Genomic DNA, 47352 nt, shown 5'->3' with positions numbered 1-47352 from the left:
AGGCCGCGACCAACCCGTAGGACAAGGCCAGGTTCCCCGAGATGTTCCGGTACCGGCCCGCCGGCAACGCCGCCGGCGCGATCTCGTACGACACCGCGAAGTCCTCGGTGGTCTCACCGAAGTTCACCCCCGCGCGGAACGCCGCCAGGTTCGCCTCGGCGATGGTGGGCTTCTTGGCGAACTTCCGCCGCANGAACGCCTCGGTACCCGCGGTCGGCCGATGGTACATCCACGACAACAAACCCAAAGCGAACATGTTCTTCGCCCGCTCCGCGTCCTTACGCGGCAGACCGAACGACTCCAACGCCGCCAACGTCAAACTCGTCAACGGCACCCGATGCACCCGCCACGCCGACAACACCGGCGAACCCTCATCCAACGGGTTACTCGACCAGCCCACCTTCGCCAACGCCCGCTTGGAGAACTCGTCCGTGTTCACGATGATCTCCGCCCCCGCGGGCAGGTCCGGCAGGTTCGCCTTCAACGCCGCCGGGTTCATCGCCACCAACACATCCGGAGCATCACCAGGAGTGAGGATGTCATGATCCGCGAAATGCAACTGGAACGACGACACACCCGGCAACGTCCCAGCCGGCGCACGGATCTCCGCAGGAAAGTTCGGCAACGTCGACAAGTCGTTACCGAACACCGCAGTCTCCGAGGTGAAACGGTCACCAGTGAGCTGCATCCCATCACCGGAATCGCCCGCAAACCGAATAACCACCCGATCCAGGCGCCTTACCGGCTTCTCCCGTATGACTGAGCTGGTCACTGCCCGCCCCTTCGTAGCCCATGTGCTGTGGTTGCTCTGAGGCATCGGGCAGGTTGGCGGCGGTGCTTCGCCAGTCGCCCCCGTGCCACTTCGGCCGTTGGTGTCGATAGCTCCGCACGCCGACGGTTGGCGTGCGGATGACCGAGCCGTCGGCAGCTTCGACACGGGCGCTAGAGAGGCGGTCAAGAAGTGATGCAGGGGGATGTGGGGAGGATCGGGGGGCGAGGGCTCGAGTGATCCCCGAGTAAGTGGCTTTTAGCTTGAATGCGCCACCTGCACCACACTTCCCCGGTTCGGGCGATGCCCGTTCTCTCTCAGCGAGGTCCTGATTCGTCATGCCACGAGTAAGCGAGGAGCACCGCGTTGCTCGTCGTCAGCAGATCATTGACGCCGCGCACCGGTGCATTGTGGAGAACGGCTTCCACCAGACGTCCATGCAGGACGTGATCAACGAATCCGGGTTGTCGGCTGGCGCGGTGTACCGCTACTTCACCGGCAAGGAGGAGTTGATCCGGGCCGTCGCGGAGAAGGCCAGCGTGCATTTCGCCGAGGCGATGGCGAAGGTGGTCAGTGAGCACCCGTCGCTCTCCTGGGACCAGGCCCTGGCCCGTCTGCTCTCCGGACTCATGTCCGACCTGGACGAGAGCCGGGCGGGCACCGCGCGCCTGGCCGTGCAGATATGGGGGGAGGCGCAGCGCGACCCGGTGGTGGCCGAGGCCGCCCTGGGGGCGCTGGTCGCGGCGCAGCGGCGGATGCACTCCCTGGTGGTACAGCTCCAGGACACCGGACGGATACCGAAGTCGGGCGACGCCGGGCAGATCAGTCAGGCGTTGCTGTCCTTCCTGCTCGGCTGCATCGTGCAGTCCATGTTGATGGAGGACGTTGACCTCGAGGGCCTCGCCCACGGCCTCGCCGCCCTGCCGAGCCCGGTGGAGCTGGAACGCGCCGGGGGCTGAGGGTTTCGTCCAGCCGTGTGGGGAAACCCGTCGGCCCGCAGATCGTCACCGACAAACGATCGCCCGGCGCGACGCGGTGCCGCGTCCCGGACGTGCGCCCCGGTCGGCCGTGCGGCGCGCTCCGGGTGGGTCCCCATCCCGGCTCCGTCCGCGTGCCCGGGCGCGGAGAGGGGATGCCGTGGGCGCGAACGGCGAGTACGAGGTCGTGGTCGTGGGTGCCGGCCCCACCGGGCTGCACCTGGCGGGTGAGTTGGCACTCGCAGGCGTCCGGTGCAAGATCGTCGAGAGGCGTTCCGAGCGGAGCAAGGAGTCCAGGGCGCTGGTGCTCCAGGCCCGCACCATGGAGGAACTCGACATGCGGGGCATGGCGACGGCCGTGCTCGACCGCGGCCACCCGGTGCGGCAACTGGAGGTCAGCCCAGGGGGCCACCTGATCGACCTGACGGTGCCCGACTCCGCGTACCCGGGGGTGCGGGCGCTGCCGCAGTGGGAGACCGAGGAGATCCTCGAGGAGCGGGCCGACGAGCTCGGGGTGCGCGTCGAGCGGGGCGTGGAGCTGACCGACTGCCGGCAGGACGGCGACCGGGTGGTGTTGTCCCTGCGGTCGGGGGACCGGGAGTGGCGTGAGCGTGCCGCGTGGCTGGTCGGGTGCGACGGGGCGCGCAGCACGGTGCGGCACGCCATCGGTGACCGGTTCGAGGGGGACGTGCTGCCCCACGGCATCCTCATCGCCGACGTCCGCCTGGACAGCCCCCCAGCGTCCCCGCGCTGGTCCGGATGGTCCCGGGGGCGCTCGCTGTCGTCATCGGCTTCGGCGGGGGACGCCACCGGATCGCCGTCATCGACCGCGACCGGCCGCACAGCGACGGCCCCGTCCCGGTGGAGGAGGTGGACGAGGCGCTGCGCACCGTCTTCGGTCTCGACCTGGGGCCGTACGACGCGACGTGGACCTCGCACTTCCGGATCAACGAGCGGCGGGCGCGGACCAACCGCAGCGGACGCGTCCTGCTGGCCGGGGACGCCGCCCACGTGCACTCCCCGGTCGGCGCCCAGGGGCTCAACCTGGGGGTGCAGGACGCCACCAACCTGGGCTGGAAGCTCGCCGCGGTGGTGGCCGGGCGCGCCGGCGAGGAACTGCTGGACACCTACGCCGAGGAACGGCGGCGGGTCTGCCTCGAGGTGATCGTGGCCACCGCCCTGGCGACCAGGGTCGCCACCGCCCGCCGCCTGCCCGTGCGGGCGGCGCGGCAACTCGGCCTGCGGGGCGTGGCCCGGTTCCCGGGAATCCGCCGCCGGGCCCTGGCCCGCGTCAACGGCACCTCCCACCGGTACCGGTCCACCGCGGGCCGGCGTCGCCGCGGCCCCGCCGGTGCCATGGTCGGCCGGAGGGTGCCGGACCTGGGGCTGTCGGACGGGCGGCGGCTGTACGAGGTGCTGCGCTCGGGCGGTTTCGTCCTGGTTGACCAGGGCGCGGGGAGCCGCCCGCCGGTGCCCGACGCCTGGGACGACCTGGTCACCCACCTCCCGGGGCGGGTGCGCGGGCCCCGCGGGCCGTGGCTGGGCACCGAGCTGTTCCTGGTGCGGCCCGACGGTTACTGCGCCTGGGCCGGGCCACGGTCCCGCGCGGCCGGCGACCTCGCGGTGGTGCTGCCGTGCTGGGCGGGTCGGCGGAACGTTCCGCGGGAACGGGCGGGCGCGTGGCCGGCGGGGTGAACCACCCGCCCCCGGTCCCGGCGCCGCGCGGCGGGCGCGGCGCCGGGTTCAGTTCCGCGACCCGGACGGTTCCAGGACGACCCGCTCCGCACCCGCGTAGACGTTCATGGACCGTCCCCGCAGGAAACCCACGAGGGTGAGGCCGGTCTCCGCGGCCAGCTCGACCGCCAGCGAGGAGGGCGCGGAGACGGCGGCCAACGCGGGGATGCCGGCCATCACCGCCTTCTGGACGAGTTCGAACGACGCCCTGCCGGAGACGAGCAGCACCGTGTCCCGCAGGGGCAGCGCACCCTGCTGGTACGCCCGGCCGACCAGCTTGTCCACGGCGTTGTGCCGACCCACGTCCTCGCGGACGTCGAGCACGTCGCCGTCCGGGGTGAACAGCCCGGCGGCGTGCAGCCCCCCGGTCTGGTGGAAAACCCCCTGGGCCGCGCGCAACGCGTCCGGCAGCGCGGACAGGACGTCGGGCCGCAGCCGTGGCCCGGGACCGGCCACCGGCCACCGGGCGGTGGTCCGCACCGCGTCCAGGCTGGCCTTGCCGCACAGGCCGCAGGAGGAGGTGGTGTAGACGTTGCGTTCCAGGGTGATGTCCGGCACCGGCACACCGGGGGCGAGGCGAACGTCCACCACGTTGTAGGTGTTGCTGCCGTCCGCCGTGGCGCCCGCGCAGTACGCGATGCGGGAGACGTCCGAGGCGTCGGCCACGACACCTTCGCTGACCAGGAACCCGACGGCGAGTGCGAAGTCGTCGCCGGGGGTGCGCATGGTGATGGCCAGCGGCTTCCCGTTCAGCCGGATCTCCAGCGGCTCCTCGGCGACGAGGGTGTCCACCCGTCGGCTGACCTCGCCGTCGCGCACCCGCACCACCGGGCGGCGGGCGGTGACCCGTCCCATGGCATCGCTCCTTTCCCGGCCCCCCTCCGCCAGTACCCGGGTGGCGGACGGGAGACACGACCCGGGGAACACGCGTGCGCCGCCGGGGACGATCACCGCCCCCGGCGGCGCACGGATGCGGGCCTGGTGAGGGTGACCCCGCGACGCTAACCGGCCCGGCCGAGCTTCGCCAACACCTGGTGGGCGGCGTTCCGCATGCCGTTGATGTTGGGGTGTCCCGGATCGGCCCCCTCCACCTGCACCAGGCCCTCGACCCAGCGGGTTCCCGGCGCCTGGCAGATGTCGTGACCGGCGCTTGATGGGTGCAGGTCCACGAACTCGGCGCCGTGCCGGGTGACCTCGGCGGCCATCATGGTGTTCAGCTTGCGCTCGACGCCGTACAGGTAGGGGAAGTCACCGGCGGCCACCGGCTGCTCGATGGCGCACGAGTCCTTGGACTCCGGGATGAGGTGCGGGTACCCGACGACCAGCACCCGCGCCCTGGGCGCCCGTTCCCTGACTCCCTCGACCACGTCACCGATCCTGGGCACGGTGCGCTCCACCCGTTCGGCGATCTCGTCCCCGCCGGACGTCGCGTAGTGGTCCCTGCACGGGGCGCCCTGGGGGTCAACCTGGCTGAGCCCGGCGCAGACGCCCATGACCTCGACGAACCCGGCGTCGTTGCCCCCGATGGTGAGGGTGACCACCCGGGTGTTCCGGCCGAGCGCGTCGAACTGCGGGGCGATCACCCCGAACTGGCGTGAGGTCATGTCCGCGGTGACCGCCCAGGTGCAGGTCACGTCGGTGTACGGGGCGGGCGGTAGGCCCTCGGCCACCATCGCGGGGTAGTTGTGGTCCGAGCGGGCGCACGGCCCCCCGGACCGGGGTATGCCCGGTCCCGCGGCGTAGGAGTCACCCAGCGCCACGTACGGTGCCCCGCCCCTGCCTGGGTCTCCTGCGGCGGCCGACCCGGCCGTGCCGCCCAGAGCCGTGGCGCCCAGAGCCGCGGCCAGGCCGGCCCAGGCGAACACTCTGCGTCTGCTCGGGCTCGCCGCCGTGGCGCGCGGACTTAAGAACGATCGCATGGGCCCGATTCCTCCCTGAGACGGAAATGATCGAACGAATGATCGTTACCTCGAAAATTGATCCGTCTCAAGGTCGGGTCGGGGAACCCGGCAGGGACCGCACAGGAACTTGCGACGCCCCTGTCAGCACCGTGCCAGCCCGTGCCAACGGCGGTCGGCGCACCGGTTGGTGCCCCTCACCGACCCCAGGGAGCAGAGCACCTGCCCAGTGGCGACGACCGCTCCACCGCCGCGGCCCCGGCCTGCCCCCTGGCCTGCTCGTCGCACTGGCCCGTGATCCCGGCGAGCCGGGCCGCCGCGGCGTGCGGGGCCACGGCTGCCGCGGGGCGGCCAGCGGCGCGCAACGCGTCACCGAGACCGTTCAGCGCCACCACCTCGCCGTGCCGGTCGCCGGCCTCCCGGAAGAGACCGAGCGCCTGCCGCTGCAGCCGGGCGGCGCACCCGTACCGACCCAGCCGCAGGTACAGGTCGCCCAGCTCGGACAGGACACGCGCCTGGCCCCACGGGTTACCGGCCTGGCGGTACCTGGCCAGGGCCAGCTCCAGGTGATCGACGGCCGACTCCCAGGCGCCGAACCGCCCGCGCACCACCCCCATGCGGGCCAGCGCACGGGCCTGTCCGGCACGGTCGCCGAGCCGCTCGGCGGCTCGCAGGGCATGGGCGTGGAAGGCCAACGCCTCGGCGGGGCGGTGCCCGTCGAGGTGCGGGGACAGGACATCGGCGAGGCGCACCGCGCCCACCGGGTGGTCCCGGTCGGCCGCGTACGCGCAGACCGCGGACAGGGTGGCGCGCTCGGCGTCCAGCCAGGTCAGGGCCGCGGCACGATCGGCGGGGCCGCCGTCGTCGGCCGGCGCGGGTTCCGGCGGCTCCGGTCGGCCGACGCGGGGCACCGGGTGCAGCGCCTCCACGGCCGCCCGCGCGGTGGCCAGGTAGTGGTCGAACAGCCGGTCAAGCGCCACGTGCCGCTCGTCCGCCACCGCGTGCGCCCGTGCGAGCCGGTCGGCGTAGGCGCGCAGCAGGTCGTGCATTCCGTACCGCCCGGGCCCGGTCCGCTCGAGCAGGTGCGCCCGGGCCAGCAGCTCGAGCAGCCGCGCGCTGCGCAGCGGGGAGTTCTGGGTCAGCGCCGCGGTGGCGTCGGCATCGACGTCCGGCCCCGGATGCAGCCCCAACAGCCGGAACGTGCGGGCGGCTGCCGGCGGGAGCCGGTGGTAGGAACAGGAGAACACCGCCCGCACCGCCGCCCGCACGTCACAGGAGCCCGGGCGGTCCAGCCGTTGCTCCCACGACGTCCTGTGGTTCACCTCCCGGGCGAACTCGGCGAGCGGCCTGGCCGGATGGGCGGCGGCCAACTCGGCGGCGAGCCGCAGCGCCAGCGGCAGTCCCGCGCACCGCGCGGCGAGGTCGGCCACCGCCTCCGGCTCCTGCGCTGCCCGACCCCCGAGCCGCGAACGGAGCAGCGCCGTGGCGTCAGGCAACGGGAGCAGCCCCAGGTCCAGTCGCCGCGAGCCGGGCTCCGCGACGAGCTCGTTCAGACCGTTCCTGCTGGTCACCACGGTCACACAGGACGGCGAGCGGGGGAGCAGGGGACGCACCTGCTGCACCGACCTGGCGTTGTCCAACACCACCAGCATCCGCCGGCCGGACATCTCGGTGCGGTACCGCTGGGCCCTGGCGTCGAGGTCCAGGGGGATCGGCCCGGCACACCCCAGGGCGTCGAGGAACCACACCAGGGCGTCGCCGGCAGCCAGCGACCGGCCGGGGCCGCCGCCCCGCAGGTTGACGTAGAGCTGCCCGCCGGGGAACCGGTGCCCGGTCCGGTGCGCCCAGTGGACCGCCAGGGCGGACTTGCCCACACCGGCCGGCCCGGACACCACCGAGACCAACGGGTGCCGCCCCCCGCCCGCGGACCGTTGGGCCAGCCAGCCGTCCAGCGCCGCGAGCTCCCCGACCCGCCCGTGCAGGACCGGCGTGTCGGCGGGAAGCTGTCGGGGGACGCCGCACGAACTGGCCCCGTGCTGCTCGGCGATCCGGCGCCGGTTGGCCCGGTGACCGGTGCGCGCCTGGTCCCCACGGACCACCGGCTTGCAGGCGCGCAACGACCGCGCGGGGGCACCCTGGTCCTGCGGGCGCACACCCGCCGCCCCCCGAGGGGCCCGCGGGACCTCGGTTGCCGTGCCCACGGCGAGCAACGCCTCGCTGTACCGCTCCACCGCCGCCCGCCGCTCGTCGGCCAGGGACACCACCCACCGGTGGTCGCGCAGCGTCGGCAGGTCGGCGAGCGGCGGCTGCCGCCACAGGTGGACCGCCTCCGCCAGCAGCGACACCGCCCTGAGCTGGTCGCCCCGGTGCCGTGCCGCCCCCGCGGCGGCCACCAACCTCCGGAAGCGCAGCAGGTCCACCCGGTCAGGAGGCAGCCGCAGCACGTACCCGTCGCCGACCTCGGACAGCACCACTCCCGGGCCGGCCGCCGGCCGCCGCGGCTCCAACGCCTCGCGCAACAGGCCCACCTGTTCCCGAAGCACCACCCGCGCGTCCTCAGGGGGCCGACTTCCCCACAGCGCGGAGACCAGTTCTCCTCCCGGCACCGGCCGCCCACACGCCAGGGCGAGCAGCCCCAGCACCGCCCGCCGCTCCGGGGGACCCAGGTCCACCCTGATCCCGCCCCGCCAGACACGCACCTGCCCCAGCACCTGTAACCGCATCGCACTCCCCGGCCACGGACCACGCTGACGCCAACCTTTCTCCCCTGATCAGCCGGTGGTCAGTCGATTTCCGGCCGGCCTGCGGGAGCGGGTGTCCACCGGTCCCGCGGCGACGACGGGCACCACCCCGCGAAGGACGGCCCGACGGCCACGGTGGCCGGGCGGGGGTGTGGGCCGGGCAGGGGCACAGGGCCGGTCAACAGACCTCCCCGAGCAGGGCGAACAGCCCGCCCAACCCCAGGGAAAAAGTGCCCAGGCGCAGCCACCGGTACTTCCTGGCCAGTATCGCGCCCATGGCACAGACCTGGGCGAGGGTCCACTGGACGACGTCCTGCCGGGAGTCGGCGAGCCGGACCAGCAACTCGTCGGGTGAGGCGCCGTGGGACACGTCGCGCAGGAAGGTGCTGTCGGCCGCGACCCAGGTGCGGGGGAAGAGAACGGCGGCGAGCATCACCACCCCGCTCGCCCACAACACGCCGCCGAGGGTGAGCCACACGGCACCGGGACCCGTGGCCGAACCGAACCGGGAGAGCAGGGCGTCGCGGTCCCCGGAGACCAGCACCGCCGCGAACGCCATGGCCCCCGACAGCAGGATCGCCGCCTTGGCGTCCGCCCTGCCGAGGTCCTCCCGCACCGAGGTCAGCACGCGGTCCGCGATGAAGCGCAGGTCGGGGTCGGCTGGTCCCGGGCCGGTCCCCGCGGTCACGGGCCGTCCCCGCGGTCGGCCCCGGCGTCGTCCCCCGTGGCCCGGGACGCCCTGTGGCCCTGTTCGGCTGAGGACTCCACCACGCTGGGCTCGTGGGTGGGCGGCGCGTCCCGGACCGGCTCCCCGCCCTGGCCGGCGATGGGGTCGGCGGGGTCGGTGGCCGCTCCGGCGCCGCCCCGGTCGCTCCGCGCAGCGCGGGCCCCGGCCCCGTCCTCCCAGAACGGCCAGCGGCGCGTCGGCGCCGGCTCCCCCTGACCCAGCTCGGGACGGACCGGCGTCGTCCGGTCGAACAGCGCCTCCGCGGACGCCCCCGCGACCCCCGCCGACGCGTCCCGCAGGTGCTTGAGGACCTCGTACATGTGGGTGCCGATGTCGTGCCGCTCGAGCTGGCCGCCCTCGATGAGCTTGGTGATCAGGTGGAGCCAGTCCCCGCGCTGCTCCTGCCGCTGCTGGTAGAAGAGCTGCTGGATCTCCAGTGCCTTCTCCGGGTTGCGCGCCATGAAGGCCGCGATCGCACTGATGTCCCCGCGCCGCAGGACCTCCTCGAACTCCTGCGCCCGGCGCCTGACGAGCTGGGTCTCCTGGTCCTCCTCGCGCTGCCGCAGGGAGTGCTCCTTCTCGGCGAGCCGCCGCCGCAGATCCAGTTCGGTGCCCAGACGGACCTGTTCCCTGACCCGTTCACTGAGGTCGATGTGGACGTGGACCCTGGTGCGCAGGCCCAGGTCCCGACCGAGCGGCCACTGCTGGACGTTGAGCGCGTTCCGCACCGCCTCGTCGGCCTGTTGGGACGCCGTCAACGGGAACCGTCGGGACACCCCGCGCAGCTCGTCGTGGAGTTCGTCGCGCAACAGATCCGCGGCGTCCCACACCTGGTTGCGGACGACGGCGTACGGGTCCTCGACCTCCCAGTGCACGCGCACCGTGGCGTTGAAGAACTCGGTGTCGCCACGTGCCGGCAGCACCATCTCGAACGTGGTCACCCGACGGCCCGTCAGCACCTCGAAGACCGTGTAGGCCTGGCGGTACCTGGCGTACGTCCGGCTGGGCAGGGAAGCGCCGTGGTGCTCCGTGCCGTGCGGCCACAGCAGGCTGTAACCGCCGTTGGTGTACACCCGCACCGCGACCACCTGCCCGCTGACCCTGCGGTACCGCGGGCGGACCTCGCGCACGAGTGGGCCGCGCACCGATGGGTCCGCCGGCCGGCGCACGCCCGGCCCCGGGTCGGGCGGGTTCGTGGCGCGCCCCGCTTCCGGTGGTGTGTCCGGGCGCGGCGGTACGAGCTGGGGCGACCGGGGCCGCGGAGACCGGGGCCGCGGAGACCTGCCCCGCAACCGCTCCGGGCCGCCCCGCTGCGGTTGCCGTGGCACCCGGCGTAACTCCTCGGGCGCGAGCGGGGCGCCACCCGACGGCGTTTCGTGCTCGATCAACGGTTCCTACCTCTCTCCACCGCGTCCCACATCCGGCGGGCCGCGCCTTGGTCAAGCGGTCTGTCGGGGTCACGCACCAGGCGGGTCAGCAGGTGCCCGAGCCGGTCGCGGTCCCGGTCGTCCACGATCACCAGCGGCAGCAGCCGGCAGGCCGCCGCCAACTGCGCCTCGTCCTCGGCCGCGGACCGCGTCCAGGCGGCCAGTGCGTCCAGGGCGTCCTCCCCTGAGCGCGCCGTGACCAGCGCGTGCCGCACCAGGTCGGCGAGGCGCTGGGCCTGCTCGGGCCGACTCGTGGCCAGCGCGGTGAGCAGCGACCAGGTGGCGTGGGGCGCCAGGTGGGGGACGTCACCGAGCCCCCACAGATAAGTGACCTTCAGCCGCAGCATGCGCAGGGCGGTCACCAGCACCAGGTCGGAGTGCGTGCGCCGGCCGTCCCGCAGCCAGGCGCCGAGGCGGTCCACGACGGTCTCCGGCTCCGGCCCTGCCAGCAGACGCGTGACGCTGTACGACGTCAGGTCCAGCAACTCCCCGTCCTCGTCCGCGCGGGCAACCTCCCCGATCTCGGTGAGTGACGCACTGACCGAGCCCGCCGCCAACCCGTAGCCATGGGTGAGGGCCGCGGTGGCGCGCAGCGCCCCAGCGTCCTCGTCCGAGTTCACCCACTCCCGCAGCACCGCCTGCACCGCCGGTCGTACCGACGCCTCACGGGAGGCCTCGGCGAGAGCGGTGGCGGCGGACAGCCGCAGCACCGGGGAGTCCAGGCGGGCCATCGGCAGGATGATCTCGGAGTATCCGTAGAGCCAGTCCCAGGAACACAGCACGCCGGCCGCGATCGACGCCCAGACCCACGCGTACGAGGTCGAGTCGTCACACAGCGACCGCAGCCAGCGGGAGATCGGTCCGCGGGTGTTGTGGTACCCGTGCCACACCTCGTGCAGCACCGCCGTGGCCAGTCCGTCCCCCTGGAAACGGATCAGACGCGCCGGCACCAGGCTCTCCCCGAGGTCCAGCTCTCCGTCGAGCAGCACCGAGCGGGCCAGTGCAGGACGCAGATCGGCCCGGGTGCCGAACAGGCGGCGCCCCGGGGCCTGCTCCGGATCGAGGGTCAGCGCCATCTCCCAGGTCAACCGCTCGCCGGCCTCGGTGACGACGCCGTAGGCGGCACCGTTGAACACCGCGGTCGCGATCCGGAACGCCGCCGTGCGCAGTGCTGGCAGGGCCGCGGGGAGCGTGCCGGGGCGGTCGGCCCCGGCGAACCACTCCCGGACCTGCGCCGGCACGAACGCCGCACAGGCATCGAGGAACTCCTCGTCGGACAGTGCCCCGCGCTGCCGGTCCGCGAGGTGACCGGCGAACAGGGCGGCCTCACCGGGGCGAAGCTCGTCCAGGCCCAGCGCCTCCCTGACCTCGGGGCGCGCGGCGTGCGCCCGGGCTTCCTCCTGGGCGGTTACCGGCAGGTCCCGGAGCCGAAGGCGCAGGTGCCGGCCGAGCACCTCCTCGGCGCGGGGTGGTACGTGCCGCATGCCGTAACGCCCGAGCAGAACCTGGTCGGCGAGGTCCCCGCTGTCGATGACGAGCACCCCGTAGGCACCGATCCGGGCCAGCAGCGCACGGAACCGGTCGAGGTGCAGCTCGGTGGGCCGCTCCACAAGACCCGGCTGCGACCGGCTGGTACCGCCCTCCCGCTCCGGTTCCGGCCGGCCATGCCCCCACACGTCCTCCGACGGCAGTTCCAGCACGTAGCCGTGGTTCGCCCTGAGCTGCTCCTCCGAAACATGACGCAGGTCCGTGTCGTTGTCGAGCCGCACCACCCGCCGGTCGGTCAGCTCGGACAACAGCGCCAGGGCGGTGGCGGTGCGACCGGTACCGGGCTCACCGCACAGGGCGAGCAGGTGACGCTCCCGCAGCACCGTCTTCATCCTCTGGTAGCCGGGGGTTTCGAGGTAGACGTCGTCCAGGCGACGCAGTTCCTCCGTCGGCACCGGGCCGTCCACGACGGCGAGGGAGCCAGTCCCGACGAACTGGCTGACGAACAGGTTCCCCTCGTAGTACTGGTTGTCCCCGTGGACGCGTAGGGAGCGGGTCGTCGCGTGCGCGAGGTTCTCCCGCGCCAGGTGGGCGGTGGCGGAACCGCCGGCGCCGCCCGCACTGCCCAGCGGGCTACGCCCCGCCTCGCCGAACGGCTTGTGCTCCGGCCTGGTGGCGTCGGTCGCCTGCTGGTCGTCGCCCTTGGCCGGCGGGGTCGGGTTCGGTTGTTGCGGGCCCGGTGCCGCGTCGCCGTGCTCAGCCACGTCGCCCCCGCGCCCCGTCGTCGGGACCACCCTTGCGGATTCCGACGAACCCGCCGTGGATCACGTTGTGCTGGAAGGTCTGGTTGTCGCCCTGCACGTGGATCTCGGTCCGTCCGAACGTCTGCTGGGCGGCCGGCGGAGCGGACGGGTCGGGTTGGCTCCGAGGTGGCGGGAGGCTCCCCCCAGGCTGCCCGCCACCCGGAGGTGACCCCGCCCCGGGGACCTGGTTGCCCGCCGAGCCGGTCCGGGGCGGGGTCGGCACTGGTGGTTCTGGCAGTCGCGGAACGTGGAACCAGGCCAGTTCGTCCGTTTCCTTGTGGGTGATCCTGGCCGGCCGGTAGTGCTCCGGCTCGATGTACCGCCCGCCCTCGGCCACCACGTTGGTGTAGATCCAGTCCGAGGCGACGAAGAGCAGGTCCGAGCCCTCGGCCGCGGCCATCACCTGCTTCGCCGTCGGGCTGTCACAGAGCCGGCAGGTCAGATCCACGGCCCGGCCGACGAGTCCCCTCCCGTCCCAGGCGACCGGACCCGCGTGCAGGGCGACACGCAGCCGGGTCCGCACCGCACTGCCGCGGTTGTGCGCCCTGAGGCTCTCGTAGACGGCGTCCACCCACCGCCCCACCATCGGCGCCGGCGGCACGCTCGGATCGAGCGCGACCAGGATGCCGTCGCCGCGGTCCTCCTGGTGGATCTCGCCTGACGCCACCCCGGCCGCGTCGAAACCGTCCGCGAACGCGCCGTACATGGCGCGCCGCAGCAGCTTCTTGTCCTCCAGGCCCAGCCGACCCGAGCCACACGCGTCCCCGAAGAGCACCAGCCGGCTCACCGCTTCCGTGCCGTTCACTCACACCCCCTGGTCGCTGCCGTCACCGGACCAGCGTCGCCGTCCCGCCGGTCCGCCGCTGTAGCCGTTTACACACCGGGCGAGGGATTCCTGACGGTCGTGGTCCCCGCGGCGGACTGCCCCCCGCCCGAGGCCAGGAGGCGCAGCAGGTGGACGTCGGTGACCACCAGCCGTCGGGTCCCCGTCCGGACCACGCCCTCCTGGCGCAGCAGCCGCAGGGCCTTGGCGACCGCCTCCCGGGTGGCACCGACCGCGGCGGCCAGCTCGTGCTGCGGCAGCGGCAGGCTCAGCTCGATGCCCTCCGGCACCCGGTGTCCAGTCCGTGCCACAAGGTCGAGCAGGCTCAGGGACAGGCGCTGGAGCACGGTGCGGGACGCCAGGGAGCGGCGCTCGTGATCGGCGTCGCGCAGTCGAGAACTGAGCTGACGCATGATCAGCGAAGTCGCGTGCGGCCGGGAGGCCAGGAAGGTGCGGAAGCGCTGCCCGGGCACCACCACGGCCTCCATCGGCTCCAGGGCCGTCACCGTGGCGCTCCGCGGACGCTGGTCGACTGCGGCGAGGTCCCCGACCAGCTCTCCGGCACCGCGCAGCGCCAGAATGAGAGGGGTGCCGCGGTCGGTCTCGACCATCACCACCGACCAGCCCGAGAGGATGACCAGGACGAAGGTGCTGGTGTCGTTCTCCCGCAACAACACCTCGCCGGGCGCGTACTGGCGACGTTGGCCAAGACTGAGGAATGTCTTTCGGTCATACGGCGGGAGTGCGTCGAGGAACGAACGATGCTGCCTGAACAAGCTCATCCGCGACCCCTGTTACCTGCCGAAACGCCTGTGGGTAAGGCGATCAGTGATAATGCGCGCCACGCCGACAATCCGGCCCCCCGGCGTGAGGAGACAGCACGGTAGGGCTCGCCCGCATATCTGCGCAAGGCCTCACCCAGGGTGCTGAGAATTCTCGCCATTCCGCATTGATCCCTGTTCCGCCGCTATCGGGTTCGGAGTGAGCCGCGGGTGACGTGGGAAGCGCGGGATCGGATATTCGCATACGGGTGGCGGGGCCCGTACGGCCAGGCGTTCGGTCCCGGCACCGGTACGGTGCCCGTCCACCGACGCCGTTCGAGCGCGGGTCGCCCACCGTGAGTGGCGCGGCCCGCGGTCAACAATCAGGTGACGGGGAACCAGCGCCCGTGGGAGGGCGGGCGGCACCCGTCGGTGGCCGGACCGCCCGGGGTGACCGCACCGGGCCGGTCTCAGCCGTGCAGGGTGGTGGTGCTCACCGGGGAGGACGCGTCCAGGGCACCGCGCGCCGGGGGCTCGGTGACCGGTGCCAGCAGCGCTATGCCCAGGGCCGCGAGCGGCAACACGGCCAGTGCCACGGTCAGCCCGAACACCGTGGCCAGCCCACCGACCAACGGTGAGACGGCCATCCAGCCCAGCCGGCCGGCGAACGTGACCTGGCCGATGGCCGCCCCCGGGGACACTCCCGGCAGGGCACCGGCACCGGAGAAGGCGCCGGGGAAGGTGACGCTGACGCCCAGCCCGGTGAGGGCCAGCGCCGCCAGGAGCAGCGGGGCCTGTCCCGTGGGCAGGGTCACGGCCACCGCGACCGCGGTCACCACCGCGCCCGTCCTGATCAGTCGGGCCCACCCGTAGCGGGCCACCGCGCGGTCCCCGCACATCCGGCCGAGCACCTCCCCGGCCGAGAACACCGCGTAGGAGGCGGCGGCCACACCCCCGGAGGCACCGAGTTCCCTGAGCTGCACCCCGCCCCACGAGGCGGGGATGTCCGAGACCAGCGCGGCCAGGAACGCCAGCAGGGCCAGGGGCCCGACGGCCCGCCAACGAGCCGCAACGCCGCGGTCCCGCGGGCGTGACCCGGTCGGTCCCCGGCGCCCCGTCCCGCGGGGACCGGCGCCGTGGTCGTGGTGCGCGGGGAGCAGCAGGCCCCCCGCGGCCAGGCACACCCCGGCGAGCAGGAGCGCGACGACCGCGAAGTGCTGCCGGACCGGTACGCCCTGGGCGATCACCAGGGACCCGCTCAGGGCCCCGACGATGGCGCCCAGACTCCTGGTGGCGTGCATCCCGTTGAGAATGGGCCGGGGGCAGGCCCGTTGCAGAACCACCGACTGGGAGTTCATCCCGACGTCGGTCGCCGCGTCCGCGGCGCCGAGGACCAGCAGGCAGACCAGGAGGGTGCCGGCGGAGGAGGCGAACGGGACGAGCAGCAGGCTGGCACACAGGACCACGGCCGCGACCGTGCTCACCCCACGGCTGCCGTACCGGGCCACCAGCCAGCCGCCGAGCTGACTGCCCAGCAGCGCACCCATGCCCGGTCCCGCCAGTGCGAGACCGAGCTCGCCCGCCTCGAGACCCAGCCGTTCCTGCACCCGCGGGATCTCCGCCGCCCAGGTGGCGACCGACGCGCCGTGCACGAAGAACACGGCGCTCACCGCGTACCTGGCCCTCAGGTGCCGTGCCCCGACCGGGTCGGTGTCCCGCCGCACGCGGGTCGGCCCGGCGTCGTCGGGGAGCGTCCCGCCCTTCACGGCCCTGGACTCGCGGCCGGACCAGCTCCGGTGAGCTCGGTGTACAGCCGGGCGTAGTCACGCAGTTCGCGGTCGACCAGGAACCGTTCCCGACAGTGCTGCCGGGCCGCACCCGTGAGCTGGTCGCGCAGCGCCCGGTGGTTGAGGAGCGAGGTCACCGCGGAACCGAACGCGGCCAGGTCCGAGGGCTCCTCCAGGAGCAACCCGTGCACCCCGGGCACCACCTGCTCCCGGATGCCACCGACCGCGCTGGCGACCACCGGCCGCTCCTTCCACATCGCCTCGGTCACGGCGAGCCCGAACCCTTCCTGCAGGCTCTTCTGACAGACGACCGTAGCCCGCCGCTGGAGGGCGTTGACGACCAGGGCGTTGGCCTCCATCTCCGTGTCGTCGTCGGCGAGCCCGAGCACCACCAGGTGCACCCGCCGGCGCAACGCGGTGGGCAGTCGGCGGTGTTCGGCGCGTACTGCGTCGAACACGGTCCGGTTCTCCGGGTCGTCCGGGATGTCGTCCGGATCGGGACCCGCCAGCACCAGGTGGGCGTCCGGCGAGGCGTCGGCGATGTGCTCGACGAAGCCGGTGAGCACCCCCGACATGTCCTTCAGCGGGTCCCACCGGGAGATCTGCAGCACGGTCGGCGCGTCGGGCGGCAGCGGGGTGTCCTGGAACACCCGCACCCGGTCCGCGGCGTAGCTGGCGGCGGTCCCGGGCAGGGCCGCCCCCGACCCCGTGGTCAGGCCGATGGCGGAGGTGAACGCCTCGATCTCCGTCCCGGTCAGCGGGCGGCACTTGGCCGAACCGGGGTCGATGGTGGGGTGGATCACCCGGGTGAGTGACCGGTCCACGGCGGGCGGTACGTAGTCCGCGCTGGAGAACGCGTAGCGGTGGGGCGCCGGCAGGTACCGGGCCAGGAACCCCCACGCCTCGGCCACCGGGTCCGACCACGCGGCGGTGCCGATGTGGCTGCGCCAGGCCACCCGCAGCCCGGCGTCCACGAGCAGCGGGGCCATGCCGAGGACCTGGGGGTCGTGGAGGACCACCACGTCGCCGGCGGACATGTGGGTGAGCGCGGAGCGGGCGGCCTCGGTGGTCACCCGGGCGTACACCTCGGCGTCGGCCCCGGTGAGCGGGGCCCCGGTGCCGGGACTGCCGTGGAACAGGTGGTGAAGTTGCTTGGTGACGGTGAAGAAGTCGGTGTCGCCGGAGGTGACCAGCCAGCGGGTGCGCAGCCCCACCCGGTTGTGCCAGGGAACGGCCGAGCGCAGCAGTTCGGCGATGCCCCCGCCGACCGCGGTGGTGTTGACGTGCCACACGGTGTGACCGTCCAGCGCGGTGCGGGCAGCGTTGACCAGGGGGTCGTGCCGCAGCGCCTCGGCGGTCTGGGTGGACCACGCCGTGGCGACCCCGGGCGGCGTCGGGTTGACCGGTGTCACCCCGCTCATCCGACGCTCACGTCCCACGCGCCGAAGTCCAGGTCCACGGTGACCTCACCACGCCGGTACCTCCAGTGGTCGGGTGGGGCGGGTAGGGCCTCGTAGGGCCCGGCCAGGGTCTTCTTCAGGGCGATCAGGCGCCGGGTCAGGTGCAGCACCGAGTCCGGGTCGGCCCGTTGGTCGGCCACGTTGCGGGTGGTGTCGCCCAGCGGCAGCCAGGGTTCCCCCGTGGTGAAGCCCCCCTTGGGGCCGCTGGTCCACGGCACCGGGGTGCGGCTGGCGTCCCGGGGGATGGGCGCGGCGTCCCTGGTGAGCTCCGGCGGGACGACGGTGTCCTCCATCCCGAACTCGTCGCCCTGGAACAGCACGCAGGCGCCCGGGAGGGTCAGCAGCATGGTCAGCGCCATGCGCGTCTTGCGCTCGTCGCCGTCGCACCAACGGGTGGGGAACCGGGACAGGTCGTGGTTGGACGCCAACCACACCGGGTCGTGGTCCGGTGCCACGGTGTCCAGCCAGGCCTCCACCACGGGACGCAGCTCCTGTGCGCGGAACCGGCTGAACAGCAGTTGCGGGTACTGGGGGAGCTGGAGTTCGTCGCCGTCGCCGTAGTAGCGGCGCAGCTCCTCCAGTTCGGGGACCCAGGTGGCGCCCATCAACAGCCGCGGCGGGTCGTACTCGTCACCGATCCTCCGCCAGCGCCGCAGTACCTCGTGCACCTCCGGTTGGTGGGCGCTGTGCACCGGACGTTGCCCGCGGTTCCGGTCCCACATGTGGTCGTCCCGCCCTGCCGGCGGGTTGTCCCGCAACAGGCGGTCCTTGACGATGACGTAGCAGGCGTCGATCCGGAAGCCGGCCACCCCGCGGTCGAACCAGAACCGGAGGATGTCGTCGAACTCGGCGCGCACGTCCTCGTTCCACCAGTCCAGGTCGGGCTGGTCGGGCAGGTAGCTGTGCAGGTAGTAGCGGCCCATCTCGGGATCGAAGGTCCAGGCGGGGACGTGCAGCGAACTCATCCAGTTGTTCGGCTGGTCGGCCCAGACGTAGTACTCGCGTTTCGTGCGTTCGTCGCGGAACCACGGGTGTTGACGGCTGGTGTGGTTCGGGACGAGGTCAAGCACCACCCTGATTCCGCGCCGTTCCGCCTCGGCGACCAGCCGGTCGAAATCCTCCAGGGTGCCGAAGGCCGGGTCGATGGCGGTGTAGTCCGCCACGTCGTACCCGTAGTCCCGGTTCGGGGAGACGGTGAGCGGGGTGCACCACACCGCGTCAACGCCCAACCACTCCAGGTAGTCCAGTCTTGAGATGATGCCCGCTATGTCACCTATTCCGTCGCCGTTGGAATCGGTGAACGAACGGGGATAGATCTGGTAGATGACCGCGTTGCGCCACCAGTCGCCCAAGGCCGCTTTCCTCTCCCTGTACCGCGTCGGCTCCCGGGTTAGGGAAGCGACGCCAAGGGAAAGCTACTTATCGGTGCGCGGTGATGATCAGTGGGTTCTCGGCCATCCTCGGAAATGCGCGCACCGTGGTGCGTGCGGCCTTCTTCGGTATTTGTCCCGTGCTCTTGAGGGAAATTCCGCCAAAAGCCCACGCGTTCTCGAGCGATGCGTGACCCAGACTTTCTGAAATCTCTTCCGGGAGCCCGGCGGGCTGCGGTGACGCCTTTTGTGCCTGCCGTCGGGGGAGCCTGGGCGGCGGGACATCCGAAAAAGATCGGTCAATCGCGGGGGCGCAGGACGAGGCGGCGCGCGCCGCCCGGCAGCGGTGCCCCGGGGGACACCTGGTAACCGTGCCCCCTGGCGAAGTGCTGCACCACGGCGCACCCGTAGGCCCGGGTGACCCGCGCCAGCCACCTCCGGTCGAACCGGCTCCGGTCCCGGCCGCTGACCACCAGCGCGTGGGTGCTGTCGGGCCGCCGCAGGAACCCCAGGTCATCGCGGCCCGCCCCGGCGTGCCGCCCTCGGACGATCACCTCGGCCCGGGCCGCGCCGGTGAGCTGGCCGTACAGCGGCTGTGGTCGGGCATGGGTCTCCACCGCCGCGTACCCCAGGTCGGTCAGTGCCGCGGCCAGCAACTCCGGGTCGCGCAGGGCGATCGGCACCCGGACCGAGTACCGGCGGCCCGGGCCGCCGGGCGTCCCGGCGCGACCGCGAGCTGTGCCGCGCGCCGCCGTCGAGCACTCGGGCCAGGGCGTCCACCCCGGGCGCCCCGGCCGGACCGTCGGCCCACACCCCCGCGGTGCCGTCCGGCGACATGACGACCTCTATGCGCTCCGCGTCCCTCATCACGACTCCCTCGCTGGACCACCGACCACGGCCCAGCATCGCCCGGGTCGCCCGGGAGCGGTCCCCGCCCTGGGGCGCGGCCCTGCCGGGACCCGGGGGGCCCGGCAGGCGGCGGCCAGGCGGGACCGGCGGGGCCGTGGGGGTCACCCGTCGGCGGCCTCGTCCAGGGCCCGGATGTCGATCTTCGACATGGTGAGCATGGCCTGGGTGGCCCGGGCGACCCTGCCCGGATCGGGGTCGCTCATCAGCTCCCCCAGGCGCCGCGGGACGATCTGCCAGGACAGGCCGTACCTGTCCTTGAGCCAGCCGCACGGCCCCGGCTCGCCGCCGTCGGTCAGCCTCTCCCAGTAGGTGTCCACCTCCTGCTGGTCGGCACAGTCCACGGCGAGGGAGACGGCCTCGTTGAAGGTGAACTGCGGACCGCCGTTGAGCGCCTGGAACCGCTGCCCGGCGAGCTCGAAGACGACGAGCATCACCGTCCCCGGCTCGCCCGGCCCGGCCTCCCCGTAGCGGTGCACCTCCAGCACGCGGGAATCGGGGAAGACGGAGACGTAGTGGCCCACGGCCTCCTCGGCCTGGGTGTCGAACCACAGGCACGGCGTGATCTTCTGCATGGCCCTTGCTCCTCGCTGACCGGTGGGACAGGTGTTGCGAGGGTTGACCGTTCGGGCCGCCAGAACTCATCGGTCCCGGCGGTGTTTCCGCTCGATCGGGTGAGCCGGGTCCCGCCCGGGCCGGGGGAGCGGACCGCGCGTCGTCCGTGCCCCTGCCCCCGGGCGCGTGGACGGGGCCGCGACGGGCCGGACCCGGCGTTCCTCAGCCGTGACTGGCGTCGATGACGCAGAAACGGTTGCCTTCGGGATCGGCGAGCACGACGAAGTCGGGGTCGTCCGGGTACCACTGCCAGTCCACGCGTTCGGCGCCCAGGGCGACCAGGCGTGCCACCTCGGCCCGCTGCTCGGCGGCGTCCTCGACGTAGAGGTCGAGGTGGACCCGGGGGCGTTCCTGCACGGGCGACGTACTGCGGCCGAGCGCGAGTCCGGGTCCTGTGCCCTCGGCCGGCACCAGCACGGTCCAGTCGTCGGCGACCTCACCGTCACGCGGCACGTAGCCCAGGGCCCGGCTCCAGAACTCCGCCGCCCGCCGCACGTCCGCGGCCCCCATCACGACCGTCCCGATGCTCAGCACCTGGCGCGGCCCTGTCCCGCGGACACCGGCAGTCCCTCGACCCGGACGACTCCCGCCACCGCGGGCCGCACGCCACTTCCCGCCGACCTACCGCTCACGGGAGGACCGCAGACCGTCCAGGACGATGTTGATGTAGCGCCGCCAGTCGCCGCTGCGCCGGTGGACGATCGAGTTGAGGCCACAGGTCAGGGAGAGGATGTCCGCGCCGGTGATGTCCTGCCTGATCACCCCGGCGGCCTGGCCCTTGTCCACCAGGCTCACCAGCTCCGCCTCGAGGTCGGCCCGAAGGGGGCTCCGCGGTCCCTCGGAACCCAGGGTGCCCTCGACCACCACACTGGCGAATCCCCGGTCCCTCGCCTCAACCTCGGCGATCCGGGTGAGCAACAGCTTGAGCGCCTCGAGGGGTTCGGTCGAGTCGCGGCAGATGGTCCGGTAGTAGGTCAGGATCTCGCCGAAACGCTGCTGCGAGGCGGCCTCGACCATGGCTTCCTTGGTGGGGAAGTGACGGTAGAGGGTGCCGACGCCGACCTCGGCGCGACGGGCCACCTCGTCCATGGACACGTGCGCCCCACGCTCGGCGAAGAGTTCACGGGCAGCGTTCAGCACCCGGGCGCGGTTGCGCTCGGCATCGGCGCGCCGCCGCCGGGGGCTGGTGGTGTGCGCGGACGTGGACTGCTGCACGGGCATGGGAGTTGGCATGCGGAACCTCTCTCCGTTTCACTCCTACTATGCCCGGCCGCTCCTTCCTCATCCACCCCCGACAGATGCCGTCTCCATGGGTATGTCCGGGTTCGTTCCTGTCAATTCTGAACGTTCCCGCAAACATTTGACGTTGGCCGCGGTTGACAACGTGCCCGCGGGTCCCCTGTACTTGCCGTACCGGAATAGGATTCCGCTTCTTCTTTCAGGAGGGCCCCGGTGACGTGAACCCGTCCCGGGCGCCGTGGCCGCGAGGGCGCCGGGTGAGGTGTCCGACCGCCTCCGCAACCTCCTGACGTCACCCGAGCGAGAGGGCGAACACGATGTCGCTGTCGAAGGAAGGCACTGGCGCGCCGGCGTTGGCGCCCTCGGTCGAGGAGTTCCTGACCGAGCCGCACATCGCCACGCTGACCACCTTCCGGCCCGACGGGTCGCCCCACGTGGTGGCGGTGCGCTTCACCTGGGACCCGGCGGCGGGTCTGGCCCGGGTCATGACGGTGGTCTCCTCGCGCAAGGCCAGGAACCTGCTCGCCGCCCCCGGCAGCCGCGCCGCGCTCTGTCAGGTGGCCGGATTCAAGTGGGTCACCCTGGAGGGCACCGGCACGGTGTCCGACGATCCCCGCCGGGTGGCCGAGGGGGTCAGGCGCTACGCCAAGCGCTACTACTCCCCGCCGCCCAACCCGCCGGGCCGCGTCGTCGTCGAGATCGCCGTGGACCGGGTGATGAGCCTCAACGCCTGACCCCCAGGTGCCCGCCCCGGTCCACCGCCGCGTCAGCCGGCCGGCCGGGGGCGGGTCCCGCTGCTCCAGACGAGCCGGAAGGCCAACGAGCAGATGCGCCAGCCGTCCGGGGTGTTCCGGGCCGCCCCGCTGACGAACGTCCCGGTGGAGAAGAGCGCCGGGGGCTCACCGTCCACCGGCGGGGTGCTCGCCCGGTGCACGTGGGTGGACATCACGTTGGCCCGGAACGTCGCCCGGTCGCCGTCCACCAGCACGACCGCCGGGGAGTTGAGGTTCTGGGTCCGCTCCCACTTCGCCAGCACGTCGGCGTGGTACCCGGCCAGACCCTCCAGGCCCTCGTGCCGGCTCATCGGGAACTCCACGACCGCGTCCCCGGTGAACAGGCCGCGCGCCCACTCGTCGTCCAGATCGTCGTCGTCGAGCCCGACCAGGTAGCGGTCGAGCAGCCCGGCGACCTCGGCGGAGGATTGGCTAGTGGTCATACCCGAGCATGACCACGGAACCCGCCGGATCCCAAGACCACTTGTCGCAAACCTGACGTTGCTGTCAGAACCCTGTACTGCCCTGTCAAAAGCCTGTACCTCGGGGCTATTTACCCTCCCGCGAACTCCTCGTAATACTGAGGAAGACCGTTGGGAGAGGGCTTATGGATAACTTTGACGCGGACGTAGTGATTTCCGGGGCAGGCCCCACGGGTCTCATGCTCGCCGGCGAACTCCGTTTGCAGGGCATTTCTGTGATCGTCGTCGAACGGCTCGCCGAGCCGGTGCAGGAGTCACGTGCCCTCGGTTTCTCGGCACGGACCATCGAGGAATTCGACCAACGCGGACTGCTCTCTCGCTTCGGCGAGGTGAACCTCATTCCGTTCGGTCACTTCGGCGGTGTCTCCCTCGACTACCGGGTCATTCCAGGAGGCTCCTACGGGGCCCGCGGCATTCCCCAGGCGGTCACCGAGGCCATGCTGGCCGGCTGGACCGGTGAGCTCGGCGCGGACGTGCGCCGCGGCTGGGAGGTCACCGGCCTGACCACCGACGACGACGGGGTCACCGTCGAGGTGGACACACCGGACGGCCCCAGCCGGTTGCGGGCCGCCTACGTGGTCGGCTGTGACGGCGGTCGCAGCGCCGTCAGGAAGGCCGCCGGTATCGAGTTCACCGGCACCGAGCCGCGGATCGAGCTGCGGTACGCCGACATCGCCGGCGTGCAGCTCCCCCCGGGCTTCAGCGGCCGGCGGGTGGAGGGCGGCATGGTCATCGTGCTGCCGCTGGGGCCGGACCGTTGCCGGGTCTCCTACTACGAGGCGGCCGAGCCCCTGCGCAAGGGACCGGGGCCCATCACCTTCGAGGAGGTGGTCGGCGCCTGGAAGCGGCTGACCGGCGAGGACATCTCCCACGGCACGCCGTTGTGGGTCAGCTCGAGCACCGACGCCAGCCGCCAGGCGACGGAGTACCGGCGCGGTCGCGTCCTCGTCGCCGGCGACGCGGCGCACCTCCACCTGCCGATCGGCGCCCAGGGCATGAGCGCGGGCATCCAGGACGCGGTCAACCTCGGCTGGAAGCTGGCCCTGACGATCAAGGGGCAGGCCCCGGAGGGCCTGCTCGACACCTACCACAGCGAGCGGCACCCGGTGGGTGCCCGCATCCTGACCAACACCCTGGCCCAGAGCCAGCTCTACGTCGGCGGCGACGAGATCAAGCCGCTGCTGGAGGTCTTCACCGAGCTCACCGCGTACGAGGACGTCCAACGCCACCTGGTGGGCATGGTCACCGGCCTCGACATCCGGCACGACATGGGCCCCGGCGACCACCCGCTGCTCGGCCGGCGCCTGGAGGAGCAGGAGGTCGTGGTCGAGGGCGAGAAGAAGACGACCTTCGAACTGCTCCACCCGGGCCGCGCCGTGCTGCTCGACCTCGGCGACGACGCGGAGCTGCGCGAGACGGCAGCCGGCTGGTCCGACCGGGTCACCACGGTCAGTGGTGACTGCGAGGGCCTGCCCCGGGGCCTGCTGGTCCGTCCCGACGGGTACGTCGCGTGGGTCTCCCCGGAGGACGCGCGCACCGAGGGCCTGGCCGACGCGCTCACCCGCTGGTTCGGCCCGTCCAACTGAGGCCCCGCGCCTCACCCACACACCGTTCGTCCGAGAATCAGGAAGCGACCCACATGCCCTTCATCTCCCCAGAGGACGCCCACCTCACCGTCCTCAACCTCTTCACCACCGACGCGCCGGAGAAGCAGGACGGTCTCATCAACGAGATGACCAAGATCGTCAATGCGGCGGCCTACGAGGGCTGGATCTCCAGCACCGTGCACCAGGGCGTGCACAGCCCCGGCACCGCCAACCTCATCCAGTGGCGCAGCGGCGAGGACCTGGAGAAGCGCTACGCCGGTGAGGAGTTCAAGCACCGGACCCTGCCGACCTTCGGCGAGCTGACCACGTCCATCCGCCTGCTCCAGAACGAGATCGTGTTCAGCCAGCACCACCCGTCGCTCGGCGACAAGGTGGAGATCTCCCCGAAGCGGGACGACCACACCGTCATCGAGATCTTCCAGGTGGCGCAGGAGAACCTCGACGAGCTGGTGGACGCCCTCGGCCCGTCCCAGGACTACCTGCTCGAGGTCGCGGGCTACCGCTCCCACACCGTCTTCAAGGGGCTGCGGGCCCGGGGCCTCGAGGGTTCCTTCGCGGTCTGCTACTCCCAGTGGGAGAGCAAGGAGGCGCACGACGCCTTCATCAACGAGCCGCAGTCCGAGTGGTCCGCGGCCCGGGACAAGTCCGAGTCCCGGATCGCGTCCCTGAAGACCAGCAGCGACTGGAACTCCTACCAGGTGGTGCACACCCGCTCCGCGGGGGAGTGAGCGCGTGCCGGGGCGGCGGCCCCGGCACGCACCAGTTGGGGAACGCCCGGGTCCTGGAGACAGGACCCGGGCGTTCCTTCGGTTTGTCGGGCCGTCGGGCGAACCACCGTGCCCCCTGCCTTCCTGCCTGCCTGCCTGCCCGCCGGAGACTGCCCGCCCGCCCGCCCACCAGAGACTGCCCGCCTGACTCCCGGGCGGGTGGCGCCCCGCCCTGGGCACCGGGGCGTGGGAGCGCCCAGCGGCCCGCCTCCGGCCGCCGTACGCCCCCGTGGACGGCCGCCGGCAGCCCCGGTCGGCCGTGAGCCGCGGCGCTCCCCCCGGCCCCGGCCCGGCTCCGTTTCCCCCGCCTGGGTGCCCGTTCCCCGTGGTCAGCACCGCTGCGGACACCGCCCCGACGCGAGCCGGGCGGAGCCCTCGTGGGGACGTTCCCTGACACAGGTCTGACGCAACCAGGCAGCGGATCTGACCAACCCCTGCCTGGGATTGCCGGTTTCCTGACATGGCTGCGCTGCGCTTACCGGATCTGACCGAACCGAACGCAGACCTGAAATGAGGTCCCTTGCCGGACCCCCCGTTTCGGAAGAGTCTTGACGTCAAGATCTGGGGCCTGCCCCCAGGGGCGCCGACCGGCCTTCTCCGCGGTGAGGACCGGTCGAGTTACCCGTGAGCACGAGTGCCGCGCCTCCCTTTCGGGTCGAACGCAGCGCACGCCCAACGACGGCACAGAAGAGCACCGCGTCCGCCGAAATTCCCAAGGAGCGAAACCGCATGCACAGCACGCTGATCGTGGCCCGAATGGAACCCGGATCGAGCGCCGACGTGGCGAAGTTGTTCGCCGAATTCGACACCACGGACATGCCCCACCGCATGGGCACGCGCCGCCGGCAGTTGTTCTCCTACCGCGGCCTGTACTTCCACCTCCAGGACTTCGACGAGGACAACGGCGGAAAGCTGATCGAAGAGGCCAAGACCGACCCCAAGTTCGTCCGGATCAGCGAGGACCTCAAGCCGTACATCGAGGCCTACGACCCCGCGACCTGGCGTTCCCCGGCGGACGCGATGGCCACCCGCTTCTACTCGTGGGAGGCGTCCGCGTGACGGAGCGACGCGTGGTCATCACCGGGATGGAGGTCCTCGCCCCCGGCGGTGTCGGCACCAAGAACTTCTGGAGCCTGCTGAGCGAGGGCCGCACCGCGACCCGCCGGATCACCTTCTTCGACCCCTCCCCGTTCCGCTCCAAGGTGGCCGCGGAGATCGACTTCGACCCGTACGAGCACGGCCTCGGCCCGCAGGAGATCCGGCGGATGGACCGGGCGGCGCAGCTCGCCGTGGTGGCGGCCCGCGGCGCCGTCGCGGACAGCGGCATCGAACTCACCGAGCTCGACCCGTACCGGGTCGGCGTGACCGTCGGCAGCGCGGTCGGCGCCACCATGGGCCTCGACCAGGAGTACCGGGTGGTCAGCGACGGCGGCCGGCTCGACCTCGTCGATCACACGTACGCCCCGCCGCACCTGTACAGCCACCTGGTGCCCAGCTCGTTCGCCGCCGAGGTCGCCTGGGCGGTCGGCGCCGAGGGGCCCACCGCCGTGGTCTCCACCGGCTGCACCTCGGGGATCGACTCGGTCGGCCACGCCATCGAGCTGATCCGTGAGGGCTCCGCTGACGTCATGGTCGCCGGCTCGTCGGACGCGCCGATCTCCCCGATCACCATGGCGTGCTTCGACGCGATCAAGGCCACCACCCCCCGGCACGACGCCCCGGAGTGCGCGTCACGGCCCTTCGACGGCACCCGCAACGGCTTCGTGCTCGGCGAGGGCGCCGCCATCTTCGTGCTGGAGGAACTCCAGAGCGCCAAGCGCCGCCGCGCGCACATCTACGCCGAGATCGCCGGCTACGCCACCCGCAGCAACGCCTACCACATGACCGGGCTGCGCCCGGACGGGGCCGAGATGGCCGAGGCGATCACGGTGGCGCTGGACGAGGCCAGGATGAACGTGGAGTCGATCGACTACATCAACGCCCACGGGTCCGGCACCAAGCAGAACGACCGGCACGAGACCGCCGCCTTCAAGAAGAGCCTCGGCGAGCACGCCTACCGCACCCCGGTGAGCTCCATCAAGTCGATGGTGGGGCACTCGCTCGGCGCCATCGGCTCCATCGAGATCGCCGCCTCCGCCCTGGCCATGGAGTACAACGTGGTGCCGCCCACGGCGAACCTGCACACCCCGGACCCGGAGTGCGACCTGGACTACGTTCCGCTGACCGCGCGCTCCCAGCGCACCGACGCGGTCCTGACCGTCGGCAGCGGCTTCGGCGGCTTCCAGAGCGCCATGGTGCTGGCCCGGCCCGAGCGGAGCGCCGCATGAGCGCGTCCGTGGTGGTGACCGGCCTCGGCGTGGCCGCGCCCAACGGCCTGGGCACCAAGGAGTTCTGGTCGGCCACCTGCGAGGGGAGCAGCGGCATCGGCCGGGTCACCCGGTTCGACCCGTCGGGCTACCCGGCGCGGCTGGCGGGCGAGGTACCCGGGTTCGTGGCCGAGGACCACCTGCCGAGCCGGCTGATCCCGCAGACCGACCGGATGACCAGGATGGCGCTGGCCGCCGCCGACTGGGCGCTCGCCGACGCCGGGGTGGACCCCGGGGAACTCCCCGAGTTCAGCATGGGCGTGGTCACCGCCAGCTCCTCCGGCGGCTTCGAGTTCGGGCAGAACGAACTGCGGAAGCTGTGGAGCCTGGGCAGTCACCACGTCTCCGCGTACCAGTCCTTCGCCTGGTTCTACGCGGTGAACAGCGGACAGATCTCCATCCGCAACGGGATGAAGGGCCCCAGCGGCGTCGTGGTCAGCGACCAGGCCGGGGGACTCGACGCGGTCGCCCAGGCCCGGCGGCAGATCCGCAAGGGCACCCGCCTGGTCGTGTCCGGCGCCGTGGACGCGTCGATCTGCCCCTGGGGCTGGGTCGCGCAGCTCACCAGCGGCCGGCTGAGCACCAGCGAGGAGCCGGACCGGGCGTACCTGCCGTTCGACCGCGACGCCCGGGGCCACGTGCCGGGCGAGGGCGGGGCCATCCTCATCCTGGAGGACGCCGAGGCCGCCCGGGAGCGCGGAGCCAGGGTCTACGGCGAGATCGCCGGGTACGGCGCCACCTTCGACCCCAGGCCGGGCAGCGGACGTGGGCCCGGGCTGCGCAGGGCGATCGAGATCGCGTTGGCCGACGCCGCGGTGGAGCCGTCCCAGGTGGACGTGGTCTTCGCCGACGCCGCGGCCGTGCCGGACCTCGACCGGATCGAGGCCGAGGCGATCACCGCGGTCTTCGGTGCCCGTGGCGTCCCGGTCACCGCCCCCAAGACGATGACCGGCCGCCTGTACTCCGGCGGGGCCCCGCTGGACCTGGCCGCGGCCCTGCTGGCCATGACCGACGGCCTCATCCCGCCGACGGTGCACATCCAACCCTCCCCCGAGTACGAACTCGACCTGGTCCTGGACGAACCCCGCGCCGCGCCGGTGCGCACCGCGCTGGTACTGGCCCGCGGACACGGCGGCTTCAACTCCGCCGTGGTGGTCCGGGCCGCCGGCCAGGACGCCGCCTGAGAACACCGACGCCATCCGAGGAAAGGACCCCACATGGCCACCGAGGCATTCACCCTCGACGATCTGAAAGCCATCCTGCTGGAAGCCGCGGGCGCGGACGAGGCCGTCGATCTCGACGGCGACATCCTGGACACCGAGTTCGAGGCCCTCGGCTACGAGTCGCTGGCCCTGCTGGAGACCGGCGGCCGGATCGAGCGCACCTACCAGATCTCGCTGGACGACGACGCGCTGACCGGCGCCGTCACCCCGCGCGCTCTCATCGACGTTGTCAACGCGCAGCTCTCCGCTGCCACCTCCGCCTGAAAGGCCCACGACGACATGACCAAGGACACTGCCCGGGTCGCCCTGGTGACGGGCGCCACCAGCGGCATCGGACTCTCCGTGGCCAGGCTGCTGGCCACCCAGGGGCACCGCGTGTTCATCGGCGCGCGGAACGCCGAGAACGTCGCCTCCACCGTCAAGGAGCTCCAGCACGAGGGCCTGGACGTGGACGGCTGTGCCGTGGACGTGCGGGACGCCGCCGCGGTGACCGCGTTCGTGCAGGCCGCGGTGGACCGCTACGGGCCCGTCGACGTGCTGGTCAACAACGCCGGTCGGTCCGGTGGCGGGGTGACCGCGGACATCGCCGACGAGCTCTGGTACGACGTCATCGAGACCAACCTCAACAGCGTCTTCCGGATGACCCGGGAGGTGCTCAACACCGGCGGCATGCGGAAGAAGGACCGCGGCCGGATCATCAACATCGCCTCCACCGCGGGCAAGCAGGGCGTGGTGCTCGGCGCCCCGTACTCGGCCTCCAAGCACGGCGTCGTCGGCTTCACCAAGGCGCTCGGCAACGAGCTGGCCAAGACCGGGATCACGGTCAACGCGGTCTGCCCCGGTTACGTCGAGACGCCCATGGCGCAGCGGGTGCGGCAGGGGTACGCCGCAGCCTGGGACACCACCGAGGACGCGATCCTGGAGAAGTTCCAGGCCAAGATCCCGCTCGGGCGCTACTCCACCCCCGACGAGGTCGCCGGACTCGTCGGCTACCTGGCCTCGGACACCGCGGCGTCCATCACCTCCCAGGCGCTGAACGTCTGCGGCGGCCTCGGCAACTTCTGATCGCGCCCCAAGAAACCGCTGGAGTAGTCATGACGACCCGCGAGGTCGAGCACGAGATCACCGTCACCGCCCCGGCCAAGGCCGTCTACGCCCTGCTGGCGGAGGTGACCAACTGGCCGCGGATCTTCCCGCCCACCATCCACGTGGACCAGGTGGAGGCGAACGGGAACGAGGAACGCATCCGGATCTGGGCGACCGCCAACGGCGAGGCGAAGAACTGGACGTCGCGCCGCACCCTGGACGCGGACGCCCTGCGCATCACCTTCCGGCAGGAGGTCACCACCCCACCGGTCGCCGCGATGGGCGGCACCTGGATCATCGAGCCCCTCGACGACGACCGGTGCCGGGTCCGACTGCTGCACGACTACCGGGCCATCGACGACGACCCCGAGGGCCTGGCCTGGATCGACGAGGCGGTGGACCGCAACAGCCGGTCCGAGCTGGCGGCGCTGAAGGAGAACCTCGAGCGGGCCCACGCGGACGAGGAGCTGACGTTCTCCTTCACCGACTCCGTGCAGGTCAACGGCTCCGCCAAGGACATGTTCGACTTCATCAACGAAGCCGACCTGTGGGCGGAGCGGCTGCCCCACGTGGCCACCATCCGTCTCACCGAGGACACCCCCGGGCTCCAGACCCTGGAGATGGACACCCGGGCCAAGGACGGGTCCACGCACACCACCAAGTCCTACCGGGTGACCTTCCCGCACCACCGGATCGCCTACAAGCAGGTCACTCTGCCCGCGCTGATGACCCTGCACACCGGCATCTGGACGTTCCAGGAGACCGAGGAGGGCACCACCGCCTCGTCGCAGCACACGGTCACCCTGAACACCGCCAACATCGCGAAGGTCCTCGGCGCGGACGCCACCGTCGCCGACGCCCGCGAGTACGTGCACACGGCGCTGAGCACCAACAGCCTGGCCACCCTCAACCACGCCAAGAACCACGCCGAGCGCACGAGCTGACATGACCGGTAGCCGCCTGGACACCCAGGTCATCGTCGTCGGCGCCGGCCCCGTCGGGCTCATGCTCGCCGGTGAGTTGCGGCTGGGCGGTGCCGAGGTGGTCGTTCTCGAGCGACGCCCCGCGCCGACCACGGAGTCCAGGGCCTCGACCCTGCACGCCCGGACCATGGAACTGCTGGACAGCCGCGGGCTCCTGGCCGCGCTCGGCACCCCGCCGAACGAACCGCGCGGGCACTTCGGCGGCATCCCCCTGGACCTCACCCTGCCCAGCACCCACCCCGGGCAGTGGAAGGTGCCCCAGACCAGGACCGAGGAACTGCTCCAGGACTGGGCGTCGGGGCTCGGGGCCGACATCCGGCGCGGCCACGAGCTGCGGACCCTGACCACCGGCGCCGCCGCGGCCGCGCACCAGGACGCCGACCACGACGGGCACGTCGAGGTGGAGGCCGCCGGTCCGGACGGCACCGTGCGGGTCCGTGGCCGGTACCTCGTCGGGTGCGACGGCGAGGAGAGCACGGTCCGCCGTCTCCTCGGCGCGGAGTTCCCGGGTACCAGCGCCCGCCGGGAGCTGCTCCGCGCCGACGTGGACGGCATCACCGTGCCCAACCGGCGGTTCCAACGGCTGCCGCAGGGCCTGGCCATCGCGGCCCGACGCGGTGACGGGGTCACCCGGGTCATGGTGCACGCCTTCGGCAGCACCGTGACCGCCCGCGGTGGGGACCCGGAGTTCACCGAGGTCGTGGACGCGTGGAAGCGGGTCACCGGGGAGGACATCAGCGGCGGGACCCCGCTGTGGGTGAACTCCTTCGGTGACGCCAACCGCCTGCTCACCCGGTACCGGCACGGCCGCGTCCTGTTCGCCGGCGACGCCGCCCACCAGCAGATGCCGATCGGCGGCCAGGCACTCAACCTCGGGCTCCAGGACGCCGTCAACCTCGGCTGGAAACTCGCCCTGCGGCTGCGCGGCGCGGCGGGGGAGGAACTGCTCGACAGCTACCACGCCGAGCGCCACGCGGTGGGCCGGCGGGTGCTGGGGAACATCGCGGCGCAGGCGCTGCTGCTGCTCGGCGGCCCCGAAGTGGAGCCGCTGCGCGCGGTGCTGGCGGAACTGGTGGCGCACGAGCCGGTGCGCACCCACCTCGCCGGCATGGTCAGCGGCCTGGACATCCGCTACGACATGGGCCACGACGGGTCCGGCGGGCGGCCCGGTGGCACGGTGGGCGGTACCGCCCACCCGCTGGTCGGAGCCCGGCTGCCGCACCTGGTCCTGGACCCGGGACGGGGCCCGGTCACCGCGGCCGAGCTGCTGCGCACCGGCCGTGGACTCCTGCTCGACCTGCGTGGCGGCACCCCGCTCCGCGTGCCGGACGGCCTGCGGGACCGGGTCGCCGTGGTGGCGGGCCGGTCCGAGGGCGGGGGCGCCGTGGAGGGCGCCGACTGCCTGCTGGTCCGCCCGGACGGCTACGTCGCCTGGGCGGGCGCCACCACCGAGGGCCTCGCCGACGCGCTGACGCGCTGGTTCGGCGTCAGGAGCTGAGTCGGTCACCGGCGCGCCGCCCGTGTCCCCGGTTCCGAGCACCGACAGCACCCCGGCGCGGGTGCCGCGCGACCCACATCACTGACAAGGGAAGGCAAGACGATGGCCCACAACTCGACTCCCACCGGCCGCGCCCTGGACGCCGACGTGATCGTCGTCGGTGCCGGACCCACCGGTCTGATGCTCGCCGCCGAGCTGAGGCTCGGCGGGGCACGCGTGATCCTCACGGAGAAGCTGGCGGAGCCCACCGGGCAGTCCCGGGGCCTGGGTTTCACCGCCCGGGCGATGGAGGTGTTCGACCAGCGCGGGCTGCTGCCGCGGTTCGGTGACCTGGAGACCAGCCCCATGGGGCACTTCGGGGGGGTGCAGTTCGACTACACCGTGCTGGAGGGCGCCCACTTCGGGGCCCGCGGCATCCCGCAGTCGCAGACCGAGGCGGTGCTCGAGGGATGGGCGACCGAGCTCGGCGTGGACATCCGGCGCGGTTGGGAGTTCACCGAGCTGGCCGAGGGGTTCGAGGACGGCGACAGCGTCGAGATCACCGTGCGCGCCCCGGACGGCGCCCAGCGGCTGCGCGCGTCCTACCTCGTGGGGTGCGACGGCGGGCACAGCCTGGTCCGCAAGGCCGCCGGCATCGAGTTCGCCGGCTACCCGGCCACCCGCGCGATGTACCTCGCGGACGTGGTCGGCTGCGGCCTGCGCCCGCGGTTCCTCGGGGAGATCCAGCCCAACGGCATGGTGATGGCGGCCCCGTTGGGCGAGGGCGTGGACCGGATCATCGTCTGTCCGCACGGCACGCCCGCCGAGGACCGCGACAGGACCCTCACCTTCGCCGAGGTCGCCGACGCCTGGAAGCACATCACCGGTGAGGACATCTCGCACGGCAGCGCGGAGTGGGTCAGCTCGTTCACCGACGCCACCCGCCAGGCCACCGAGTACCGGCGCGGCCGGGTGCTGCTGGCCGGAGACGCGGCGCACATCCACCTGCCGGCCGGGGGACAGGGGCTGAGCGTCGGGGTGCAGGACGCGGCGAACCTCGGTTGGAAGCTGGCCGCCGTGGTCCGTGGCGACGCGCCGGAGGGCCTGCTGGACACCTACCACGGTGAGCGGCACCCGGTGGGGGAGCGGCTGCTGGCGAACACCAGGGTCCAGGGCGCGGTGTTCCTCGGCGGCGAGGAGGCAGCCCCGCTGCGGGAGATGTTCACCGACCTGATCGAGTTCGACGACGTCAAGCGGTACCTGGCCGGGCGGGTCAGCGGGCTGGACATCCGCTACGAGGTCGGTGGGGGCGACCACCCGCTGCTGGGCCAGCGCATCGGGCACCGCCGCCTGGTGGGTGCCGCCCGGGAGACCAGCACCACCGAACTGCTGCACCCCGGGCGCAGCGTCCTGCTCGACCTGGTGGACGACCCCGACCTGCGGTTGGCCGCGGCGGACTTCCGGGACCGGGTGACGGTGGTGACCGCGTCGCCGAAGCCGGCGGACGGCGCCGACCCCCTGGCCGGCACGGCCGGTGTGCTGGTCCGTCCGGACGGACACGTCGTCTGGGCCGCCCCCGACGCCACCGGCCTCGCCGACGCGCTGCGCAGGTGGGTCGGTCCGCCCGCGGCGGACAACGGCGAGGCGGACACGGCGTGCTGACCGGTCCACCCCCGACGGACCCCGCCGGCATCCTCCAGGGCCTGCGCCGACGCAAGGAGGAGGCCTGGCGGGGGCCCGACCCCGGGGCCACCGAGCGGCAGCACGCCAAGGGCAAGCTGACCGCGCGGGAACGCCTCGAGCTCCTGCTGGACGAGGGCAGTTTCACCGAGGTGGAGCCGCTGCGCCGGCACCGGGCGCAGGGCTTCGGCCTGGAGGACAGGAGGCCGTACACCGACGGGGTGGTCACCGGTTGGGGCACCGTGGACGGCCGCACCGTGTTCGTCTACGCGCATGACTTCCGGATCTTCGGCGGGGCGCTGGGGGAGGCACACGCAGCCAAGATCCACAAAGTCATGGACCTCGCCCGGTCGGCCGGTGCGCCGCTGGTGTCGCTGAACGACGGCGCGGGCGCCCGCATCCAGGAGGGCGTCACCGCGCTCGCGGGGTACGGCGGCATCTTCCAGCGGAACACCCGCTCGTCCGGGGTCATCCCGCAGATCTCGGTGATGCTGGGGCCGTGCGCGGGCGGCGCCGCGTACAGCCCGGCGCTGACCGACTTCGTGTTCATGGTCCGGGACACCTCGCAGATGTTCGTCACGGGCCCGGACGTGGTGCAGGCGGTCACCGGCGAGGAGGTCACCCAGGACGGCCTCGGCGGGGCGGACGTGCACGCCGAGGTCTCCGGCGTCGCCCACTTCACCCACGACGACGAGGAGACGTGCCTCGCCGACGTGCGCTACCTGCTGTCGTTGCTGCCCTCGAACAACCGGGAGACATCGCCGCGGGTGGCCTGTGACGACCCGGTGGACCGGACCTGCGAGGCGCTGCTCGACCTGGTGCCGGCCGACGGCAACCGCGCCTACGACGTGCGGCGGGTCATCGAGGAGGTGGTGGACGACGGCGAGTACATGGAGGTGCACGCCGCCTGGGCGCCCAACCTGGTCTGCGCCCTCGCCCGGCTGGACGGGCAGGTGGTGGGCGTCGTCGCCAACCAGCCGGCGTTCCGCGCCGGGGCGCTGGACATCCACGCCAGCGAGAAGGGAGCCAGGTTCGTCCAGTTCTGTGACTCCTTCAGCGTCCCGCTGGTCACGCTGGTGGACGTGCCCGGCTTCCTGCCGGGGGTGGAGCAGGAGCACGGCGGGATCATCCGGCACGGCGCGAAGCTGCTGTACGCGTACTGCAACGCCACGGTGCCGCGGGTCTCGCTGGTGCTGCGCAAGGCCTACGGCGGCGCGTACATCGTGATGGACTCCCGGTCCATCGGCGCCGACATCGCGCTGGCCTGGCCGACCAACGAGATCGCGGTGATGGGCGCGGAGGGCGCCGCCAACGTGGTCTTCCGCCGCGAGATCGCCGCCGCCCGGGACCCGGAAGCGGTGCGGCAGCAGAAGATCAAGGAGTACCAGAACGAGCTGGTGCACCCCTACTACGCGGCCGAGCGGGGGTTGGTGGACGACGTGATCGACCCGCGCGAGACCCGTTCCGTGCTGTGCCGGGCGATCGCCGTGCTCTCCGCCAAGCACGCCGAGCTGCCCCACCGCAAGCACGGCAACCCGCCGCAGTAGCCGGGGGGGTTCCCGGTGCCGGCGGGCCGCGCCGGGCGGGCGCGCGACGCGGACCAGGTGACCTACGGGCGATGAGAGGTGATGTGGATGGCCGGGGGCAGTGCGCCGACCGGGTCGCAGATCGGTCAACTCTTCCGGGTGGAGCGGGGTGAGCCCGCACCCGAGGAGCTCGCCGCGCTCACCGCCGTGCTGTGCGCCAGGCTCGCCCCGGGGCAGTCCGGAGGCGCCGGGACCGCCCCGCGGCGGGCGGTCGCCCCGTGGCGTCGTCCCGAGCGCGCGGCGATGTTCGAGTGCCCGCGCACCTGGCGGGCGGGTGGGCGCGCCCCGGGCTGAGCCGGCACGGTCCGGCGCCGCCCCGGCCCCCGGGTCCGGGGCGGCGCCGCAAAGGCCAACCGAAATTCCGTAACCATCTCGAGAGACGACGATGATGCGCTGACGTGCCTCATGCGCGGATTGCCGGCAAAGCTGCGGTTCGTGGTCGTACGGGCATGAAAAATCCACCCCCGGCATTCACTTGACATATGGCCTGGTGGAAAGACAGGCTGTCCAGCGAACGGGGGTTGCTTCATGCGGACACTGACTCACTGCAAGCCCAAGGCACAATATTGGGCTCGAGAACAACTTGAGTCGAACTTGAGGCGAGAGTCTACACGACGATATCCACCGTCGTGCCACATGTTGATACCGAAGTGAGCGCGTGTCGAATTCTCAGTTAATGGTCCGGGAATTCTCGTCACAATTTCCGGTAAAGACTCCGGTGAACCATCCGGTGGAACGGAGCGGGTGCTTGGGCAGCCCCGCCACCCCGGTCGTGGCGATCCGTTCGAGCAGGGGCTTCGTGCCTCCGCCCGGACCGGTCGTTGGGCAGCGACCGGCTGTGTGGTTCCGGCCATCGGCGGACCTCCGGCGTCCAACGCGTCCCGACCGGTCATGGGCGCCGGTTCTGGGTCTCGCACCCCGTTGGGGGCCCCTCGGGTGCGGCGCGAGCGTCGTTGGGCTTTCTTTGAGGGAATCGACATACCGGCGTCGAGTCGTCCCTCGGTGGCTTCGCGCGGGGCCACCGTGGGAGCGTTCTCGGCGATTCCGGCATTTCTCGTGACGTTGCTGCTTCGGTGTGTCCACCATCACGCGGTCGCTGGTTGCGCTATGCCCTTCTACCGTGTCTGGAAACCAGTCGTCAACACGAAGACCGATTTTACCCAGGCCGCTTTGATTTACCGACGGGCGGTCGGTAGGTTCGAACACAAGATTCTGATCGGATCCCCATTTGGGTTACCAAAACGGGGGAGACATGACTCGCGGGGGAGGCATGACTCGAAGTTCGGCAGAGGCATTGCTGGAGCCTCATATTCCCATCCAGCGCGGTTCCAGACGGCCGCACCTGGTCGAGGAGACCGGTGCGGCCACCACCACCCGCCGGGTACCCGGGCTGGCCGGAGGCCAGCGCATCCTGGTGGTGGACAGTGACGCGGACGGGGCACAGTCATTGGTGTGCCGACTGCGTAGGCACGGCCATGAGGCCCGGAGTGTCGAGCGGGGCAGCGTCGCTCTCCATGCCTACGAGGACGTCGACCTGGTCCTCCTCGACCTCGAGCTACCCGACCTCGACGGACTCGAGGTGTGCCGGGCCATCCGCTCGGTCAGCAGCGTCCCGGTGATCGTGGTCACCGCCCGCGGCTCCGAACTCGACTGCGTGCTCGGCCTGCAGGCCGGGGCGGACGACTACGTGGTCAAGCCGTACGGGTTCCGGGAACTGATGGCCAGGATCGAGGCGGTGATGCGGCGCGCCCAGGTCCAGCCCCCGGCCGCGAAGGAGATCTCGCACGGGCCGCTGCGGATCGACGTCAACTCCCGGGAGGTCAGCCTGGACGGCCGCCGGATCAACCTCACCCGCAAGGAGTTCGACCTGCTCCACCTCCTGGCGTCCCACCCGGACACCGTGATCTCCCGGAAGCGGCTGCTCCAGCAGGTCTGGGGCGACTCCTGGTCCAGGCGCACCGTGGACACCCATGTCAGCAGCCTGCGCAGCAAACTGGGCGGCAGCGGCTGGGTCGTCACGGTCCGTGGGGTCGGGTTCAAGCTCGGGAACGGCTGAGCACAGGGGGACCCGGCACCGCGCGGCATGGGCAACCGCGTGGTGCCGGGACCCCGGGGACCGCACGCGTACCGGACCGATCAGGCGGCCCGGGCAGGTCACACAACGCTAGGGATTGAGCACCCAGGCGGAGTTGTGCTGGGTGAACCCGATGTGCGGGTAGTACTCGGTGGCCGCGGGCGCGGACAGCAGCACGATCTTGGCGCCGGGCGCCTCCCGCCGGGTCCCGTCGATCAGGGCCCGGCCGATCCCGGACCGCTGGTGGTCCCGGACGACAGCGATGTCCGACAGGTAGGTGACGTAGCTGAAGTCGGACACGCTCCTGGCGATCCCCACCAGCCGGCCCTCGACGCGGCAGACGACCACCAGGTTGGCGTTCCGCAGCATCGCCGAGAAGCGCTCCGTGTCGTCGATGGGCCGGCGCTCACCCAGGCCCGACGCGCGGTAGACCTCGAGGACCTCCCCCAGGTCCAGGTCGGCACCCTCGACGCGCTCAATCTTCCAGGTCACGAAGCGACTCCAATCGGCTGCGGATCACGCCATGATTCACCAGGAACCGCGTCGGATCCAGCGGCCCCACGTCCATGCCCTCCTTGCCCAGCGTGACGCCGAAGTCCTCGCCGGACGTCGCGGTGCGGTACGCCGCCGCCTGGACCGCGCGGTACGCCCTCTCGCGCTCCACCCCGTTGCTCAGGCTGTCGGCGAGGACCGCGGAACTGAACACCAGGCCCCTGGTGTGGTCGATCCCGGCCCGCATGCGGTCGCCGAACACCGCCAGCGTCTCCACCAGGTCGGCCGCCATGGTCGCCTGGAAGTGCCCCACACTCAGGCTGTCCGGCAGGACCACCCGTTCCACGGACTGGTGGGCCAGGTCCCGCTCGTGCCAGAGCGCCACGTCCTCAAGCGCCGTGGTGGCGTAGCCGCGCAGCAGCCGGGCGAGTCCGCACAGCCGCTCGCTGGTCGTGGGGTTGCGCTTGTGCGGCATGGCGCTCGACCCCTGGTAGGCGTCGGAGGAACGCCGCTCCTCCACCTCGGCCACCTCGGTGCGTTGGAGCAGCCGCAGTTCCAGGGCGATCTGCTCCACACAGGCGCCCAGCGTCGCCACCGCCTGGAGGAGCTGGGCGTGCCGGTCCCGGCCGACCACCTGGCTCGGTGCCGGTTCCACGCCGAGTCCGAGCCGTTCGCAGACGTAGCTCTCGACGAACGGGTCGATCAACGCGTAGGTGCCGACCGAGCCGGAGATCGTGCCCACCGCGACGGCCTCGCGCGCGGCGAGCAACCGCTGCACCGAGCGGTCCACCGCGAACGCGAAACCGGCCATCTTGTGCCCGAACGTGGTGGGCTCGGCGTGGACGCCGTGGGTGCGGCCGATGCAGACCGTGTCCCAGTGCGCCAACGCCTTGTCCACCAGGACCCGGCGCAGCCGCCTGGCCGCCCGGAGCAGCAGGTCGGTGCCCCGGGCCAGGGTGTGCCCCAGGGCCGTGTCCACCAGGTCGTAGCTGGTCATGCCCAGGTGCACCCACCGGGCGGAGTCGTCCGGGATGTCCTCGCAGTAGGCGGCGAGGAAGGACAGCACCTCGTGGTCGCGTTCCCGCTCGATCTCGGCGACCCTGGCCGCGGCGGGCACCCTGGCCCGCCGCATGTCCTCCACCGCCTCCGACGGCACCCGGCCCAGGCGGACCTGTGCCTCGGACGCCAGGACCTCCACCTCGACCCAGGTCGCGTAGCGCGCCTGGTCGGACCAGAGCTCGGCCATCTCCGGCCGTGTGTAACGGGGGATCATTCCCGGCCCACCTCCTGAAGTGAGTTCTCCAACACGCCGGACATCAGAAGGCCCCGAAGTACTCGCGGTGCTCCCACTCGGTGACCTCCCCCTCCGCCGGGCCCTCCCGTTCGCACCACGCCTCGAACCGGGAGACCTCGCTCTCCTTGAGCTTGGTCAGGCAGGAGGTGAGCGGACGGCACAGCAGTTCCTTGGCCGCACCCCCGCGGAAGGCCTCCAGCGCCTCGCGCAGCGACTGGGGCAGGGTGTCGGTGGGGGTGGGGGTGCCGGCCCCCGGTGTGTCGCCGGGGGCCACGGGCCGGGGGGCCCGGTCCTCGCCGAGCAGCCCCTCGAGGCCCGCGAAGAGCTGCCCGCCGATGGCGAGGTAGGGGTTGGCCGACGGCTCTCCCACCCGGTTCTCCACATGGGTCGCGCTGTCGCTGCCGACCACCCGGACCATCACGCTGCGGTCCTCGACGCTCGAGCCGATGCGGGTCGGGGACAGGGAGAACCCGGGACCGAGGCGCCGGTAGCCGTTGACGGTCGGCACCGACAGCAGGCAGAAGTCCCGGGCGTGGGCGAGCAGCCCGTCCACGTACGCCTTGCCCCGGGGGGAGATGCTCCCGGAGGGGTCGTCGCCGGCGAACAGGTTGCGGCCGGTCGAGGCGTCCATGACCGACTGGTGGAGGTGCCAGCCGCTGGGATCGAAGCCGTCGATGCGCGGCAGCGACATGAACGACGCGTGGTGGCCGCGCCGCGCGCAGTACTGCTTGGTCAGCGTCCGGAACATCACCATGGCGTCAGCGGCGTCCAGCGCGAACATCGGGTCGAACGTGGTCTCGAGCTGCCCCGGGCCCGACTCGTGCTCCATGGACCGCAGGGGCAGACCGAGCCCCAGCAGGGCCATGGCGAGGGGGTTGGCGACCTCGGACACCGAGTCGTACGCCGCGAACCCGTTGAACTGGTAGCCGGGGTTCATGGCCTCCACCACCGGGGCCGGGCCCTGCAGGCCGAAGCCGTTGCCCTCGTTGCCCACGGGGCCGGGGAGCCGCCGGGTCAGGTACCACTCCACCTCCAGGCCCACCACCGGGACCAGTTCCCGCTTGGCGTAGCGGGCGCAGACCTGGCGCAGCGCGTGCCGCGAGGACAGCGGGTGCGGGGTGCCGTCACGCAGGAACTCGTCCCCCATCACCCAGGCCGTCCTGGGCTCCGTCCCGGGCAGCACCTGGAACGTCAACGGATCGGGGACCAGCACGAAGTTGCCCGCGCCGGCCAGTTCCTCCACGCCCACCCCGGGGTCCGAGAGGAAGTCCACGGCCACCGCGTGCCCGGTGTCGAACAGGAACGGCCCCGGGCTGAAGTCCATGCCGTTGCGCAGCACGCTGCGGAACGTCTCCGCGGGCAGTGTCTTCGCCCGGGCCAGACCGTGCGGGTCGCAGAACACCAGACGGACGAGGTCGAGGTCACCGAGACCGGCTTCGACCTGCTCGGCCGCCGCCACCTGCTCGTCGTTCCACAGGCCGAACGCGGTGGCGAACGCCGGGCGCCCCACGCTGCCCTTGGCGTACAGACGGGGCCAGGACCGGGAATACATGGATCACAGCATCCTTTCGGTTACTCGATCTGGCGCCACCGGCAGGGGCTCCAGCTCCGCCTCGACGTTCCGGGCGGTCGTCAGCACCAGGTCGTCGGCCCCGACCGGGCCGACCAACTGGAGTCCGACGGGGAGACCGGAACGGGTGAGCCCGGCCGGCAGGGACAGGGCCGGCTGGCCGGTCAGGTTGAACGGGTAGGTGGCCGGCGTCCAGGCCAACCAGCGCAGGCCCTCGGGGTCGTCGGCCCCGTCCGGGCCGATGGCCTCGGCGTCGAACGGCTCGATCGGCACCGTCGCCATGGCCAGCAGGTCGTAACGAGCCATCACCGACCGCATCGTGGTGCGCAGACGCAACCTGACGTCCTCGGCCCGGGCCACGGCCGCGGCGGTCAGCCGGCGTCCGTACCGGACGACGGCCAACCGGCCGGGGTCACACAGCGGTTCGTCCTCGGGGGCGGTGCCCGCCGCCTCCACGGCGGCCAGGATGTCCACCAGCGCGGGATAGGGGTCGGGGAACGGCACCTCGATCCGTTCCACCCGGTGCCCCTGCCCGCGGAGCACCGGCAGGGCACCCTCGCTCACCCGGCGGACCTCCGCCGTGGTCCCGGGGAACTCGATCCAGCCGATCCGCAGCGCGCCCGGTGCCCGGGGCGGACCGACCGGGCCCAGGCCCGAGTCGGGGTCCTCGGGGTGCGGGCCGGCGAGGACCGAGCTCAGTTCGACGACGTCGGACACGGACCTGGCCAGTGGACCGAGGTGGGCCAGCCGGTCCGCGCAGGCCGGGACGTAGGGGACCCGGCCGAACGACGGCTTGAACCCCACCACCCCGCAGAACGCCGCGGGAATCCGGATCGACCCGGCCCCGTCGGTGCCCAGCGCCGCCGAGCAGAGGCCCGCCGCCACCGCGGCCGCCGACCCGCCGCTCGACCCCCCGGCGGAGCGCCGCAGCGCCCAGGGGTTGCGGGTGGGGGAGCCCACCCGGCCGACGGTGCTGGCGCTCCAGCCGCCCTCCGACGTGGTGGTCTTCCCCACCACCACGGCGCCGGCCGCCCGGAGCCGGGCCACCGCGGGCGCGTCGGCCCTGGCCCGCCGGTTCGGCAGCAGCGAACCGCGGGTGGTCGGCAGGTCCTCGGTCTGCACCAGGTCCTTGACCGCGACGGTGACCCCCAGCAGCGGCTGGTCCGCCCAGGCCGCGGGACCCAGCGCCCGGACCTTGGCGTCGGCCGCCTCGGCCGCCCGCAGCGCCTCGTCCCCGGCGACGGAGACGAAGGCACCCAACTCGGTGTCCACCTTGTGGATCGCGGTCAGGACCGACTGCACGTGGTCGGTCACGGTGATCTCTCCCCGGCCGAGGAGTTCCCTCGTCTCGCGAATGCCGGTGCAGGTCAATGGCTCTCCTCGACACAGCAGATGACGGACAACGTCAACGGTCAGCGGGGCACCGGCCGCGGCGGGCCGGTGCCCGTCAGGTCACGAGACCCTGCGCGCCGGTTCCCCCGCGCCGTCCGCGGTCCCGGTGCCGCCGGCGACCTGCTCCCAGTGCCACTGGGAGTCGAACGACGTGATCTCGATGTCCGCGCCGTCCGCGGCGAGGGAGGCCACCAGGCTGGTCGCCCGGGCGACGAACCCCGAGCAGCGGTGGGCGGCGAGCATGTCCTGTTCGTCGAACGGCCGGCCGGCGCAGCGCAGCAGGCGCAGGTCCATGAACCCGTTGAACGGCTGGCCGAGGACCTCCACCGCCTGCGGGCTGCGGATGCTGAACCGCACCTTGGCCGCGACGTGGCCGTGGTGGTGCTGGTCGGAGTGGAAGGCGATGTCCGGGATGGTGGGCGGCACGAAGTAGTCCCGGGCCCGCACCACCGGCACCTTGGGGACGTTGCCCGCGAGGAAGTGCCACGAGTTGTACTGCATCCGCGACGACATCGCCCACGCCATGTCGGCGAGCCTCGCCGCGGAGTCCTCGAAGTACCGGCGGGCCCTGGGGTCCGGCACCACGCAGCAGAAGTAGTCCGGCAGGTCCCACTGGACGAGGTCTTCCCAGTCCTGCTCGCGCAGCGCCCGGATCAGCCGGGGCAGGGAGCGCAGACCGCGGCTCATCGCGAAGTCCGCGTCGAACGCCGTCCTCGCCGCCGCCACCGTGGCGTGGACCAGGGCCTCGAGCCCGGTTCCGAAGTCGCCCAGCGGCTCCCCCAGCCAGGACGGTGACGCGGCGAGCTCCGCCTCGAGCTCGTCCAGGGTCGCCCCGTCCAGCGGCAGCCGTTCCCGCAGGTGGTCGCAGACGGCCCGTTCCCGCATGCGGGCGGCGTCCCCCGGCCGGCCGGCGACCCGCTCGATCTTGTGCATCAGCGCGCCGTGGATCTCCCGGTAGAGCTGGGCCGTCCCGAGGACCTCCGTGCGCCGGGCGAGCAGCCGGCCCGCCAACTGGTCCAGCGCCTCCACGCCGGTGGAGGTCGCCGCCGGCACCTGCTGACCGCCCGGCACCCCGTTGTAGGTGCGCCGGGTGCCCTCGAGCAGGTACGCGACGTGGTCCAGCGTCAACTGGGTGCCGTTGGCCTCCTCGATCCTGGCGAAGCCGGCCGAGCGCACCAGCAGGGTGAGGCAGACCACCATCACCACGTCCTGGTCCGACCACAGCTCGAGCGGCATCTTCTGGAGGCTGCTCAGCGCACAGTCCGGGTGGCCGGGCCACAGCGTCTTCCCGGTGATGGTGTTGCGGTCCCGGAAGTTGGTGTACTGCTTGCCCTCCTGGTACAGGATGAACGGCGCGGTGCGCTGCGCCGCCTCCTTGAGCTGCTCGAGCAGGTTGTCCCTGCTCTGGGAGCCCGCGGCGGCCAGCCACTGGCGGCAGTCCACGACGGAGCGGGCGAAGCGGGTGGCGGCTCGGCTCACCTCGGTCTGGTAGTCCAGCAGTGCACGGGCCGACCACGGTACCCGCATCACCCCGTCGACCAGGTCCTCCTCGCTGGCCAGGGGGCCCTGGGAGGGAACGCGCACCACGATCCGACCGCTCGTGGTCAGCCCCAGCTCACCGAGGAACGCGGGGGGTTCACCGCCCGGGCGGTCCGGCGTGGCCGGGGGCTCCGGGCCGTCCGGGGAGCCGTCGTCGTCCCGCCAGGACACCCCGCAGAGCACCTTCAGCGCCGCCTCGTCGGCCGCTCGCAGCGCCCGGAGCTGGACGTCGGCGGGGACGTGGCCGCCGAGGGTGAGGAGGGTGTCCACCGCCGTGGGCAGGTCGTCGGCCGCGGTCGCCCGCTGCCACACCTGGCGCAGCAGCCCGGGGAAGCCGGCGTACCGGTCGAGGGCCTGGTCCGGGGCCGGGGCCGTGCCGGCGGACGTGCCGAGCCGGCTCGGTCGGCGGCTGAGCCTCTTCTTGGCCAGTGCGGCACGGCGCGTGGTCCCGCCGCGCCCGGTGGACGCGGTCATGACGTCCCCTCCGCGGTCAGCTCGACGTGGTTCCACATGTCGTTGTCGGTCGGCGTCCAGTCCTCGTCCACGTATATGCAGTCCACGGGGCAGACCATCACGCACACGGGGCAGCCCGAGCACAATTCGGGAATGATGACAACATCGAGACCGCGGTCAAATATGGCGCCGAACTCCGGTGGGCAGTTGCGGACGCACGTGTCACAGGTGATGCATTCCGATGACTCGATGCGGCGCGGCGGCTTCTTCCAGACCTCGTTGCGGGACCGTGTGGCGATCCGCTCGGCCCGGCCGGCACTCGCATCCGCCGAAGTGGTCTTTCCCCAGGGCATTGCGCACCTCCCGTCTTGTTTTCATCGCTCGTGCTGACTGGCTTCAGAAGCATGAATGTGACGCCGTCGGCGCCGCCGGAAAGATTTACACGAAGTAACCCCTGGAGGGAACGGTGGGTGCTGCACCCCCCGAGCTGCACGGATTCCTCGGGAGAGACGGGCGGGATTTCCGGGACCGGTCACTGTTCGATCCCCGAACGTCGAAAGTCGCACGGTGGAAGGGGCGTGCCCTGAAGGCGGCGGTCCGAGCGGCGCACGTGGTGCGCCCAATCCCTGGTGACTGTTTTCGCCGTTGCGGTCAGCGTGCGGTGGAGTTGGCCTTCCGCGGTGGTCGGGCGGAGTCGTACCGGTGACGCGCCCAGGTTGTTCCGGCAGCGGGCCGTGCAACCGCGGATAAACCGCGGTTGCACGTGTGGAGATGTGTGGGTGTCACACGCACTCCTGTTTTTGTCGTCCCTGCGGGCCATTCGTCCGAGAATTGGCGAACGCCGTCCGGGCCGGGATCGGGACCTCCGCGCGGGGGAGCCGGGGCACGGGGAGTGGGTGCCGTCCCCCGCGTCGGGACGATAGCCAGGGCCCGTCGCCGTTCAACTGCGGAGCGTCCGCGGTCGCACAACGCCGACACCCGCGCGGGCGGCCCCCACCCTCCCCGACACCCCCGTGCAGGGCCGCGGCCCGGCCCTCCCGCATCGACACTCCGTCAGCGGACGACGGCATTCAGTGTTCGAGGACGCCCAGGTGATCCTTGACCGCCTTCCACGGAACCGTGTTAGAACCCCTACCACACCCCCACATCAGAGAGGGACTCATGACCACGATCGTCCTTCCCGGCGACCGTCCCGCCGGCAGGCGCGGATTCGAGATCGTCCTTTCCAGCGCCGTCACCGGCGGTGCCGCAGCCCTCGTCGAAGCGCACGTCAACGCGGCCATGGCCGGGCCGCCCCTGCACACCCACTCCGCCTCCGAGGAGACGTACTTCGTCATCGACGGCACGCTGATCATGCACATCGACGGCGAGGTCACCGAACTCGGCGCGGGCGGGCTGGCGCACATCACCCGGGGCACCGAGCACACCTGGGCCACCCCGCCCGGGAGCGGGGCCCACTTCCTGACCCTGCACCTCCCCGGCGGTTACGAGGAGTACCACCCCACGGCGCTGCGCGCCGAGGAGGAGCGGGGAGGGCCGCTGACCCAGGACGACCTGTTCGAACTGGCGTCCCGCTTCGACTGGAAGCTCGCCGGTACGGCGCCGATGCGGCTGACCCCCACCGGTGTCCTGGTGGAGGCCGCCCGTGCCGACGAGGAAGCCGCCAAGGCCGCGCTCCAGCCGACGTCCTGACACGTCGGCCCCGTGAACCGCCCCTCCCGCTGCGACCCGCAGGGCAAGGCCGGGCGCCGATCAGCCATGACCCCCGTGGGCTGATCGCGTCAACCGCCGCACGCCGTGGACGGTGGCCGCAGCCGTGGCGCCGCACGGGAGGGCGCGGCCCCGGGTACCCCGCCCGGGGGCACCGTCCGCCGACACAGCGAGTGCCTTCGATCCGACGACGTCACATGCCGTGCGTGGTCCGCGCGAAGGCACTTTCCCATGTCGCCGCCGCTGCGTGCCGTCGCGCCGCCGGCGGTCGTCCCCCGCCGCCCGGCCCGGCGCCACAGCCGCGGGTCCCGCCGTTCCGCGGCCGTCGCCAGAACGTGTCCCCCGGGCGGCCGTCGGGCGCACCGGTCACAGTCTCGTCCCGCCCACCGTCATAGCTGCGAGAAACCAGACCGAGCCGGAGTGACAAGGAGTCACGACATGGCATGCATATCGCTCGATCCCTCACCGCCCTCCCGGTGGGGCAGGCGGTCCGGCGTGTGGGCCCCGAACGCGGGACGCGTGGCAGGCGGACGTGACGGCCAGGGGCCCGACCCGGCCCGTCGGGCTCGACACCACGGGTGGCAGGCAGGCACGGCATGACCCACGACACGCAAGGCCGCTCCGCGGCGCCCAAGGGAGGCCGGCCGGAGCCGGGCGGACCCGCACGGCGGGAACCGGACCCCCGCCGCTGGATCGCCCTGGTGATCATTCTGAGCGCCGGGTTCATGGACCTGCTCGACGTGACCATCGTCAACGTCGTGCTGCCCAGCATCCTGACCGACCTGGACGCCGAGTACGCCCAGGCCGAATGGATCGTCGCCGGTTACGTGCTGGGCTTCGCCGCGCTGTTGGTGACCGGTGGCCGCCTCGGTGACATCTTCGGCCGCAAGCGCCTCTTCCTCGTCGGGGTCGCCAGCTTCACCGCCGCCTCGGCGCTGTGCGGTGCCGCCACGGGCCCGGAGATGCTCATCGGAGCACGCTTCCTGCAGGGGGCCATGGCCGGCCTGATGGTCCCGCAGATCCTCGCCATCATCCACGTTTCCTTCCCCGCGGAGGAGCGGGGCAAGGTGATCGGGATCTGGGGCGGCGTGATGGGCTCGGCCTCCGCGATCGGGCTGGTGACCGGCGGCGCCCTGATCGAGTGGAACCCCGCGGACCTCGGGTGGCGTTCGATCTTCCTGGTCAACGTGCCGATCGGCCTGGCCGCACTGATCGCTGCCTGGTTCTTCGTCTCGGAGTCCAAGCCGCGCAACGCCCCGAGGGTGGACCTGGT

41 protein-coding genes and 1 pseudogene (1 of these 42 cut by a window edge) are annotated in these 47352 nt (G+C 72.2%); 19 read left to right on the top strand and 23 right to left on the bottom strand.

Translation table 11 applies throughout. The features are described 5' to 3' along the window. On the bottom strand, nucleotides 1-817 hold an 817-nt coding region (locus A3IG_RS0108560; protein WP_026220036.1), incomplete at its 3' end, for a 2-oxoacid:acceptor oxidoreductase family protein. Nucleotides 818-1107: 290 nt separating this feature from the next. Here A3IG_RS0108560 and A3IG_RS0108555 point away from each other — a divergent pair. The 3 genes and pseudogenes from A3IG_RS0108555 to A3IG_RS35830 all read left to right on the top strand — a co-directional run bounded on the left by A3IG_RS0108555 (nucleotide 1108) and on the right by A3IG_RS35830 (nucleotide 3441). After that, nucleotides 1108-1728, top strand: coding sequence for a TetR/AcrR family transcriptional regulator (locus tag A3IG_RS0108555; protein ID WP_026220035.1), 621 nt, complete (start codon nucleotides 1108-1110; stop codon nucleotides 1726-1728). Nucleotides 1729-1804: 76 nt separating this feature from the next. Continuing rightward, nucleotides 1805-2446 (top strand): annotated as a pseudogene (locus A3IG_RS35950) (FAD-dependent monooxygenase); the annotation flags it as partial. 59 nt (nucleotides 2447-2505) lie between these two features. Further along, a complete protein-coding gene (locus A3IG_RS35830; RefSeq protein ID WP_018383140.1) occupies nucleotides 2506-3441 on the top strand; it encodes an FAD-dependent monooxygenase in 936 nt (311 codons plus the stop codon). A 48-nt stretch (nucleotides 3442-3489) separates the two neighbouring features. On the opposite strand, the gene fdhD is transcribed toward A3IG_RS35830, so the two are convergent. From fdhD to A3IG_RS0108475, 15 genes are all read right to left on the bottom strand, one after another. Continuing rightward, entirely contained in the window at nucleotides 3490-4335 is an 846-nt protein-coding gene (fdhD, locus tag A3IG_RS0108545) for a formate dehydrogenase accessory sulfurtransferase FdhD (RefSeq protein ID WP_018383139.1), read from the bottom strand. Nucleotides 4336-4481: 146 nt separating this feature from the next. After that, a complete protein-coding gene (locus A3IG_RS0108540; RefSeq protein ID WP_201787482.1) occupies nucleotides 4482-5399 on the bottom strand; it encodes an SGNH/GDSL hydrolase family protein in 918 nt (305 codons plus the stop codon). 176 nt (nucleotides 5400-5575) lie between these two features. After that, the gene (locus A3IG_RS29035; protein ID WP_018383137.1) at nucleotides 5576-8101 is read right to left on the bottom strand and encodes an AfsR/SARP family transcriptional regulator; all 2526 of its coding nucleotides are present in this window, start codon (nucleotides 8099-8101) and stop codon (nucleotides 5576-5578) included. Nucleotides 8102-8297: 196 nt separating this feature from the next. Further along, nucleotides 8298-8807, bottom strand: coding sequence for a Pycsar system effector family protein (locus A3IG_RS29030; protein ID WP_018383136.1), 510 nt, complete (start codon nucleotides 8805-8807; stop codon nucleotides 8298-8300). Then, on the bottom strand, nucleotides 8804-9991 hold the full coding sequence (locus A3IG_RS29025; protein ID WP_018383135.1) for a hypothetical protein: 1188 nt from the start codon (nucleotides 9989-9991) through the stop codon (nucleotides 8804-8806). The genes A3IG_RS29030 and A3IG_RS29025 overlap by 4 nt, the downstream gene beginning before the upstream one ends. 239 nt (nucleotides 9992-10230) lie before the next feature. Further along, nucleotides 10231-12525, bottom strand: a complete 2295-nt coding sequence (locus tag A3IG_RS0108520; RefSeq protein WP_104530698.1) for an nSTAND3 domain-containing NTPase — start codon at nucleotides 12523-12525, stop codon at nucleotides 10231-10233. Continuing rightward, nucleotides 12518-13369 carry a hypothetical protein gene (locus tag A3IG_RS29020; protein WP_104530694.1) on the bottom strand — a complete coding sequence of 284 codons (852 nt, stop codon included), beginning with the start codon at nucleotides 13367-13369 and terminating at the stop codon, nucleotides 12518-12520. The genes A3IG_RS0108520 and A3IG_RS29020 overlap by 8 nt, the downstream gene beginning before the upstream one ends. 68 nt (nucleotides 13370-13437) lie before the next feature. Further along, nucleotides 13438-14169 (bottom strand): Crp/Fnr family transcriptional regulator, encoded by a 732-nt coding sequence (locus A3IG_RS0108510; RefSeq protein ID WP_026220033.1) that lies wholly within the window; start codon nucleotides 14167-14169, stop codon nucleotides 13438-13440. Nucleotides 14170-14618: 449 nt separating this feature from the next. Continuing rightward, on the bottom strand, nucleotides 14619-15914 hold the full coding sequence (locus tag A3IG_RS29015; RefSeq protein ID WP_018383131.1) for an MFS transporter: 1296 nt from the start codon (nucleotides 15912-15914) through the stop codon (nucleotides 14619-14621). After that, nucleotides 15911-17374: a glycosyltransferase gene (locus tag A3IG_RS29010; protein ID WP_157862264.1), complete on the bottom strand. Its 1464-nt coding sequence runs from the start codon at nucleotides 17372-17374 to the stop codon at nucleotides 15911-15913. Before A3IG_RS29010 ends, A3IG_RS29015 begins: the two co-directional genes overlap by 4 nt. Beyond that, entirely contained in the window at nucleotides 17353-18747 is a 1395-nt protein-coding gene (locus A3IG_RS29005) for an alpha-amylase family glycosyl hydrolase (RefSeq protein ID WP_018383129.1), read from the bottom strand. The genes A3IG_RS29010 and A3IG_RS29005 overlap by 22 nt, the downstream gene beginning before the upstream one ends. Before the next feature lie 317 nt (nucleotides 18748-19064). After that, entirely contained in the window at nucleotides 19065-19448 is a 384-nt protein-coding gene (locus tag A3IG_RS29000; RefSeq protein ID WP_018383128.1) for a DUF1257 domain-containing protein, read from the bottom strand. Nucleotides 19449-19775: 327 nt separating this feature from the next. Then, nucleotides 19776-20246 carry a VOC family protein gene (locus tag A3IG_RS0108485; protein WP_018383127.1) on the bottom strand — a complete coding sequence of 157 codons (471 nt, stop codon included), beginning with the start codon at nucleotides 20244-20246 and terminating at the stop codon, nucleotides 19776-19778. A gap of 202 nt (nucleotides 20247-20448) precedes the next feature. Beyond that, the gene (locus A3IG_RS0108480; protein WP_018383126.1) at nucleotides 20449-20820 is read right to left on the bottom strand and encodes a VOC family protein; all 372 of its coding nucleotides are present in this window, start codon (nucleotides 20818-20820) and stop codon (nucleotides 20449-20451) included. Nucleotides 20821-20907: 87 nt separating this feature from the next. Continuing rightward, nucleotides 20908-21519 (bottom strand): TetR/AcrR family transcriptional regulator, encoded by a 612-nt coding sequence (locus A3IG_RS0108475; RefSeq protein WP_078500195.1) that lies wholly within the window; start codon nucleotides 21517-21519, stop codon nucleotides 20908-20910. A 323-nt stretch (nucleotides 21520-21842) separates the two neighbouring features. On the opposite strand from A3IG_RS0108475, the gene A3IG_RS0108470 reads away from it, so the two are divergent. Then, a complete protein-coding gene (locus tag A3IG_RS0108470) occupies nucleotides 21843-22259 on the top strand; it encodes a pyridoxamine 5'-phosphate oxidase family protein (protein WP_051087425.1) in 417 nt (138 codons plus the stop codon). Nucleotides 22260-22291: 32 nt separating this feature from the next. Here the strand turns inward: A3IG_RS0108470 and A3IG_RS0108465 are convergent, their stop codons facing one another. After that, nucleotides 22292-22741 (bottom strand): nuclear transport factor 2 family protein, encoded by a 450-nt coding sequence (locus tag A3IG_RS0108465; RefSeq protein ID WP_018383123.1) that lies wholly within the window; start codon nucleotides 22739-22741, stop codon nucleotides 22292-22294. Between the two features lie 164 nt (nucleotides 22742-22905). Between A3IG_RS0108465 and A3IG_RS0108460 the strand changes: the two genes are divergently transcribed. The 13 genes from A3IG_RS0108460 (at nucleotide 22906) to A3IG_RS0108400 (ending at nucleotide 37611) form a co-directional block, all read left to right on the top strand. Continuing rightward, complete coding sequence (locus tag A3IG_RS0108460) at nucleotides 22906-24366, top strand: FAD-dependent monooxygenase (RefSeq protein ID WP_026220031.1); 1461 nt, start codon at nucleotides 22906-22908, stop codon at nucleotides 24364-24366. A 53-nt stretch (nucleotides 24367-24419) separates the two neighbouring features. Beyond that, a complete protein-coding gene (locus A3IG_RS0108455; protein WP_018383121.1) occupies nucleotides 24420-25115 on the top strand; it encodes an antibiotic biosynthesis monooxygenase family protein in 696 nt (231 codons plus the stop codon). A 768-nt stretch (nucleotides 25116-25883) separates the two neighbouring features. Beyond that, on the top strand, nucleotides 25884-26213 hold the full coding sequence (locus A3IG_RS0108450; RefSeq protein WP_018383120.1) for a TcmI family type II polyketide cyclase: 330 nt from the start codon (nucleotides 25884-25886) through the stop codon (nucleotides 26211-26213). Next, complete coding sequence (locus A3IG_RS0108445; protein WP_026220030.1) at nucleotides 26210-27481, top strand: beta-ketoacyl-[acyl-carrier-protein] synthase family protein; 1272 nt, start codon at nucleotides 26210-26212, stop codon at nucleotides 27479-27481. The genes A3IG_RS0108450 and A3IG_RS0108445 overlap by 4 nt, the downstream gene beginning before the upstream one ends. Further along, nucleotides 27478-28704, top strand: a complete 1227-nt coding sequence (locus tag A3IG_RS0108440) for a ketosynthase chain-length factor (protein WP_018383118.1) — start codon at nucleotides 27478-27480, stop codon at nucleotides 28702-28704. The genes A3IG_RS0108445 and A3IG_RS0108440 overlap by 4 nt, the downstream gene beginning before the upstream one ends. Before the next feature lie 33 nt (nucleotides 28705-28737). Then, on the top strand, nucleotides 28738-29007 hold the full coding sequence (locus tag A3IG_RS0108435; RefSeq protein ID WP_018383117.1) for an acyl carrier protein: 270 nt from the start codon (nucleotides 28738-28740) through the stop codon (nucleotides 29005-29007). A 15-nt stretch (nucleotides 29008-29022) separates the two neighbouring features. Continuing rightward, nucleotides 29023-29808: a 3-oxoacyl-ACP reductase FabG gene (gene fabG, locus A3IG_RS0108430; protein WP_018383116.1), complete on the top strand. Its 786-nt coding sequence runs from the start codon at nucleotides 29023-29025 to the stop codon at nucleotides 29806-29808. A gap of 29 nt (nucleotides 29809-29837) precedes the next feature. Next, nucleotides 29838-30773: an aromatase/cyclase gene (locus tag A3IG_RS0108425; RefSeq protein ID WP_018383115.1), complete on the top strand. Its 936-nt coding sequence runs from the start codon at nucleotides 29838-29840 to the stop codon at nucleotides 30771-30773. A 1-nt stretch (nucleotide 30774) separates the two neighbouring features. Continuing rightward, nucleotides 30775-32310: an FAD-dependent monooxygenase gene (locus A3IG_RS34780; RefSeq protein WP_018383114.1), complete on the top strand. Its 1536-nt coding sequence runs from the start codon at nucleotides 30775-30777 to the stop codon at nucleotides 32308-32310. 102 nt (nucleotides 32311-32412) lie between these two features. Next, nucleotides 32413-33951 (top strand): FAD-dependent monooxygenase, encoded by a 1539-nt coding sequence (locus A3IG_RS34775; protein ID WP_018383113.1) that lies wholly within the window; start codon nucleotides 32413-32415, stop codon nucleotides 33949-33951. Continuing rightward, nucleotides 33945-35516: an acyl-CoA carboxylase subunit beta gene (locus tag A3IG_RS0108410; protein ID WP_018383112.1), complete on the top strand. Its 1572-nt coding sequence runs from the start codon at nucleotides 33945-33947 to the stop codon at nucleotides 35514-35516. Before A3IG_RS34775 ends, A3IG_RS0108410 begins: the two co-directional genes overlap by 7 nt. Nucleotides 35517-35603: 87 nt before the next feature. Then, a complete protein-coding gene (locus A3IG_RS0108405; RefSeq protein ID WP_051087428.1) occupies nucleotides 35604-35849 on the top strand; it encodes an acyl-CoA carboxylase subunit epsilon in 246 nt (81 codons plus the stop codon). 976 nt (nucleotides 35850-36825) lie between these two features. Next, a complete protein-coding gene (locus A3IG_RS0108400) occupies nucleotides 36826-37611 on the top strand; it encodes a response regulator transcription factor (protein WP_026220028.1) in 786 nt (261 codons plus the stop codon). A 108-nt stretch (nucleotides 37612-37719) separates the two neighbouring features. Here A3IG_RS0108400 and A3IG_RS0108395 read toward each other — a convergent pair whose 3' ends face one another. The 6 genes from A3IG_RS0108395 to A3IG_RS0108370 form a co-directional block, all read right to left on the bottom strand. Next, entirely contained in the window at nucleotides 37720-38121 is a 402-nt protein-coding gene (locus tag A3IG_RS0108395; RefSeq protein ID WP_018383109.1) for a GNAT family N-acetyltransferase, read from the bottom strand. Then, entirely contained in the window at nucleotides 38105-39394 is a 1290-nt protein-coding gene (purB, locus tag A3IG_RS0108390) for an adenylosuccinate lyase (protein WP_018383108.1), read from the bottom strand. Before purB ends, A3IG_RS0108395 begins: the two co-directional genes overlap by 17 nt. A gap of 43 nt (nucleotides 39395-39437) precedes the next feature. After that, nucleotides 39438-40967 (bottom strand): glutamine synthetase family protein, encoded by a 1530-nt coding sequence (locus A3IG_RS0108385; RefSeq protein WP_018383107.1) that lies wholly within the window; start codon nucleotides 40965-40967, stop codon nucleotides 39438-39440. Between the two features lie 3 nt (nucleotides 40968-40970). Next, nucleotides 40971-42356 (bottom strand): amidase, encoded by a 1386-nt coding sequence (locus A3IG_RS28995; protein WP_018383106.1) that lies wholly within the window; start codon nucleotides 42354-42356, stop codon nucleotides 40971-40973. 81 nt (nucleotides 42357-42437) lie between these two features. Then, nucleotides 42438-44390 carry a hypothetical protein gene (locus tag A3IG_RS0108375; RefSeq protein ID WP_018383105.1) on the bottom strand — a complete coding sequence of 651 codons (1953 nt, stop codon included), beginning with the start codon at nucleotides 44388-44390 and terminating at the stop codon, nucleotides 42438-42440. Then, nucleotides 44387-44722: an ATP-binding protein gene (locus A3IG_RS0108370; RefSeq protein ID WP_018383104.1), complete on the bottom strand. Its 336-nt coding sequence runs from the start codon at nucleotides 44720-44722 to the stop codon at nucleotides 44387-44389. The genes A3IG_RS0108375 and A3IG_RS0108370 overlap by 4 nt, the downstream gene beginning before the upstream one ends. A gap of 808 nt (nucleotides 44723-45530) precedes the next feature. On the opposite strand from A3IG_RS0108370, the gene A3IG_RS31815 reads away from it, so the two are divergent. Both A3IG_RS31815 and A3IG_RS28985 read left to right on the top strand, forming a co-directional pair. Next, nucleotides 45531-46061 carry a cupin domain-containing protein gene (locus A3IG_RS31815; protein ID WP_018383103.1) on the top strand — a complete coding sequence of 177 codons (531 nt, stop codon included), beginning with the start codon at nucleotides 45531-45533 and terminating at the stop codon, nucleotides 46059-46061. Between the two features lie 614 nt (nucleotides 46062-46675). Further along, nucleotides 46676-47352 carry the start of an MFS transporter gene (locus A3IG_RS28985; protein WP_018383102.1) on the top strand. 1081 nt of this gene lie beyond the right edge of the window, so 677 of the gene's 1758 nt are visible here — the first part of the coding sequence; the start codon lies at nucleotides 46676-46678; its stop codon lies beyond the right edge, outside the window.

This window comes from Wenjunlia vitaminophila DSM 41686 (genome assembly GCF_000380165.1).
Classification (GTDB): Bacteria; Actinomycetota; Actinomycetes; order Streptomycetales; family Streptomycetaceae; genus Wenjunlia; species Wenjunlia vitaminophila.
This window is presented reverse-complemented; position numbering and strand designations above follow the sequence as displayed.

Bases quoted from the DNA above. Each gene is read 5' to 3' on its own strand.
- A3IG_RS0108555 (WP_026220035.1), top strand. From the start codon at position 1,108: ATGCCACGAGTAAGCGAGGAGCACCGCGTTGCTCGTCGTCAGCAGATC.
- A3IG_RS35830 (WP_018383140.1), top strand. From the start codon at position 2,506: ATGGTCCCGGGGGCGCTCGCTGTCGTCATCGGCTTCGGCGGGGGACGC.
- fdhD (WP_018383139.1), bottom strand. From the start codon at position 4,335: ATGGGACGGGTCACCGCCCGCCGCCCGGTGGTGCGGGTGCGCGACGGC.
- A3IG_RS0108540 (WP_201787482.1), bottom strand. From the start codon at position 5,399: ATGCGATCGTTCTTAAGTCCGCGCGCCACGGCGGCGAGCCCGAGCAGA.
- A3IG_RS29035 (WP_018383137.1), bottom strand. From the start codon at position 8,101: ATGCGGTTACAGGTGCTGGGGCAGGTGCGTGTCTGGCGGGGCGGGATC.
- A3IG_RS0108510 (WP_026220033.1), bottom strand. From the start codon at position 14,169: ATGAGCTTGTTCAGGCAGCATCGTTCGTTCCTCGACGCACTCCCGCCG.
- A3IG_RS0108485 (WP_018383127.1), bottom strand. From the start codon at position 20,246: ATGCAGAAGATCACGCCGTGCCTGTGGTTCGACACCCAGGCCGAGGAG.
- A3IG_RS0108475 (WP_078500195.1), bottom strand. From the start codon at position 21,519: ATGCCAACTCCCATGCCCGTGCAGCAGTCCACGTCCGCGCACACCACC.
- A3IG_RS0108470 (WP_051087425.1), top strand. From the start codon at position 21,843: ATGTCGCTGTCGAAGGAAGGCACTGGCGCGCCGGCGTTGGCGCCCTCG.
- A3IG_RS0108465 (WP_018383123.1), bottom strand. From the start codon at position 22,741: ATGACCACTAGCCAATCCTCCGCCGAGGTCGCCGGGCTGCTCGACCGC.
- A3IG_RS0108460 (WP_026220031.1), top strand. From the start codon at position 22,906: ATGGATAACTTTGACGCGGACGTAGTGATTTCCGGGGCAGGCCCCACG.
- A3IG_RS0108455 (WP_018383121.1), top strand. From the start codon at position 24,420: ATGCCCTTCATCTCCCCAGAGGACGCCCACCTCACCGTCCTCAACCTC.
- A3IG_RS0108450 (WP_018383120.1), top strand. From the start codon at position 25,884: ATGCACAGCACGCTGATCGTGGCCCGAATGGAACCCGGATCGAGCGCC.
- A3IG_RS0108440 (WP_018383118.1), top strand. From the start codon at position 27,478: ATGAGCGCGTCCGTGGTGGTGACCGGCCTCGGCGTGGCCGCGCCCAAC.
- A3IG_RS0108435 (WP_018383117.1), top strand. From the start codon at position 28,738: ATGGCCACCGAGGCATTCACCCTCGACGATCTGAAAGCCATCCTGCTG.
- fabG (WP_018383116.1), top strand. From the start codon at position 29,023: ATGACCAAGGACACTGCCCGGGTCGCCCTGGTGACGGGCGCCACCAGC.
- A3IG_RS0108425 (WP_018383115.1), top strand. From the start codon at position 29,838: ATGACGACCCGCGAGGTCGAGCACGAGATCACCGTCACCGCCCCGGCC.
- A3IG_RS34780 (WP_018383114.1), top strand. From the start codon at position 30,775: ATGACCGGTAGCCGCCTGGACACCCAGGTCATCGTCGTCGGCGCCGGC.
- A3IG_RS34775 (WP_018383113.1), top strand. From the start codon at position 32,413: ATGGCCCACAACTCGACTCCCACCGGCCGCGCCCTGGACGCCGACGTG.
- A3IG_RS0108405 (WP_051087428.1), top strand. From the start codon at position 35,604: ATGGCCGGGGGCAGTGCGCCGACCGGGTCGCAGATCGGTCAACTCTTC.
- A3IG_RS0108400 (WP_026220028.1), top strand. From the start codon at position 36,826: ATGACTCGAAGTTCGGCAGAGGCATTGCTGGAGCCTCATATTCCCATC.
- purB (WP_018383108.1), bottom strand. From the start codon at position 39,394: ATGATCCCCCGTTACACACGGCCGGAGATGGCCGAGCTCTGGTCCGAC.
- A3IG_RS0108385 (WP_018383107.1), bottom strand. From the start codon at position 40,967: ATGTATTCCCGGTCCTGGCCCCGTCTGTACGCCAAGGGCAGCGTGGGG.
- A3IG_RS0108375 (WP_018383105.1), bottom strand. From the start codon at position 44,390: ATGACCGCGTCCACCGGGCGCGGCGGGACCACGCGCCGTGCCGCACTG.
- A3IG_RS0108370 (WP_018383104.1), bottom strand. From the start codon at position 44,722: ATGCCCTGGGGAAAGACCACTTCGGCGGATGCGAGTGCCGGCCGGGCC.
- A3IG_RS31815 (WP_018383103.1), top strand. From the start codon at position 45,531: ATGACCACGATCGTCCTTCCCGGCGACCGTCCCGCCGGCAGGCGCGGA.